Source organism: Seonamhaeicola algicola (assembly GCF_007997385.1).
Lineage (GTDB): Bacteria > Bacteroidota > Bacteroidia > Flavobacteriales > Flavobacteriaceae > Seonamhaeicola > Seonamhaeicola algicola.
Genome location: NZ_VOSC01000019.1, coordinates 492220 through 549890, shown reverse-complemented (window position 1 = coordinate 549890; position 57671 = coordinate 492220). Strand labels below are relative to the sequence as shown.

Genomic DNA, 57671 nt, shown 5'->3' with positions numbered 1-57671 from the left:
TCATAGGTTATGAAGATGTTTCAGTTTTTTTAAACGCACTTATTGTGCCTTTAATAGCAGTAAACTATTTTCTTTTTTTTAAAGGAAAAACAAAATACTTTATATTGTTTATGATATGCTACACCATATCAGATTTAGAGGGTTTACTTGTAGATCTTTTACCTGAAACAAGCACTTTTGATTTTATAGTTAATACAGATTATTACATAGGAAATTCACTTTACATACTATCATATGTGTTTTTAATCTTACTAATAGCTCAAGGTGTTAACTTTATCCAGGTTCTTAAGAACTTTAAAATTCATTTAATTGTTTTATTGTCTTTAAACATATGGCTTGTGTATGTGCTTCAGGTAATAGTTACTCCAACTACTATGTATGGCGGAGAATTTTTTCTTGAGTTAATATATAATGTTGTTATGCTGTTATTACTTTCAGTAGCACTTCTTAATTATTTTTATAAAGACAATAAAAAAGCTTTGTATTTATTTTTAGGAACCATGTGTATTGTTTTTTCAGAAGTAGTTGATGTTGCTTATATATACATGGCTCATAGGCATTTGTTAGTACTTTTGTCAACAACACTTACATTACTGGCTTTCTTTTTCTTTTGTAGGCAAGCGGAATTATTAGATGTTAAAAAAGATGGTATGTATGTATAAAATACTTTAAATTTTAATGGTTATTTGTGTTTAAAAGAAGGAATATCTTCCTTGTGTAAAAACAAAATAATTAAAGTGATTATAAAAGTAATTATTGCAGTACCAAAAAGTACACCGCCGTCATTATTTACAATTATTCCTAATTTGGTTATGTGAATTACAATGGCGCCACCAATAATTCCTAATGTTAGTAAAGCTCCAATATATATAGTTTTAGGTATTAATAATAAAATACCGGCAACAAGTTCAAAAACACCAATAATAATTCGGCCATTGGGCTCTAAATCAACTTTTGAAAATATATAAACACTATCTGGGTGTGCTGTAAATTTAAAGCGTAATGTTTGAATAAGTATAATTGCCACTAACAAACGTAGTATAAAAGAGATCTGTTTTTTCATTTATAGAATTATTAAGAGTCTTTTTCTTAGACGCTTATTTTTCAATTACTTATCAAAGTTTTTTATGTGAAGTATCGATAAAAGGATGATTTTTGGTTAAAAATCGATAAAACGACAATTTTAAACGTTGAAATGAGTATTTTTTTTTATATTTGATTTAACCTACTTATTGTTATCATTATGAAAAAAATATTTACGCTGCCCTTTGGTAAATTATTTTTTAGCGTTTTTTTTGTGTTTGTAGCAGCAATGGTATATTGTAATGTTACTAGCAACTTTAAAATAGCTAATTATATTTACCTGTTGGTAATTCCGACTTTTTTAACTGTTTTTATTTCAAAATTTAAAACCTTAAATATTGGTTTTGCTTTCTTTTTAGTTTTTGCTTTTTTAGGTAATATATCATCATTCTTTTTTTATGAAGACTTGCAATTAAAAGTGGCTAGTGCACTATATATTATTGGCTTTATATATTTAATAGCTGTTAAATTACCCAAATTCAAAGTATTTAAGTTAGATAAGTTGGTAATAGGGTATTTAATAATGATTTTTTTTATAGGGCTTTACTTTTTATACAGTTTGTATAGCGTATTAAATAGTGTTGTAAGTGATAATAGTGAAGTGTTGTTATTTGCAATAAAAAACTTTGTTGTAATGTTTTTAGCTTTATTGGCTTATGGCGTGTATTTAAGTGTAGAAAGTAAACAATCTGTTTGGTTTTTAATTAGCGTTATATTTTTAGGTTTTGCAACAGTTTTAAACTATGTAAACCTATATTATATATATCATTGGAGTTTTGAAATGCTTGAAAAAATAATGTATGTGTCAGGTGTATATTTTTTAATTAATTCTATGGCTTTTAAAGAAAGTATAGAGGTTAGTAAACACCTAAAAACTTCAAAGGGTACATTAAAAATGCCTAAAAAACTTAGTTCAGATAATGGTAGCTTTAGCTTAAACAATTATTGATGTACCGTTAGCCGATTTGTTTTTATCGGCATCAAAATAAAAATCAATTTTTCCTAAGTAAATACCATAACAACCAACTTGGTTTACAAGCATGTTTTTATTGTCAATATTTTTTACAACAGTTGGTTTTGGTAAAAAAGTGTGTGTGTGGCCACCAATAATTAAGTCAATATCTCGGGTGGCTTTGGCTAAGCTTAAATCGCCAATTTTATCACCCTTATAATTATAACCTAAGTGCGATAAACAAATTATTAAATCGCATTGCTCTTCGGTTTTTAAAATCTTGGTCATTTCTTGGCTGGTTTCAATAGGGTCTAAGTACTCAGTTTCCTTATAAAGCGACGGTGCAACCAAGCCTTTAAGTGCAATGCCTAAACCAAAAACGCCAATTTTAATACCATCTTTCATAAACACTTTGTAGGGTTTAACATGTGTATCCATTACGGTGTTTTTAAAGTTGTAATTGGCAGAAATAAATTCAAATTTAGCATGTGGTAGTTGTGCATATAAACCATCAATACCGTTATCAAAATCATGATTTCCAATAGTTGCAGCATCATATTTTAACATGCTCATAAGTTTAAACTCTAATTCGCCACCGTAGTAATTAAAATAGGGTGTGCCTTGAAAAATATCGCCGGCATCTAATAAAAGTGTGTTAGGGTTTTCGTTTCTAATATTTTCAACTAAAGTAGCTCTACGTGCAATACCACCTTTATTAGCGTTTCTTCCATCATTAGGGCCAAAGGCATCAATGTGGCTATGCACATCGTTTGTGTGCAATATGGTTATTTTTTTTGTTTTTGAAGTTGAAAAAGATTGTAAACCAACACCACCTAGTGTTACTAAAGCTGTTCCTGCTGTTGCTTGTTGTATAAATGCTCTTCGTTTCATTGTTGTTAAAGATTATTTAATTTGAATAAATCTGTCGTCAATAACAGGATTAATAGTGTCAATAGTATTAAAATGATCAATTAAAGCGGTTCTAATTTTATAATTCAATTTGTATAATGAATCATTTGGTTTAAAAAAAGTCATGCCATCATTTCCTTCGTATAAATAATCGTTGGTGGCTACGTAATAGGTTTTGTTTTTGTTAATATTTTCACCTTTTACTGTAGCGTTAATTGGTTTAAAATTGGCATTAATTTTAAGCTTAAGTTGAGATATTGGGTGTGCGCGTTTATTGCTAGATAAAAAATTTACAATGCTATCAATTTGAAAACCTTTTAAGGCAACAACCACTATGCTGTTTTCAAAAGGCATAATTTCAAAAGCGGTTCTTTTGCTAATATTTCCTTTAGGTAAAACAGCTCTAATACCGCCATGATTTAGTAAAACCAAATCAATATTTTTACCGGTTCTTTTATTAAAAACTGGGTTAGCTTGTGTGTAAACAGCATCAGCTAAAAAATTACCAATAGCAGTATTTAATAGCCCATCATTTTTAGAAAACACGTTAACGGAATAGGCAAGTGTACTATCTAAATCGTTGTTAATGTGCTCTCTGTAAGGTTTTATAAACGCATCAATTTCAGAATTTGCGTTTAAAGAATCAGAAATTACAATACGTTTACCTTCAATTTTATGTAAGTTATAGGTTTGCTCTTTACAGCTAGTTAAGGCAAAAATTATTAACAAAATAAATAAATGTGTTAACCTCATGTGTTTAATCAAAATTTTGAATGTAGTTTTGCTACCTTTGCGCAAAGGTCAAAGATAAATGATTTTAAAGGGTTTTAAAGGAAAATCTAATAAGAAGTACTTAAACAAATTGTTAACACAAAGGCAAGTAAACATTACTAATAATAAGGTTAGTAGTTTAGGTGTTGTTATAAATGTAAACGAATTTGATGATTTTGAGGCTTTTAAAAAGTTAGCAACTTTAATTAAAATTCACACTAATAATGTGAAGATTATAGCTTTTTCTGAAGATGAAAAAGAAAACTTGCTATCATGGGATTTGTGTTTTACTCCAAAAGATTTTGGTTGGCGTGGTGCTGTAAACAATGTAGAATTACAAAACTTTTTAAACAAAGAGTTTGATGTTTTGGTAAGTTATTACAACGAAGAAATTTTAGAATTAAAACTTATAACAGCAGCATCAAAAGCGGCGTTTAAAGTAGGTGTTTTACAAACCGATGAACGTTTAAATGACCTTATTATAAAAACAGATATTAAAGAATTTGATGTGTTTAAAAACGAGCTTTTTAAATACTTAACTATATTAAATAAAATTAAAAATGAACAGTAAGTTTTTAGGAACTGGCGTTGCTTTAGTTACACCTTTTAATGCAGATTTAAGTGTAAACCACCAAGCTTTAACAAACATTGTAAATCACAATATTGAAAACGGTACAGAATACCTAGTTATTTGTGGTACAACAGCAGAGAGCGCTACACTTACAAAGCAAGAAAAACAAGATGTAATAGCAACCATTTCTAAAGCTAATAATGGGCGTTTACCTTTGGTTTTAGGCATTGGCGGAAACAATACAATGCAAGTGGTTGATGAAATTAAAACCACAGATTTTACAGGAATTAGTGCCATTTTATCGGTAGCACCATATTATAATAAACCAACTCAAGAAGGTTTTTATCAGCATTTTAAAGCAATATCTGAAGTTTCGCCAGTTGATATCATTTTATACAATGTACCAGGCAGAACCGCCAAAAATATGGAAGCAGCTACAACACTACGTTTGGCTAATGATTTTTCAAATATTATTGGTGTGAAAGAAGCAGGCAATAACATGGCACAATATTTAGAATTGCTTAAAAACAAACCAGATGATTTTTTAATTATTTCAGGTGATGATGATTTAGCCTTAGGAGTTGTATTAGCTGGAGGAGCAGGTGTTATTTCGGTAATTGGGCAAGCACTACCAAAAGATTTTTCTGAAATGATACGTTTAGGTTTACAGGGCAATGCCAAAGAAGCTTATAAACTTCATTTCAAATTAATGGATATTATTGGGTATATTTTTGAAGAAAACAATCCATCAGGTATTAAAGCAGTTTTTGAAGCTTTAGGTTTATGCGCAGACACAGTTAGGTTACCCGTAGTACCAGCAACAAGTGCTTTAAAACAAAAAATAAAAGCATGCCTAGCAAAATAAATTAAGTAATAGTGTGTTTTAAATACTGGTAAAAGTTAAATATAACTTAAACGCTACAGTAACTAAGTTTAAGCGTTTATTTTAGCTTAAAATATTATTTTTTAAATCCATATTATTAACGTAATTTTGCCCTCTGTTAAAAATTATGAAAAAGTTTTTTTACATATTAATACCAGCAATCATTTTAAGCTCATGTAGCGAATATCAAAAGGTTTTAAAAGAATCTGGAGAAGGTGCTGTAAAAAAGAAGTTTGAAATGGGCGAAGCCTTGTATAACGACGGTAAGTTTGCAAAAGCCAGCCGTTTGTTTGCGCAAATAGTACCAGAATACAGAGGGAAACCTCAAGCACAAAAGCTTATGTATCTGTATGCTATGACCTTTTATGAAATGAAAGATTATTACACATCAGCATATAGGTTTGAGCAGTTTACTACAGCGTATCCAAAAAGCGAAAAGCTTGAAGAAGCCGCTTTTTTAAGCGCAAAAAGTTATTACATGCTATCACCAGCATACACTAAAGATCAAAAAGAAACTACTGAAGCTATTGAGAAAACACAAGAGTTTATCAACAGATTCCCAGATTCTAAGTATTTAGAAGATGCTAACAAACTAGTAAAAGAACTTGAATTTAAGTTAGAGCAAAAAGCATTTCATATAGCAAAACAATACAGCGATATTGCACCTGGTTTTACAAGAGATTTTACCGCAGCTATAAAATCATTTGATAATTTTCTTTATGAGTTTCCAGGTTCAAAATTAAGAGAAGATGCGTTTTATTACAGGCTAGATGCCGTATACCAACAAGCTGTAAATAGTTTTGAGTACATAAGCTCTAGAGAAGAAGGCGTTGTTCAATTACGTAAACAACGTTTAGAAACAGCCAAAGAATATGGTAATTCATTTAAAAAAATGTTTGCTAACTCAAAATATACCGAGCAAGTAAATGAAATGGTAAGCGCTGTTGAAGAAGAATTAAATACGTATAGCACACAAAGTTAAACATAGTCACGATGGATTTAAAAAAAATCAATGCTCCTGTTAACACAGTAACTTATGATAGAAATCAAGTAGATGAGCCTACAGACAATATCTATGAGTCTATTTCTATTATTGCTAGAAGAGCAGAACAAATTAACACAGAGATTAAAAAAGAGCTTATTGATAAGTTAGAGGAATTTGCTACTTACAATGATAGCCTTGAAGAAATCTTTGAAAATAAAGAACAAATTGAGGTTTCAAAATTCTACGAAAAATTACCTAAACCTCACGCATTAGCTGTTCAAGAATGGCTAACTGATAAAATTTATTTTAGAAATACTGAGGAAGACGCTCAGTAATATTTCTTATGAGTATTCTAAGCGGCAAAAACGTACTATTAGGTATTAGTGGCGGAATTGCCGCTTATAAAACAGCTTCATTAGTAAGGTTGTTTATAAAAGCAGGCGCAAACGTACAAGTAGTAATGACGCCAGCTTCAAAAGAATTTATAACACCCTTAACACTTTCAACATTATCTAAAAATCCAGTGCATTCATCTTTTACCAATGAAGATGATGATAATGGCGTATGGAATAACCATGTAGATTTAGGCCTGTGGGCAGATTTATTTTTGGTGGCTCCAGCAACAGCAAATACCATGTCTAAAATGGCTAATGGTGTTTGCAATAATTTATTACTTGCTACGTATTTATCAGCAAAATGCCCTGTATATTTTGCGCCCGCTATGGATTTAGATATGTATAAACATCCAACAACATTAGCTTCATTTGAAAAGCTAAAACGTTTTGGTAATATAATGATACCTGCTACAAGTGGCGAGTTAGCTAGCGGATTAGTAGGCGAGGGTAGAATGGCAGAGCCTGAAGATATTGTAACCTTTATTGAAAACGATATTGTAAGCAAGCTACCATTAAAAAACAAAACAGTATTAATAACGGCGGGTCCAACTTATGAAGCCATAGACCCTGTGCGCTTTATAGGCAATCATTCTAGCGGTAAAATGGGGTTTGAAATAGCTAAAGCAGCAGCTAATTTAGGCGCTAAAGTCATATTAGTTACGGGGCCAACAAACCAAAATGTTTCACATAGTTTTATTGATGTAAAAGCAGTAGTAAGTGCACAAAACATGTATGATGAAGTGCATAAACACTACCAAAATGTTGATGTAGCTATACTATCGGCAGCAGTGGCAGATTATAAGCCAAAAGAAGTAGCACTTCAGAAAATAAAAAAGAAAGATACAACGTTAACATTACAGTTAGAGAAAACAAAAGATATTTTAGCGTCATTAGGAGCCATTAAAACCAATCAATATTTAGTAGGGTTTGCACTAGAAACTAATAACGAATTAGAAAATGCAAAAGGCAAGCTAAAAAGAAAGAATTTAAATTTAATTGTTTTAAATTCGTTAAATGATAAAGGTGCAGGCTTTAAAGGTGATACCAATAAAGTTACTTTTATTGATAAAAATGAAACTATTACTGAATTTCAATTAAAATCTAAGGCCGAGGTAGCCAAAGATTTATTAAACAAAATAACAGAGCAAATTGATGCGTAACATTTTAATTGTTTTTACTTTTTTAATTACATCGGTTGGGTTAGCGCAAGAGTTAAATTGCAATGTTGTTGTTAATGCCCAATTTACGGGTAATGAAAACTTTCCTATTTTTAAAACGCTAGAAAAACAACTAACAGAGTTTGTTAATAATACAAAATGGACTAACAAAACCTTTTTACCGCAAGAAAGGATTAATTGTAGTATGGTTATTAACGTTTCTAGTTACAGCGGCGAAACTTTTGAAGCCTCATTACAAGTACAATCATCACGTCCGGTTTATGGGGCATCATACAGTACGCCTATTTATAACTTTAATGATAAAGATTTTAATTTTAGTTATTTAGAGTATCAAAATCTTATTTTTAATCCGCAACAGTTTCAATCTAATTTAGTATCGGTTATTGCATTTCACGTGTATATGATTTTAGGTTTAGATGCCGATTCTTTTGCGCCAAATGGTGGTAGTGCCTATTTAAAGCAAGCGCAAACCATAACAAACTATTCGCAACAAGGAAATTTTAAAGGCTGGAAATTAGAAGATGGTTTACAGAGTAGGTTTATGCTTATAGATAATATTTTATCGCCTACATTTAAAGAGTATAGGCAAGTAATAAACGTGTACCACCGTGATGGTTTAGATGTTATGAGCGAAAATGCTAAAGAAGGTAAAGAAGCTATATCAGCAGTTTTACAACAGTTTCAAAGTATGAATAGCCGAAGACCAAACTCGTTTTTACAACGCACATTTTTTGATGCTAAAGCCGATGAAATAACTGAAATATTTAGCGATGGCCCCAATGTAAACATTGCTAATTTAAAAGATGTACTTCAAAAAGTAGCGCCAATGCACAGTAGCAAATGGCAAAATATTAAGTTTTAATTTACAAACGTTTAGTTTATTTTATAACTAAAAATTGCAACTCATAACTTATGCTAACAACCCTTTCAATAAAAAATTACGCCTTAATTGATAATCTTAAAGTAGATTTCAATAGTGGCTTTTCTATAATAACTGGAGAAACCGGCGCAGGAAAATCTATTTTACTTGGTGGTTTATCTTTAATTTTAGGTAAACGTGCAGATTTAAGTAGTTTGAAAGACGCTTCAAAAAAATGTATTATTGAGGCTGTTTTTAATGTAGCCGATTATAAATTAGAAGCACTTTACAAAGCTGAAGATTTTGATTATGAACCATTAACCATTATACGCAGAGAAATTTTACCATCAGGAAAATCGCGCGCATTTGTTAATGATTCGCCCGTTAATTTAAGCAGTTTACAGCTTTTAGGTGAGCGTTTGTTAGATATTCACTCGCAACACCAAACATTGCAGTTAACAGACGACGGATTTCAATTTCAAATAATTGATGCTTTAGCAAAAAACGAAACACCGTTATACAATTATAAAACCGAATTAAAAGTTTATAAAAAACTACAAAAAGAATTAAATGAGCTTTTAAATTTTCAAGCTGAAGCCATAAAAGAGCATGACTACAATGCTTTTTTATTAAAAGAATTAGTGGAAGCCAATTTGGTTGAAGGTGAATTGCCCGAATTAGAAGAAGAGTTTGAAACCTTAAATAATATTGAAGGTATCAAAGAAAAATTATCTGAAGCATATCAATTATTAAGTGATGAGCAATTAGGAGCTATTCCAACCTTAACTAATTTAAAAAATACTTTTCAAAAGTTAACAGGCTTATCATCAAAATATCAAGATTTATTTAATAGAGTAAACAGTAGTTTAATAGAGCTAGATGATGTTTTTTCAGAAGTAAACACACTTCAAGATAGTTTAGATGCAGACCCCAATAGGCTAGAACAGGTTGATACTAAATTAAAAAAACTATATGATTTAATGCAAAAACATGTAGCCGAAGATGTTTCAGAATTAATAAAAATTAAAGAAACACTTGAAGAAAAAGTTGCTGTTACCGAAAATTTAGATGATACCATTGCTAAAAAGCAACAAGCCATAAAAGCACAAGAAAACGTATTAAATACCTTGGCTAAAACTATTAATAAAAATAGAAGTTTGGCCATTCCAGAATTAAAAAAACAACTAGAAACCATACTAGCAGATTTAGGTATGGCCAACGCGCAGTTTAATATTGCAGTAAAGTTACAAGACGCTTTTTTACCTAATGGTAAAGATGATTTGGTGTTTCTATTTTCAGCCAACAAAGGCGGTAATTTTAATGAGTTAAAAAAAGCAGCATCAGGAGGAGAATTATCTAGAATAATGCTAGCAATAAAGTCTATTTTATCAAAATACATTCAATTACCAACCATAATGTTTGATGAAATTGATACAGGTGTTTCTGGCGAAATATCAAATAAAATGGGCGATATTATGCTGCAAATGAGTAAAACTATGCAAGTGTTTTCCATAACACATTTACCACAAATTGCAGCCAAAGGGCATTCGCATTACAAAGTGTATAAGCAAGATGTAGATAATGTAACGCAAACCAATTTGGTAAAATTAAACCATGATGAACGTGTTGTAGAAATAGCTCAAATGTTAGGCGGTTCAGATATGTCATCATCAGCCCTAGCGCACGCCAAAGAATTACTCAACTAAAAAAACAATAAGTTTTAAATAATAAATTATAAGTTTCTTATTTTTGAAGCTTTAAAAAAGTAACTAAAATTAGTTTTAGTAACACACATTAAAACGTAAACATAAACACAGGAATAAACCAACAGAGAGATATGTCACATAATTTATTAAAAGGAAAAAAGGGAATCATTTTTGGAGCATTAGATTCAAATTCAATTGCTTGGAAAACAGCAGAACGCGTTCATGAAGAAGGTGGGCAATTTGTATTAACAAATGCGCCAGTAGCCATGAGAATGGGTCAAATAAATGAATTAGCCGAAAAAACAGGCTCTCAAATTATTCCTGCCGATGCTACGTCTATTGAAGATTTACAAAATTTAGTAGAAAAATCAATGGAAATTTTAGGCGGTAAAATAGACTTTGTTTTACACTCAATTGGCATGTCTATAAACGTACGTAAAGGCAAACATTATACAGACCAAAATTATGATTGGACACAAAAAGGAACAGATGTATCAGCCATGTCTTTTCATAAAGTAATGCAAACACTTTACAAAGCCGATGCCATGAATGAATGGGGAAGCATTGTAGCATTAACCTATATGGCTGCACAACGCGTATTTCCAGATTATAATGATATGGCCGATAATAAAGCCTATTTAGAAAGTATAGCACGCAGTTTTGGGTATTTCTTTGGTAGAGATAAAAAAGTACGTGTAAACACCATCTCACAATCGCCAACACCAACAACAGCAGGTAGTGGTGTAAAAGGTTTTGACGGATTTATATCTTATGCCGAAAAAATGTCGCCATTAGGCAATGCAACCGCTTTAGATTGTGCAAACTATACCGTAACACTATTTAGTGATTTAACAAAGCGCGTAACACTACAAAACCTTTATAATGATGGCGGTTTTAGCAACATGGGTGTAAGTGATGCAGTAATGAGCACATTTATGAACGAAGAATAAAAAAATAAAATTATACCTTTAAAAGCCACCTGTATTGGGTGGCTTTTTTGCTACATTTGTGTATAAACAATTTGGGCGTTACCCATAGGGTCGGGCTTTCGGCAGTCACTTTTATATTTTGCAAAAAAGCATATTAAATAAGCAAAATATAAAGAGTTCCAACAAAGCCTCAATCCCTAACGCAAAAGCAACGTTAAACAAGTAATGGCATTACAATTTTCATTTATAATACCCGTTTACAACAGGCCCGATGAAACTTTAGAGCTCCTGCAAAGTTTTGTAAATTTAAAAACCAATACACCGTTTGAAATTGTAATTGTTGAAGATGGCTCAACAATAACCTCAAAAAATATAGTAGAGCAATTTAATACCATTTTAAACATAGCCTATTATTTTAAACCAAATTCTGGTCCAGGAGATTCTAGAAATTTTGGTATGCAAAAAGCCAAAGGCAACTATTTTATTATTTTAGATAGTGATGTTATTTTACCACCAAACTATTTAAACGCCGTAGAAAAAAGCCTAAATAAAAATTATGTAGATTGTTTTGGCGGGCCAGATGCTGCACACCAATCATTTTCCAATTTGCAAAAGGCCATTAACTTTTCAATGACATCAGTAATAACAACAGGTGGTATTAGAGGAAATAAAAATAGTGTAGGCAAGTTTCAACCTAGAAGTTTTAATATGGGTATTTCAAAACAAGCTTTTCAAGCATCAAATGGTTTTGGGCGTATTCACCCTGGTGAAGATCCAGACTTATCAATTCGCCTCTGGAATTTAGGTTACAAAACCAAACTTATTTCAAATGCTAAGGTGTTTCATAAACGTCGTATTTCTTGGAAAAAATTCTACATTCAAGTACATAAGTTTGGTATGGTAAGGCCTATTTTAAATACGTGGCATCCTTCAACAAAAAAAATAACATATTGGTTTCCTACTATATTTTGCTTAGGGTTTTTAATAGCATTATTGTTAGTTTTATTCAATTTTAATAACTTGTTGTTTGCATACGCATTGTACTTTGTATTGGCCTTTTTTGTAGCATTAGCTACTACAAAAAACTTAGAGGTTTCGGTGTTAGCAATACCAGCTATTTGCGTACAATTTTTTGGTTATGGTTATGGATTTTTAAAATCTACATGGGCCGTTGGTGTGCTAAAAAAACAACCTGAAGCCCGTTTCCCTAAGTTGTTTTTTAAAAAATAATAGCACCTTTAATATTGGCATTATCTTATTAAAATGATAGGTAAAATAAAATCTAAAATAGCAGCTTCAATTAAAAGCAAAAAACTTAATGTGTTCTTTTTGTTTCTGTTGTTTTCATTTGTAATATTAATAGTATCAAAACTATCAAAAGATTATACCAACACTGTATCGTTTCAAATAGAAAAAATAAATGTACCACAAGAACATGTTATTTTAAATGATTCGGTACAATTAAATATTACCTTAAAAACTCACGGTTTTAAGTGGTTAAATTACTATTTTAAAAAGCCTAAAGTACAAGTAGATTTTAGTAAAGATGTTATAAAAAAAAACAAAACATACATTTACAATAAATCTAAAGCTTACTTAAACAATACCCAGTTTGATAAACAAGTTGAATTGCTAAGTATAAACCCTGATACATTATTTTTTAGGTTTGATACTAACATGGTAAAAAAAGTACCTGTAACCTTAAACGCCTCAATTAATTATGCTATTGGTTACAATGCTTTAAATGCTATTGCATTACAGCCAGATTCTGTAGTGGTAATTGGCCCGCATGTATTGGTTTCAAAAATAAAAAACTTACCCACAGAACAACTTGTTTTAAATGATGTAAGAGATAATATTGATACTAAAATAGCTTTAAAATTACCTAAAGCGCATAAAGATTTAACCCTATCGGCAAAACAAATAAGTGTAACTGCTGATGTAGAAAAATTTACTGAGGGTACTTTAAAAATACCAATAAACGTTATTAATGTACCAAAAGGTGTTACAATTAAAATTTTTCCAAAAGAAGTCACGGTGGCTTACTATGTAAGTTTAAAAAATTTTCAAAATGTAGTTGCAACAGATTTTGAAGTAGTTTGCAACTATGCAAAAATAACCGAAAACCAAAGTGTTTTAGTACCAGAGCTGGTGCGTGTTCCTAATACCGTAAAAAGTGCTAAAATAAATAACAAACAAATAGAATTTATAATAACAAAATGATAGTTGTAGGGCTTACAGGTGGTATTGGTAGCGGTAAAACTACCGTAGCAAAACAGTTTGAAAGTTTGGGTGTTCCAGTTTATATTGCTGATAATGAAGCAAAAAAACTTATGAATACATCAAAAGTTATAAAACGAAAATTAACCGAACTTTTTGGCGAAAATGCTTATGTAAATAACACATTAAATAGGCCATATTTAGCCAGCATTATATTTAATGATAAAAGCTATTTAGAAAAAATGAATGCTATAGTACACCCAAGAGTTGCAAGGCATTTTAAAAAATGGGTAGCCAAACAAAATACAGTTTATGTTATTAAAGAAGTAGCTATTTTATTTGAAAATGGCGGCCATAAACACTGTGATTTTGTTATAACAGTTACAGCTCCATTGGCACTTAGAATAGAGCGTTTATTAAAAAGAGATGATACTACCAAAGAAAAAATAAAAGCTATAATGAACAACCAATTACCTGATGATGAAAAAGTAAAATTATCAGATTTTGTAATTGAAAATACTACAATACCAAACACTATAGCTCAAGTTGAAAAAATACATAAGCAACTGCTAGCAAAAGACAAATAACCTGCTATTTTAACATTTTTGTTAAGGTAAGGTTAAAACATAAGTGTACTACATGTTAAAATGTTAATTTTGGTTTGATGAGCAAGAAAATATTCACCCTACTGGTACTTTTAATGAGTTTATCTTTAATAGGGATAATATTTGTACAAGCTTATTTTATTAACGACTCTGTAAAAAACGAAAAAGAACGTTTTAAATTCAAGGTACAAAGGGCGCTTAGTTATGTTTCAAACACCTTAGAGGAAACCGAAATTGCTGAGTATTATGACAGATATCAAAGCCTGCCTAAAGAAGATAAAACCGATTCTGTTGCTGTTTCTCAGCTATTAATTTATCAACAAAACAATAGCACCAAAGAAACGCTAATTTACAGAAGCAACGTTTTAGAAGAAAATTATAAATTATCTTCATCGCTCTTTGACATTGGTTTAGATAGCCTTACAATACAAAACATAATAGGTAGCTCTAGTGCCGAGGTTTACAGTAATATTGAATTATCTGACAAAGACATAAACCAAAGCCCAGTAACAAAAATTATAACATCGGGTATTGTTGAAGATGCACAACGCCTAAGCTTTGAAAAAAGTTTTAAAGAAATACGAAAAAAAACACCCATACATAAACGTGTTTCTAAAAAAGAACTTGATAAATTATTAACCGAAGCTTTAAAACGAGACGAAATTGATATAGATTTTGAATACGCCATTTACAGCAATGATTTAGCAACAAAAGTACAAAGTGAAAACTTTGAGTTTGATAAAGCATCAACTTATAAAGTACCAGTGCTTTATGATGAAAACAACCAGAGCCCGTATAAATTATTGGTTAATTTTCCTAATGATAGAAGTTTTATACTATCAACAATAATAGGTATGATTTTACTATCAATAGTATTTACATCTATTATTGTAGTAGCTTATACAAGTGCACTATATCAGTTAATTAAACAACGAAAAATATCTGAAATAAAAACAGATTTCATTAATAACATGACGCATGAGTTTAAAACACCTATAGCAACCATAAATTTAGCTCTAGATGCCATAAGAAACCCAGCAATTATTGATGATAAAGATAAAGTGAAGCGTTATTTATCTATGATAAAAGAAGAAAACAAACGCATGCACGCCCAAGTTGAAAACGTATTAAGAATATCTAAACTAGAAAAAAATGAACTAAACATAAGTAAGGAACGCGTTAAATTGCACGACTTAGTTGAAGATGCTATAACCCATGTTGAACTTATTGTTGAAGACAGGCAAGGTTATATAAAACCATTTTTAAATGCCAGTAAAACATCGGTTTTAGCTAATGAAACGCACTTTACAAATGTTATAGTTAACATTTTAGATAACGCAATAAAATACTCACCCAATGCGCCCGAAATTGAGGTTTATACTGAAAACATTGGTAACAATGTACTCTTAAAAATAACCGATCATGGTAGCGGTATGAGTAAAACAGCAGTAAAGCATGTGTTTGAAAAATTTTATAGAGAAAGCACAGGCAACATACATAATGTAAAAGGACATGGTTTGGGTTTAGCCTACGTTAAACGTATAGTTGATGATCACCAAGGCTATGTTTCAGTAGAAAGTGAAAAAGGAAAAGGAAGCACATTTACAATTAAGCTTCCGTTAATATCATAAAAATATGGAAGAACTAAAAAAACGAATCTTATTAGTTGAAGACGACCCTAATTTTGGAACCGTACTAAAAGATTATTTAATGATGAATGATTATGAAGTAACCCATGCCAAAAACGGAATGGAAGGTTTTGAAAAGTTCAAAAAAGACGACTTTGATTTATGCATTTTAGATGTAATGATGCCTTACAAAGACGGTTTTACATTGGCTAAAGAAATTAGAGAAAAAAATGCCGATGTACCTATTATATTTTTAACCGCTAAAACAATGAAAGAAGATGTTTTAAAAGGTTACAAAGTAGGTGCCGATGACTATTTAAATAAACCTTTTGATAGTGAAGTGCTTTTAATGAAAATTAAAGCCATTATCCAACGTAAAGCCACAGAATCAATATCTGATAGTAAACAATTTGAGTTTAAAATTGGAAAGTTTGATTTAAACTCAAAACTGCGTTTTTTACGCTTTAATGGAGGAGACCCTGTAAAACTATCACCTAAAGAAAATGAACTTTTGCGTTTGTTAGCATTACATGAAAATGATTTAATGCCACGTGAATTGGCGCTTACAAAAATATGGAGAGATGATAATTACTTTACATCTAGAAGTATGGATGTGTACATTGCCAAATTACGTAAATACCTAAAGCAAGATGAAAAAGTAGAAATACTTAACATACATGGCGAAGGTTTTAGGCTTGTAATTAATGAGTAAATAATAGTTATTCAATTTGATTTAAAAAAAAAAATCCAGTTACAATTTAATTAAGTAACTGGATTTTTTTATTAGTGTTGTAAAGCTTTTTAGTCTTTTTTAACAGGTAATCTTATTTCATTTATAACATCAAAATCTACACGAATAGTATAAGGTTTTTCAGTAATCATTTTTATAACGTTAAATACTAAATAGCCTTTTATACGCTGAAAACTTTCAGAATAATAGGCGTTATCTTCACTTTTACCTAAATCTTCAACAGCTTCAATAACTAAAATATTATCATCATTTAAAGGTGCGTAAAAATCATCAGTAAAATCATTAATAGTACCAACACTTTTAGCAGTAATAAACGCCTCCTCATCAAAAGTTTCTAAGCTTTCAAAATAAGCATCAATACCTTTATCTATTTTAACCATATCACTAGTTGTAGCAATTTTATACGTTTTGGTTTCTAATAAAGCACTACCAGAATTTCTTATATATGCTAAATTTAAGCCATAATAATGCGCATCTTCAAATGAACCTAAATACATTTTAAGTGTGGTAACAAAGCCTTTGTTTTTTATGTGTGTGGTTCTAACTTCTGCAGGTGCAAAATCTTCAGTTTCATCAATACGTTCTTTACTTCTATCACTAACATTAATAACTATGTATGGTGTAAAATTAGTATTACTTGTTTCAGGTATGTTTGCTTCGGTTTCAGTATTTACAGGTGTTTCAGCAGTTGCACTTGTGTTATTTTTATCACTTTTACATGAAACTATTAAAAACATACAAGCAATTAAAAAAGTGTTTTTCATATTTAGGGCTTTTATAAATTAGCATGCTAATTTAAACGAAAAAACTTAAAGTTAAAGAAAGAAAAGTATTTCTTAAAAGTATGGTAACATACCTATTGTATTTTAATTTTGTTGAGTGTAAATATCATATTGCTAATATCACCTTCAACTTCGTTAATTCTAGAATTTGTAAAGTATAAATAGCCGTTATAAATGCTAAAAGTATCGGCCCATTTAACATTATTGCCTGCAATTAGTGTTTTAATTGTGCCGTTGGGTTGGCGGTACATTATTTTATCATTTTCTAAATCGGCAAAATATAAATTACCATTATCATCAAAAATCATCCCGTCTGGAGCTGCTGTTTTTGCTTCAAATATTACACTATTTTTAAGTTCAGATTCTTTTTTAGTGTGAATGTCATTGGTGTTAATAGCATACAAACTGTAGCCTGAAAGTGCATGATAGTATAGTTTATTCTGTTTTTCATTTAAAGCAATACCATCGGCATGTACGGTTCTGTTCCATTTTTTTCCATTAAATGTTAAGTGGTCAACCTCTGCGGTGGTTGATGTATGTTCATTAAGTATACGCTTATTTGCGCCTGTTTCTAAATTTATAACAACCAAACCACCATGACCAGAATCTGTACAATACATGCTATTATGTTTTTTATCAATCCTTAAATCGTTTATATACGAATCTTTAAAATAGGCGTTTTCATTAAGTGTATATGTTTTGGTTAATGTTTTTGTTTTTAGGTTGAAAACAAAAATTCTAGGAGCATCAAGCACGCCTTTAAATTGCGGATTACGGGTGTCTAGTACGTATAAATTGTTTTTGAAAGCTACTACAGACTGTACACAAACAAACGTATTGTTTGATAACGGACTGCCCATTTTCCATGAATTCCAATTTTCGTTTGGGTAACTAACAACGTTGTTAGTATTTGTTACTTGTGCTACAGAGGTAGTAATGTTATTGCGCCACCTTGGAAAATTTACAAAAATTGCTCCGGTGTTTGATACGGTTACGCCTGTTACTTGTTGGCCTTTAAATTGTGCTACCTCAATAACCTTGTTTGTAGGAGTTGTTGTAGGTTTTTCTACTTGTTTTACAGTATTGTTTTTTGTTTGTTTTTCAGTGTTTTTACACGATGCTAAAATGGTTACTAAAAACAATATGTATGTTGATAATTTCATGCGTTTATTTTTTAAGCTACTAATTTAATAAATACAAGCTTCATTTAATTTACGGTGCTTTATTTATTTAGGTTGTTTCTTTAGTAATCCATTTTCCAGTTTGTGGCGCTTTATAGTTTTTCATTTTTGCAAGTAATTCATCAATTTGGTCACTTACCAACACCATGTTTCTGTTTTCAGCTTTTAGCAGCCCTTTTTCTACCATTTGGTTTAAAAACGCCATTAATTCATTATAAAATCCGTTTACATTTAGCAGGCCAATGGGTTTTTTATGTAAGCCCAATTGCCCCCAGGTTAACATTTCAAAAAGTTCTTCTAAAGTGCCAAAACCACCAGGTAAAGCAATTACGCCATTACATAGTTCATTCATTTTGGTTTTTCTTTCGTGCATAGATTTTACCAAAATTAATTGGGTTAAACCATTATGCGCAATTTCTTTTGTTTTTAGAAACTCGGGTAAAACACCTATTACTTTTCCAGAGTTTTTAAGTGCGCCATTGGCAACAGCACCCATTAAACCTACATTGGCGCCGCCGTAAACCAACTCAATATTTTGTTGGGCTAATGTTTCACCAAGTTTATAGGCTTTAATTTCAAAATCGTTATCGGTTCCAAAGCTTGAACCGCAAAAAACAGTGATTCTTTTCATTTAATTTGTGATGTTTTTATTTTGAGAAATTTTTAAGTGTTTTTGGCAATGGGTTGGAATTGGTGATGGGGTTGGTTATTTGTTGTCTTTAGAAATTTTTTGAATCGCTTTTTACTTTGACTATTTTAGTTTAAATTCTTTTCTTTTTTTTGATTTAGTTTGTCTATAATTAATAGTTGCAAATGCCAGAATCTATAGTGGAATTATTTTTCGTATAGTCAAGTAAAACTCAATGTTGTTGAGTGTTTCTGTATAAGCTTTTTTTAATTTTATAGAACAAAATAATAAATATTTTCAAACTATCAGAAACTATCTTAAAATCTCTATTATTCTTTTTTGGTTATTTTTTTCCATTAACGGATGTTTTTTATCTATGATTTCGATTTATCTTACATTTTATCATTAATATTTACAATATCAATTTTCACTAGTGCATTTAAGATTGTCAATAGATAAAAACTATAATGATCTCTATTAATATAATTGAAACACTCTTTAGTTAATATTTTAACTTTTTTTTAACATTTTTAATTGTTGATAAGTGATAATAAATATGTATAAAATCAGCTTGTGCTTAAACGATATATTAAGTATTTTTGTAAAAATCTAAAACCTAATTCTTCTACTATGAGTTAAGACAAAGCAGGTTAGAGCCCTTAGACCTTTAATTAAGGGAATTTAATTTTAATCTTTAGAAATATTGAGAGAAATCAAAAAAAACAAACCACGATGGTGGCTTGTGTTTGAAAAGGAAATAAAACTTATAGTTCAGACGGCAATAAGTCTTATTAAAATGTGGTTACTATAAATTCCACATTTCCTGACCAAAGTGGCAGGAAGTAATTGTTTAATTATTAATCAAAAAGTCTGTTGTTCCAGCAACGGACTTTTATTTTAAAACAAATTTAATCTATATGTTTCATTTTCCCAAAAATTAACTTCTATTTAACATTTTTTAATTGAATCATATTTTTTTATTACACAGATACTTTAACCTAAAGTGTTCTTTCAGGGATTGGTTTTACTAATTTTTAAACTTAATATAGTCGAATGAAAATAGCGCCTATTTTTTTACACAACAAAGTCTCGTTTCGTTCTAAAATAAGCGCATAAAAAAAGGTTGTGTACTCCGCGTAACACAACCTTTTTAGCTATAGTTTTTCTATGTAATTTATTGGGTAACGGGTTTAAACACACGTATCCAATCTACTTTTAAGGTATGGTCTTCGGGTCTGTTTTTAATGTCTTCATCGGTTGGCATTCTGCCTTTTTCGGCATTCCAGTTTTGTACTTCAGCATTAATAATAATATCCATTTCTTTGTTTAAACCAGTTCTATCGGCAGCATTTCCGGTAGGCGAAGTGTAATTAAGTGGATCTATACCATCTTTACCACCAACGGTATCTAAATTATCCATAACCTTAATAAGGTTACCATTAATATAGTACTCAAGGTATGTTGGCGATTTCCAGTAAATACCAATTCTAACCCAATCACTAGAGGTGTATGGGTAACCATCAATTTTTTGCCACGTGCTAGCGTCCTTAGGTTGGTAATCTTGAAACGGTTGTCTTATAAATACGTGGTGGCTTATATGAAAACGCTCAGAAAACCAAGTTTGCTCATTGCGGCTATCTTGTGCGCCGTAGGCTTCTAAAATGTCAATTTCTTGTGTGTCATCAGGACTTAGCATCCAAATATCTGAAGCAAAAAAGGCGTTGGCAACTTTTACGCGTGCCTCAACAAATACAGGATATTTAACGCGTTTTGTAGAGGTTATACAACCTAAGCGCGTAGCTTTATCGGTTCTGTTACCGTTAGAGGCACTGTAGGTTTTGGTTTCACCTTCAACACGTGTTGTAAGTAAGCGTAAATTTCCGCCAGAAACGGTAACGTTTTCATGTTTCCATATGGTTGGCCCTGGACCATTCCAAGCATTATGGTAAAAATTGGTCCATTTATCATTTCCAAATGTAGTTAATGATGTGTTGCCAGCATATTCATATTCAAAATCATCCGAAAGATCTTCTTGAAATTGCCACACCATGCCATTGCCAGCATTGGCAGGTACTTCAATATCTGCATAGGTTTGGTTGGTTGTTTCCTCTTCAGTTTCTTCGGGTGCTTCGGGGTTTGGTTTTGGGGTTTCCTCTTGTGGTTGTTCATTTACAGTTTCATCATTACTGCTAGAGCAACTGCAAGCTATAAAAATACCCATAGAAAATATAGCAATAAGTAGTTTAGTGGTTTTTTTCATTTTTAAATTTTTATTAAATGTTTGCCTGTAAAATTACGTGCAAACACAAAGTTTTTATTAAAAATGAACTTGACATAACCTAAACACCCCTTTGTTTTTTTAGGTGCTTAACGCTAATAATTGTTTTTTTGCTAATCTATATACGTTTTGTTAACCAGTTTTTAAACTCGTAAAAATTTTGAGGTGCTACACCATGGCCCACAGGAAATTCAGAATATTTGTATTTTATATTTAAACTTTGAAAAAATACTGGGGTTTGTCTTGCCCAATCAACAGGAATAACTTGGTCTACGCTACCGTGTGAGCAATAAAAATCTAAATTAGAATAATCTTTTTCTTGTAAATTTTCTGGTAAAATGTCATGATATATGTAACCGCTAAGGCCAACTATATTTTTAATTTTTTCAGGATAATTTAAAGCCACAGCACAACTTAAAATACAGCCTTGACTAAAACCTAAAAGTGTTACATTGTCTTTGTTAACAGGGTAATGTGCTACAGCCTCATCAATAAAATTTGCAATTACGTCTCTAGAAGCTTCGGCTTGTTGTTGGTCGTTCCATTTGCCTTTTTCAGCATCAAAATTAATGGCATACCATGCATTACCAAAAGGTTGCATAGGGTAGGGCGCTCTTACTGAAATTATAAAAAGTTCTTCGGGTAATTCTGAAGCGAACGAAAATAAATCGTTTTCATCACTACCATAACCATGAAGCATGATTAATAAAGGTGCGTTTTCTTTTAAACTTGATGGTTTTGTAATATGATGAAGTGAAAGCGATTGACTCATGGTTTATTTTGCGAAATTTGAAAATATTTTTTGGTATAATTTGCCAACAAGTGGTACTTCGGTTGCTTTTTCAGAAATGGCCATAGAAAAACCATAAATGAAAAGTACTGCAAAAAACAAGTAAAAGCCCATGGTTACCAACCAACTATCAAAACTACCAATTACGTAACCAAGTGCCCAAAACGTAAGCCATAGCCCTAAAGATTGCCTTATATGAAAGCCAGCAAAGTTGCTTTTTTTATGAGGTTCGTTATTTAAAAAATAGGCTATTATAACGCCAAATATGGTTATATAGCTTATTATGGCGTTTTTTTTACCGCGCTCTATATCTTGTGGTGTCATGGTTAATATTATTGGTTTATTGCAAGGGTATTATTAGCAATTATGCCATAAACTGTCCCTTTTAAAGTAGCATTTAAAAACATACTGTTTTTAGATGTTGATATTATGTTATTATTGCTAAAAGTATATTTACCTTCCGGATTAAAAAGTGTTAGGTTAGCGTGCGCTCCAATATTTATAGCTGTTGATGTTGCTCCAAAACGTTGTTTCCCCTTGGTTAAAATATCAACTGTTTTTTGGGTATTGAAAATAGTTTGTAAGGCACCAAAAGCAGTTTCTAAACCAATGGAGCCGTAAGCAGCATGATCAAATTCTACTTTTTTCTCTTCAATATCAATGGGCATGTGATCTGTGGTTACCATATCAATGGTGCCATCATTTAAGCCTTCAATAAGCGCATCAATATCAGTTTTTGTGCGTAATGGCGGTAAAACTTTAAAGTTAGAATCGAAACTTGTTAAAACAGCATCTGTAAAAAATAAATTATGAATGGCTACACTGCACGTTACATCAAGTTTTTTCTTTTTAGCTTCCTTAATAAGTGCCACAGATTTTGCTGATGAAATGGTGGGAATGTGCAATTTACCACCAGTATATTCTAGCAAAAATAAATCGCGAGCCACCTGCAACTCTTCAGCCAATGCAGGTATGCCTTTTAAACCTAGTTTAGTGCTGGTAATATGCTCATTAACCACACCTTTACCAACAAGGTTGTTTTCTTGCGGAAATGATTGTATCAAACCGTTAAAATTTGCAGCGTATTGTAAGGCAATTTTCATGAGGTTTGGGTTGCTAATAGGCTTTTTGTAATCATAAAATGATACAGCGCCAGCAGTGGTCATGTCATACAATTCGGCTAAATCTTCGCCTTTGCAACCAACTGTTAAAGCACCAATAGGCAATACGGTTACAGCATTATTAGCTGTTTTAGTTTTTACGTATGTAATATGAGAATTAGAATCTGAAACCGGGTTGGTATTAGCGTTTAAAGCTATAGTTGTAAAGCCTGATGCCGCTGCAACTTTAAGTCCGTTGTTAATGGTTTCACGTTCTTCAAAACCAGGTTCACCAAAAGACACACTACTATCAAACCACCCTGGAGACACATGTAAATTATCTAGCGTAATTTCAGGGTAATTGTTAGGGGTTTCAATGTTTTTGGCAATTTTTAAAATCGTGCCGTTTTCAATTAAAATATCTTGTTTTGCGTTATTAAAGTCGCTTTTAGAATCAATTATAGTGGCAGATTTTATAAGTATGTTCATTTAAAATATTTTAATATGAGCATTTCAATAATGAGTAATACTAATGCAAAAATAACAAACCATTTCCATAAGGCATTAACTTTTGCGTTACTTTTTAGTGTATTAAAAACATTGGTTATTGAATTGCTTACAGTTACATTTTTTATGTTTTCTAGGTTTTGATATCTTAAATTACTTTCGGTATTATCATAGTTATAACTTACGTTACCAACGGTAGTATTTTTATTCTTAACAGCGTAAATACCTGCAATATTGGGTGTTTCTTGTGTGTTTATTTCAACTTTATTATTAAAATATTTTTGCCTTGGTATTAGGTTGATAGTTTTATTTTCAAGCGTTAAAATATCATCTTGTTGTAGTTGAGTTTCAATTTCAAAACTATTATTTTTTCCTATGGAATAATATAATTTTGGTGCTTTAAAGCTTTGTTTTGCAATATTGTAAAAGGTTGGCACAATAACATTCCAGCTTTTAAAATTAGAGTTTTCTGTATTTAAAGCTGCTGTAAAAATAAAGGTGTTTTTATTTTGAAGTAATAACGGTTTACCATCTTCAAAACTTAAAATGGAAGCCGCGTTATTTGACGTAGTTTCAAAAAAACTTTGCACTTTTGGGTATTGAAAATTGGTAACTTTTTTTTCAAAAACACCATTATTATAAATAGGGTGTGCGTAGTTGATGGTTGTAACGCTTTTTTGCGAAGTATTTAATGTGTTGAAAGTTATATTTCTGTTGCTTAAAAAAGCGTTGTAAGTTTGTAAGTTGCTTGTTTTTGAAGGGATTACAAGTACATAGCCACCTTGGGTTGTAAAATGATTTAAAGCCGAAATTAATGCGTTTGGTATGTTTTTAAGTTCGTTTAAAATAATAAGGTTTTGGGCATCAATTATATTGTATGAAAGCGCATTTGCTGCTACCGATGTTAGGTTGAATTCATCCTTTTGAAATATGCGCTTTAAATAATCATCATCTTCATCATTAATAGCTAAAACGTTTATTTTATGGTTGTTGTTAATGTTGAAAAACAAACTATTATCAAACCTTAAGTTAGCATCACTAATAGTTATGTTGCCATTAATAGTTTCAGTATTTGGTAATGAAAACGTTGTTGTGGCTTCTTGGTTAACATCAACCGATGTTTTTGCAATTAATTGAGTGTTGTTAAATACAGAAACAGGCAAGTTTTTAACGGGTTTACCACTGTTTTTAATTACAACAGTTAGTTGGGTGTTTGCTAAATTTTGCGATGCAATAAAAGCACTATCAATAGCAATATTATTGGTGTTAACAGGTTTTAACTGTACCAAATGTATGTTGGTTAATGTGTCTGTTTCTGGTGTGAAATTGGCAGTGTTTTGCTGAAAATCTGAAATTAAAACTAGATTTTTTTGCGTGTTTTTTTGGTTGCTAAATAGCGTTTTGCTTTTAAGTAAAACCGATGGTAAAGCTAGTTTATTAGCGGTGTAATCTATTTGTAAAACATCATTTTTAATGGCTTTTAATGTGGTGTTTTTAAAAATATTGTTATTAGTTAGTATAGATATATTTTCGTTTTCAGGTAGGTTGCTAACTACATCTTGTAAGGCGCGTTTTAAAAGCTCTCCTTGGTTTCCTTTGGCTTGCATACTAAAGGAGTTGTCAATATAAATAACGGTTTCTTTTGTTGTGTTAAAAGTGTTATTTTTAGTAGTAAAAGGTTGCGCAAAAGCAATAACAATAGCAGCTAAAAGTAAAAGCCTTGTGCATAATATAAGCCATTTTTTTATTTGAGAACTTTTACGTGCGTTTTGTTTTATTTCTTTTAAAAAAGCCACATTGGTAAACGCTTCTTTTTTAAACTTGCGTAATTGAAATAAGTGAACAATAATTGGAATTAGCAGTAAAAATAAGGCGTAAAGAAGTTCGGGGTGTTTAAACTGCATACTGTTTTAAGATTAATCAAAATTAAGTAAAATTTTCAACAAAAAAATATATAATCTTTAATGGGTTTTAAATTTAATTTTTCTAAATAGTTTTTAATTTCCTTTTGTGCTTCTTTGTTAGCTACTGTTACCAAACTTTGCGGATTTTCAATTTCAGCCAAAGTTTTAAATTTAAGTAATTGTTGCCCGTAAATTTCTTTACCAATTTTATTAGGGTTATCACAAATCCATTTAAAAGCAATATTATGTTTTATAAATAGTTTAGCCATAAGTTTACCTTTGGTACCAGCGCCCCAAATTACGGGTGTTTTATTGGGGTTGTAATCTATGTTTAAAAAATGATGCACTTTTAAACTTGTGAAGTGATTTTGCGCATAATGCACGTGCGTACGCGATGTTCGGGTACTGTAGTCGCGCCATAGGTGTATAACTTCATTGCAAGGTATACATGTGTAATGTTGCTTGTAAAACCTAAACGTTAAATCGTAATCTTCAGGGTATACATTGGGGTTAAAGGCACCACAAGCTATTAAATCATCTCTGTGAATCATCCAACAAGGAGATGGTATAACGCATTCTTTATAAATTTCATTATAATTATTACCCTTCAAAGTAAGTTGGTTTAGCCAGTTTTCATAACTTTTGTAACCTGCACCCACACCATTGGCATTAAAATATTTTACCAAGCCTACAGCTACATGTTTTTTGCCATAGGTTGCTAAATTATTAGCTAAAACTTCTAACTTATTGGGCGTCATTATATCATCACTATCCATACGGGTAATAAATGTGCCGCTACTATTTGCAAATGCTTGTTTTAAGGCGTCAATAATACCGTTACCGTTATTTTTGTAAAGTTTAATACGGTTATCATTTTTTGCATATTGTTCAACTACTTTGTAGCTGTTATCAGTAGAATGATCATCAATAATTAACAGCTCCCAATTGTTGTAAGTTTGATTTAAAATAGAATTTATACATTCATTTAAATAAACTTCGGTATTTTTAAAAGGTGTAAGAATACTTATAAGTGGACTTTGCATTGTGCGAATATACTATCTTTAACAAAAACTTATGATGAGAAATTGTAACATAATACTATTTTGCACGTCATTTAACAAACTTAAAAATTAACAAATAATGAATAAAAGAACTTTTGCAGCTATTTTTTCTGGTATTGTTTTGGCTAGTTGTAGCTCTACAAAAAACAGCAATAATGATTTGGCTGTGAGCAACCCCATTGAAACTACCATTGATCTATCGGCCGTAACTAATGATAAAGCTCCGGTAACCATAAACCCAGGCAGGTTTACTATTGAAACCGTAACTTACAGATTGCCAAAAGTTGTACAAGGAACCTATTCTGTTAGTGATTTTGGTAAATATATAGATGATTTTAAAGCCATTAATTATAAAGGTGAAGCTATGCCCGTTACAAAGTTAGATGATAACTCATGGAGCATTGCACAAGCTAAAGATTTAGATAAAATTACCTATTGGGTAAATGACACTTATGATGAAGAAGACGAAGGTGGTATAGGTAAAGATGTACCGTTTTCGCCATCGGGTACTAATATTGAACCCAATAATTATGTATTAAACTTACACGGTTTTATAGGCTATTTTGATTCATTAAAAAACAACCAATATAAAGTTGATGTTACTGCACCGGCAAGTTTTATTAGAACATCGGCATTACAAACTGTAAACACTACCAAAAGTGCTAATGGCGAAATGTTAACTACAAGTTACTTTGCACCACGTTATTTTGATATAACTGATAACCCAATGATGTATGGTAATTTAGATGTTGAAGAGTTTCAAGTGGGCGATATAAAAATTGTATTAAGTGTATACTCGCCAAACAAAGTACATTCTGCAAAATCTTTAAAAGAAACTATTTATAAAATGATGCAAGCCCAAAAAACATATATGGGTGATATTAACGCTACACCGCGCTATGATATTTATTTATACCTATCAGAAGAAAAAGAAAACTCACCAAAAGGCTTTGGGGCTTTAGAGCACCATACATCAACAGTAGTAGTTATGCCCGAAAGTATGAGTGATGAAGCTTTAGCCGAAGGTATGATAGATGTGGTGTCACATGAATTTTTTCATATTGTAACACCACTAAGTGTACACTCTGAAGATGTGCATTATTTTGATTATAACAACCCAACGTTTTCAAAACATTTATGGATGTATGAAGGTGTTACAGAGTATTTTGCAACCTTGTTTCAGGTGAATCAAGATTTGGTAAATGAAGATGAATTTTACAACAAAATAATGGGTAAAATACAATCGGCCGCTTTAATGGATGATAGTATGAGCTTTACCATTATGAGTGAAAACGTTTTGAAAGATGAATACAAAGACCAATATGTAAACGTGTACCAAAAAGGTGCTTTAATAGGTATGTGTATTGATATTTTAATGCGAGAAGAAAGTAATGGTAATCGTGGTATTTTATCATTAATGAAAGAATTATCTAATAAATACGGAAAAAATAAACCGTTTGAAGATGATAAATTAATTGATGAAATTGTAGCAATGACGTACCCGTCTTTAGCCGATTTTTTTAACACACATGTTATTGGAGATACACCTATTAATTACAATACATTTTTTAATAAAGTAGGATTAGAAATTGGCGAAGGTAGAGTAAAAACCAATTATATTTTAATGGAAGGTATGCCTATTGTTGGTGGCGATGGGCAAAAAGGTATCATTTACTTTTCTGATATGGTAGCTAAAAATAGCTTTTGGACAGAGCAAGGAGCTTTACCAAATGATGTTATAAAAACTATTAACGGTACCAATTTAACATTACAAAATGCTAATACTGTTTTACAAGAAGTATTTTTATGGGAAGAAGGGCAAGATATTGAAGTGGTTTTGGTAAGAGATGGTAAAGAAATTACAATAAAAACTAAAACAACCCAACCTTATACTACTGGCAAAAAAATAGTAGAATTAGGTAATGTAACCAACGCCCAAAAAGCGTTACGTAAAGCTTGGTTAAAAGGGTAAAACTATAAATTTTAAGCATAAAAAAAGAGGCTATCTTACTTTTAAGATAGCCTCTTTTTTATGTTATGTAATATACATGTAATTAATATTTAGCAGATTTACCGTTGCTTAATGAGTTTTTAATAAATGTTCTAATATCATCATTAGCTTTTATTAAATCAGCATGCCTCAAGTACATCATGTGGCCACTACGGTAGCCTTTAAATGTAAAACGATCTTTCATTTTTCCACTAGGGTCAATTTGCCACATGGTATATTTTGCACCAAAATAGGTTGTTGCTCCATCATAGTATCCAGATTGAATAAGTACTTTTAAATACGGGTTTTGTGCCATAGCTTGCCTTAAACCTTCACGTACGTTGTTGTTATTTCTATCCCAAGGGTGCACATCACCAAACATGTTGTATTTAATATCGGTTTTAAAGTTTAAATGCTCTCTAATGTAATAGTTAATAGCAGGTGTAAAAGAGTGTAGCCATGAGGTTAATTCGGCATTATAATCGGGTTTATCACCAGCTTCAGTTTTATCAATACCCAAGTACCTAGAATCTAATCTGCCAATAGTGTAACCTGTTTTATCACGAAGTAATTCTTTCCAAAAAAATGATGTAGGCACTTCTAAATTATGCTGAAGAATAACTTTTTCACTTAACCCTGATAAATGTGCCATTTTTGTAGCAACTTCTTGTTTTTCGGTTTCAGAAATAAAACCACCTTTAGCAATGGCAGGCATTAGTTTATTAATGGCAAAATCTTCAGATTCAGGTAAAATATCAAGTAAATCTTGCTGCTGTAAATTGTTATCTAACGCTTTTTGATACCAAGCGGCAGCTGTAAAATATGGTAGGTTTAATGCCGAATAAACGGGTTGCGATGTGTTGTACAATTTATAATCTGCTGGAGATACCATTATTACACCGTTTAAATACATCCATTGTTTTGCCTGCAATTCTTTAGCAAGCCCCATAACACGGGTGCCTCCGTAACTTTCGCCAATAATGTATTTTGGAGATTTCCAGCGGTTTTTTCTAGTAACAAACGTATGCATCCAATCGGCTAAATAAGCTACATCGGCATTTATGCCAAAAAACGTATCGCGCTTAGGTAACTTTCCATCTTTGTTAGGAATCATTCTAGAATAGCCTGTATTTACCGGGTTTACGTAAACAATATCAGCAATATCTAAAATAGAATTGGGGTTATCTTTAACACCATAAGGTTGTATTGGATAACCTTCGTCATCAATTTTTAAAACTTTAGGACCTGTGTATGCAATGTGCATCCATACAGATGCTGAACCAGGACCGCCGTTAAATGAAAATAGTAGAGGTCTTTCTGCATTATTTTTTATGTTGTTTCGGCTGTAATAGGTGTAGTATAAAGTAGCTATAACATCGCCTTTTTTGTTCCAAACAGGCTGCATACCGGTTTCGGCAGTATATGAAAATGAAGTGCCTTTAACGGTGGTATTGTGTGTAGTAACAACCGTTGTGTCTGTTGGAATTTTAATAGATTGTGCTGTTGAAACTAATGAAATACCAAGTAAGAGTAATAAATACGTTTTTTTCATAAATATTTGTAATTTGAAATATTTTTTAAAGATAATTAAAAGAAATGTTAAAATCCTTCAAAAACTCCTAATCCAAATAAAGCAAAATCATATTTAACAGGATCTTTGCTATCAAGTTTTCTTAGGTTTGTATCTAACTCAAAAAGAGCTTTGGCATCATTTTGTTTTCGTGTTAGCAACCCTAATTTACGCGCCACATTACCCGAATGTACATCTAAAGGACATGATAATTGACTGGGAGAAAGTTGATGCCAAATACCAAAATCTACGCCAGCATGGTCATTTCTAACCATCCAGCGTAAATACATATTTATGCGTTTTGCAGCTGAGTTTTTTAACGGATCACTCACATGCTTTTGTGTTCTTTTTAAATGGTCTATTTCAAAAAAAACGGTTTTAAATTGCGAAATGGCTGTTTGTAAAGTATTGCTTTTAGCGTGTTTTGCAAATAAATTTTCAAGTCCGTTATGGTTCGTATAAATATTTTTTAGGCTTTTAATAAAGTGTATACAATCTGTACCATTGAAAGTACGATGTACAAAAGGTTCAAGTTTTTCTAAATCGGTATCTGTATGGTTTTTAACAAAATCATACGGTGCATTATCAAGTAAAAATATAAGCTTTTGGGCATTGTTTATAATGCTTTTTCGGTTGCCCCAAGCTATAGTTGCTGTTAAAAAACCTGCAATTTCAATGTCTTCTTTTTTTGAAAACAAATGCGGAATTTGAATAGGGTCACTTTCAATAAACTTGGGGTTGTTGTACAGTATTACTTTTTCGTTTAAAAAATCTTGTAGTTCTGTTTTTGTTATGTGTGTATTTAGTGTCATTATTTCACAAAAATAAATGTAATTAGCATATTAATACACCGACTTAAGTTAAAATTGAAAAACCATATTTATCATTTTTAAAGAATACATTTTACCCATAATAGTTATAGCACAGTTTTGTTGCACATCATTGTGGTTTGCTGGTAATGCTATTAGTAAAGATTTAGCATTAATTTTTAATTTAAACACCCAAGCTTTGGGGCATTTAACAACAGCAGTACAATTTGGTTTTATTATTGGTACTTTTTTATTTGCTTTATTTACTGTAGTTGATAGGTTTTCACCCTCAAAAGTATTTTTTGTTTGCGCATGTATAGCTTCGGTTTTTAATTTGTTTGTATTTATAGGCAACCATACGGTTTACAGTTTGAGTATTTTACGGTTTTTTACAGGTTTTTTTCTTGCAGGTATATATCCTGTTGGTATGAAAATAGCGGCCGATTATTATAAAGAAGGCTTAGGCAAATCATTAGGTTTTTTAGTTGGTGCTTTGGTTTTGGGCACAGCGTTTCCACATTTACTAAATTATTTAAGTATAAGTGGTTCTGTAAGTTTTGTAATTTTTACAACATCAATATTAGCAGTTTTAGGAGGTTTGTTGGTGCTTAGTTTTGTGTCAAATGGACCTTATAGAGCACCGTTACAGCGTTTTGATTTTAAAGTGGTTTTTAATGTTTTTAGTAATAAAAAGTTTAGGGTTGCAGCTTTTGGTTATTTTGGGCACATGTGGGAACTTTATGCTTTTTGGGCATTTGTACCTTTTGTTTTAAAAGCCTATAAAACACATCATGATGTTACAGGTTTTAGTATATCAATGTTATCTTTTTTAATTATAGCTATTGGAGGTTTGGCTTGTGTTATTTCTGGTAAATTATCACAAATTTACACTGCAAAAATTATAGCTACAGGTGCTTTATTGTTATCTTGCTTTTGCTGTTTGGTATCGCCACTGTTTTTTATGTATGCATCAAAAAATATATTTTTAGTGTTTATGATGTTTTGGGGTATGGTTGTAATTGCAGATTCTCCTTTGTTTTCAGCATTAGTGGCTCAAAGTACGCCTAACAGTAAAAAAGGTACCGCTTTAACTATTGTAAATTGTATTGGGTTTAGTGTAACTATATTTAGTATTCAATTATTAAATTACGCAACACATATTTTACCAGTTAAATACTTATTTTTAATGTTGGCTATTGGCCCATTATTAGCTCTTTTTGTGTTGTTAAAGCAGAAAAGAGGTTAAATACCTTTTTTTATTGAAAATTTGAAGGTGCTACCAATATTAATTGTAGACTTTACACTAATGTTACCACCTAATTTATTCACTAATTTTTTTACAGTTGATAGCCCAATACCATGGCCCTTTTGCCCAAAACGATCGGTTTCTTCAATGGTAGAAAATAATTTAAAAATTTTCTTTTGTTTTTTTGTTGGTATACCAATACCATTATCTGAAACTTCAATAACATAAAAATTAGTGTTCGTTGTGTTTAAATGAATGTTTATTATAGTTTCAGGTTTATTATTATATTTTAAACTATTGGTTATTAAATTAAGCAAAATAAGTTCAAGTGCTGCTCTATTAGTAGTTATGTCTTCATCTTTATCAGGAAGGTTTACAGAACAATTTACTTTTATATTTAGCATATCAATAACTTCTTCTAGTAATTGATTAAATGAAAACGTTTCTACATTTTTTTTACTTAAATTACTGTTTTCATAGTAGTTTAAAAGGTTATTAATGTAGTTGTTAAGTGATAATGAAGCGTTTTTAATGTTATTAATATAATCTTCGCCCTTTTGGTCTAGGCTTTTTTTGTATTTAGATTTTAAAATATCGGATGTTAAAATCATGTTTGCTAAAGGCATTTTCATATCATGGGCAACTTGTGTTGCAAAACCTTTTAGCATTTTATTTCTTTTAACTAGTTTTCTTTTAGTTTGCCTTAATTTACTGTTGCTTTTGTTTAACTCAATAAGTTTCACAACCTGTTTTGCAAGTATTTTTAAACTGTTTTTTTGTGTTGTATTTATAGAATTTGGTTTGTTATCTATAACACACAAAGTACCAAGTTTAAAGTTGTTTTCATCTATTAAACAAACGCCTGCATAAAATACAATAGCATCTTTACCATTTTTGGTGTAAGGGTGGTTTATAAAACGTAAATCTTTTGTGGTGTCTTCAATAATAAAAAAATCATCATCACTGTTTATGGCGTAATTACAGAAAGATAAATTACGGTCTGAGCTACAAATATCTAAACCTTTAGCCGATTTAAACCAAACTTTTTCTTTTTCAACAATTGAAATTAAAGCATTTGGTATGTTAGTTAAAGAACTTGCAAGTTCAGTAATGTTATTAAAATCTGTGTTGTCTTGGTTTTTTTCAAGATTGTAGCTTTTAACAGCTAAAAGCCTATCTTCTTCATTTTTTGGAATGGTATTTAGCTGCATGGCTCTATTTTAAATGTTCAACTAAAATAGTAAAAAACTAAACAAAAAAGAGGTTTTTTTAATAAATAATTTTTCCGTCTACCATAATGAGTTTTCTATCAGCCATATTTGCTAATTCTTCATTGTGGGTAACAATAACAAATGTTTGCCCAAATTCATCACGCAGTTTAAAGAATAAGTTATGTAAATTTTCAGCCGATTCACTATCTAAATTACCCGAAGGTTCATCTGCAAATATTAAATCTGGTTTGTTAATTAAAGCTCTTGCCACAGCAACACGTTGCTGCTCACCACCAGACATTTGGCTTGGTTTATGGTCATACCGGTGCTTTAAGCCTAAAAAATCTAACAATTCTTTGGCTCTAGTTTCAGCTTCTTTTTTAGGTGTTCCTTTAATAAAAGCAGGTAAACAAACGTTTTCAATAGCAGTAAATTCTGGTAATAATTGGTGAAACTGAAAAATAAAACCGATATGATTATTTCTAAATTTTGCCAAAGCTTTATCAGTGAGCTTGTTTAGGTTGGTGTTATTAATATTTAATTCAAAATCTTCTTTTTTTGAAGCATTATCTAAAGTGCCTAAAATTTGTAGTAATGTAGTTTTTCCTGCACCCGAAGCACCAACAATTGAAACTACTTCGCCTTTTTTAACATCAACATCAACACCTTTTAAAACGTGTAAATCTTTGTAAAACTTATGTATGTTTTTGGCTTTAATCATGCATTATTTTTTAAGGCCATTAAAATACTATATTACAAATTAAAGCGCAACATTAAAGTTATTCTGTTTTTTTTGATATTTAATTTTAAAACAACTATTTTACGTTTAATATTACTTTAAGAAGAAAAGATTTATAAAATGCCATACAAAAAGTTTGAAGAATACAGCATGCAGGTAACTGATGATGTAAAAGATAGATATAAAAAAATTATTGAAGATTTAGGAGAAGATACCAAACGCGATGGCCTTTTAAAAACACCAGAACGTGCTGCTAAAGCTATGCAATTTTTAACGCAAGGTTATGAGCAAGATCCTGTTGAAATTTTAACAAGTGCCATGTTTAAAGAATCATACAACGAAATGGTTATTGTTAAAGATATTGAGTTGTATTCGCTTTGCGAACACCATATTTTGCCTTTTTTTGGTAAAGTACATATAGCTTACATACCCAACGGGCATATAGTTGGCTTAAGTAAATTACCGCGTATTGTTGATGTTTTTGCAAGACGTTTGCAAGTGCAAGAGCGTTTAACTGAGCAAATTTTAGATTGTATAAATGATACTTTAAAGCCACAAGGTGTAGCCGTAGTAATTGAAGCATCGCATATGTGTATGATGATGCGTGGTGTGCAAAAACAAAATTCTACAACCACAACATCAGGTTTTAGAGGGCAGTTTGAAAAAATTGAAACACGTAACGAGTTTTTAAAATTAATAGGGAAGTAGTTACTTAGTACTTTTGGTATGTTTCTTGTAATCATTACATTAAAAAAGAAATAACAACCTATGAATAAATACAAAAAATTAGCCTTAAGTATAGTTTTTGACGCTTTAGGGTATGTATCGTTTATATTTCCGGCGTTCGATTTTATTTGGGCGCCTGCATCAGCTTATTTAATGACAAAACTTTACAAAGGAAAAGAAGGTAAAATTGCTGCAGCCATATCTTTTATAGAAGAGGCTTTTCCGTTTTTAGATGTTATACCAACCTTTACATTAATGTGGTTGTATACCTTTGTTTTAGCCCCAAATAAAAGCTTAAGTAAAAAATCTACTACTAGCATGTAAAGAATTTTAAGGTTTTATATGTTAAACTCAAGTAAATAAAGGCAACATAGTTGCAACAAAATTTTATTACACCTATATTTGCAGATTAAAAATTGTGTGTTAAATTTTTATTAATTTATCACAATTAAAAGCTGTGGAAATTATTACAAAACATAACAGAAAAATAGCGCTTTGTTTAATGGCGTTGTTCCTATCTTTAAAAGTATTAGGATTACATGTTTTGTCTCATAGTTGTGATGATGATAAAGATTTAAATTGTGTTGTTTGTGATGTAGTTATATCAGAAGGTGTAAAGCCTTTATTGGCACCACAAGAAACTAATTACACCTTTGAAATAACTGTATTTTCAATAGAGAAACAGCTACCAATAGCTTCTGTTATCAACATAATTAAAGCTATTGAAACTAACCAATTATTTTCAAGGCCTCCTCCTATAGTTTAAAAGTACTTTTTAGTGTAATTACTTAAAATAAGTTTTTTTGTAATTTATTTCATTGGTATTTATCGCTGAGTACTCACTTCAAAAAAAATAAAATAAATTTTAGTCTATTTAGTGAACACTAAAATTTATAAAAAATTGCTTAACATTTATTAGATATATACCATGTTTTATAAAACATTGGGCCTGTGGCTTTTTATTTGCTTTAATATAGCTGTATTTGGTCAAAATAATTTCCAAATTAAAGGATTTGTAGGTAATGCTACAACCTCAAAACCTATTCAAGGTGCAACAATTACAAGTAAAAGTAATTTGTATGCGCTCTCAAATGAAGCAGGTGAGTTTGTTATGTATAATGTTCCTGAAGGTACATATACCTTAACAATTTCTCATGTTGCCTATGCATCAAAAACTATTACAGTTAATGTAAATTCAAAAACAAATAAGGTTTCAATTTTACTTGATACCAAAACAACTAATCTTGATGAAATAGTTGTTAAAGGTAAAACTAAAGAAGAAATTGAACATGAAACGCCTATGGTTTCAGAGTTAGTGTCAAAAGAATTTTTATTAACAAATAGAGAAAACAGTTTAATGCAAACCCTAAGTAAAATACCTGGTGTTGGTACTGTAAACATTGGCTCAGGGCAATCTAAACCAATAATTAGAGGTTTAGGCTTTAATAGAGTAAGTGTTGTGCAAAATGGTATAAAACATGAGGCACAACAATGGGGGAATGATCATGGTTTAGAAATAGATCAATATGGCATTGAAAATATAAGCATTATTAAAGGTGCAGCATCATTACTTTATGGTTCTGATGCTATTGCTGGTGTTGTAGATATTCAACCAGCTAAAATACCTTTATTAAATTCTTTTACAGGTGAGGTGAATTTATTAGCTGAAAGTAATAACGATTTGCTAGGTGTTTCTGTAGGTTTACAAAGCCGAAAAGAAAAATGGTACTACAGAACACGTTTAACCTATAGAGATTATGCTGATTATAAGGTGCCTACAGATAAAATTAACTATGAAAGTTATGTTTTTGAATTGCATAATAATCAATTAAGAAACACAGCAGGATTTGAAGCTAATGCGGCTTTTAGTGTGGGGTATATTGGTGAAAATTTTAAAACAGAAACTTTTTTTAGTAACGTAAATGCTAAAAATGGATTTTTTGCAAATGCGCATGGTTTAGAGGTGAGAACATCAACTATTGATTATGATAGTGATGATAGAGATATAGACTTACCCTACCACAAAGTAAATCATTTTAAAATTGTAAATAATAGTACTTATTACGCTAATGCGCACACGTTTCATATTGAAGCAGGTTTTCAAAATAATCATCGAGAAGAACATTCTGAGCCAGTGCCACATGGTTTTATGCCAAAACCTGATAATAGCAAAGAACGTGTTTTTTATAAAAACACAATATCATTAAACGTACGCGATGTTTATAAGCCTAATGAAAACCATGATATAGTATTTGGTATAAATACCGAATACCAAAACAATAATATAGGTGGTTGGGGGTTTTTAATTCCTGAATACAATAGGTTTACAGCTGGTATTTTTGCTTTTGATCATTTTGATATTTATGAAAACTTGCATTTTCAGGGTGGTTTACGTTATGATTTTGGTACAGTTAAAACAAAATCTTACACAGATTGGTTTCAAACAACAGTTAATAACCCAGACGGCTCAAAATCAAATATATATTTACAACGAGCACAAAATAAAACTTTAAACTTTAATAGTGTAAGTGGTTCTGTAGGTTTAAGTTATACTGCGCCAAAAACAACGTATAAGCTAAATGTTGGTAAAAGTTTTAGAATACCTTTAGCAAATGAGTTGGCATCAGATGGTGTTAATTATCACATGTACAGATTTGAAAGAGGAAATCTAGATTTAGATCCCGAAGCATCATATCAAATTGATGCCGAAATAGATTACGTTTCAAGCAAGTTTAGTTTTGGTATTAGTCCGTTTGTAAACTTTTTTGAAAATTTTATATACTTAAACCCAACACCTAATTTTTACGAAACACTTCAAATTTATGAATATACACAAACTAAAGTATTTAGGTATGGTGGCGAATTAAATTTAAACTATAATATTTTAAAAAATCTTAACCTAAATACATCCGTTGAGTATGTATATTCTAAGCAAACTACAGGCCCAAAAAAGAATTTTACTATACCCTTTTCGCCGCCTTTGTCAGGGTTAATTTCTGCTAGTTATCAAATTAATAAAGACATATTGTTTTTTAAAAATTTACAGTTTTTTGCAGATTATCGTATAACAGCAAAGCAAAATGACATTGTACCACCCGAAGAAAAAACAAAAGGCTATCAATTATTAAATCTATCTGTGTTGAGTAATTTAAATGTATTAAATGCTCAAAAACCAGCGCAATTACGCTTTAAGGTTAACAATGTATTTAATAAAGAATATTTTAATCACACTAGTTTTTACAGGCTAATAGATGTACCAGAACCTGGTAGAAATATATCAATATCGTTAACAATACCATTTTAATCAAACAATAAATAATTTAAAACCCAAAGAAAAAATGAAAACAAATTTAAAACGCTTAGCAATTTTTGCATTTTTAGGAATTGCTTTATTCTCATGTAGTGATGATGATAGTAACCCATCAGATGCAGCTCCACAAATTTCAGATTTCGAATTTGGTGAAGGAAGCGCCCATTCAACCGAGCCTATGGCTTACATTGGTTCAGATATCCATATGGAAGCTGAAATATACGCCGAAAACAAAGTAAGCAGTGTAACCGTTGATATTCATGCGCATGATTTACCAGTTGGTGAAGGTGAAGAAGAATGGGATTACGAAATAACATATACTGATGAAAGTTTAAAAGCTATTAACGCTGAACTTCATAAACATATTGATATTCCTGCAACAGCACCAGCAGGCGAGTACCATATTACATTAACCGTAGTTGACGAGTTAGGCAACAGCACTGAAGTTGAAGGACATATTGATATTGTTCATCCAACAACTTTAAGTAACATTTCTATTGATGAAACTGTAGTACGTGGTGAAGATTTTCACTTAGAGTTTGACATAGAAGCAGTTAATGGTATACACAGCATTATGGTTGATGTCCATGCACATGGTTTAACTGTTGGTGAAGGTGAAACAGAGTGGGATGAAGAAAAAATATTTTCAGAAGGTTACCACGAAAAAACTGAAGCTGAATTTCACGAACATATTGATGTACCTACAACAGCACCAGCAGGAGAATACCATATAGAAATAGCAATTGAAGATGAAGATGGTGTTATTAAAAGATACGAAGCACACATTGATGTAACAAAACCTTAATATGAAGTTTTTAGTAAAAAATCTTTTTTTAGTAATCATTATAACAGCTTTTTTTGGTTGTTCTGATGATGAAAATGTTGATGAAACCAAGCCAACAATAAGTATTAATTATACTGAAGGGTTTCCAAAACCTTGTATTGAGTTAGTTAGAGGTGAAACCTATAATTTTAGAGCACAGGTAACTGATAACGTTGAGTTAGCTTCATATAGTTTAGATATACATCATAATTTTGATCATCATACTCATGACGACCAAGAAGCTAATTGCGATTTGTTGCCTAAAAAACAAGCAGTTAATCCTTTAATTTATTTAGAGAATTTTACTATTGAAGGCGGATTAACATCTTATGAAATTAATATTGCTGTTACTTTACCTAATGATATTGATACAGGTGATTATCATTGTGCTTACTCAGTAACTGATGTTACTGGTTGGCAAAGCCGAACATCAATTGATATTAAAATTGTTGAGTAATTAACATTAATAGAATTAAAAAAAAAGAGCTAAACATTGTTTAGCTCTTTTTTTTATATGTGTTTTAAAATAATACACTTATTTTAAAAATTTACCCAACCCCAAGCGCCTGAGCATTTTCTTTTCAAAGTTCCAAAAGAATTTGTGTTGCCCAAAAAGCCAACCAAAAAATACTAGTAAAAATTGATATACTATAAAAAGTAAAATAATACGAATAGCCCAATAGCCAAAACCACCTAACCCTTCTGGGGTTATGTTTAAGTATTTTAAAATGGGTTTACCAATATATGAAGCCGTTGAGCCTGTTACAGCAAAAACTATAAAAATTACAGCAATTTGCCAATTAGATTCTACGCCCCAACGTTCTTTTAATTTATTCACAGCACTAATTTATCTGCAAAAGTACATAACTTTTTTTCATATTAAAATTTAGCGTTTTAAAAGTATAAATATGAAGATGCTATTTCTAAATTCTAACATTAAACGGCCCAAGTTTTTGGTTATATTTTAGCTGAAAGTAAATAAAGTAATTATATAATTTGTAATTAACCTCGTATCCGTAATCAATTTGCGGATTGTAATCTATTTGAAGTTCATATAAATTAGAATTATAAATGTTTGGTTGTAAAACGCGCTGGTTCCATTCAATAACAAAAATTCTATTTCTATTTTCCATGTATTGTTGAGAATAAAAACCTTCAGGCCTTGCCATAGAGGCTAACCAAGTGGCGTAACCAGGATCTATAATTATAATTTCATATTCTAATTCTTCATTAGCAATTTTTACAGTATCGCTAACTTTTAAATTTTCAGTTTGCTCGGTAATATTTTTTTTATTTGCAGGGTGTTTGGTTGTGTTACAGTTTAAAACTATTACGCTAGTTATTAACAATACAAGTATGTAACTTAGTTTTTTCATGATGTGTATTTTTAAAATAATACCCTAAAATTAAAACCATTACTTAAGCTTTTAAAGTGTAAATGAGGTAACGGTTTATTTGCGTGAGTAAACGTTTCGTTTTGTATTAAATTTACAAAAATCATTTTGTAAGTTATTGTATTATAACAGTTTTTAACAAAAAAAAGACCAAGGTTTTAGGCTTGGTCTTTTTTAATTATATATGAAATTATAGGTTCTATTTGCCAAAAAGCCCGCCTAATAATCCGCCAAGGCCACCTTTTTTCTTACTACCACCTAATACCATGCCCGCAACATCATCAACTACGCTACCATCACCATCGGCATCTAAAATAGATTCTAAAAAGCTTTGTTCGTTACTTGCTGAACTTCCGCCTATTAAGCCACCAAGTAAATCTGTTATACCGCTTTGGTTACTTACATTATTTTGTCTTGTTTGTTTACCTAATACCCCCATTAAAATAGGAGCAGCAACTTTTAAAATTTGCGCAACAGAGCCAGCATCCATTCCAGCTTTTGCACCTAAAGTATTTTCTACGGCTTGTTGTTTGCCACCTAATACGTGTCCTAAAATTTTACTTCCGTCGTTTAAAACGTTATCATCAACACCACCGTTAAATAAACCTCCAAGGTTATCTAAAATACTACCATCATGCTTGTTGTTTAATGCACTCATTAAACCTTGAGCACCTTCGGGTGTAGCGGCATTACGCTTCATGGCTTGCATAAGTACGGGTAACGCCATTGTTAAAACATCTTGTGTTTTGTTTTGAGGTTGATTTGTTTGACCCGCAACACCGCTTATTAGTGTTTTTCCAAGGTCGCTGTTTAATAAATCTAAAATTCCAGACATCTGTATTAGTTTTTATGGTTAAAAAATGGATTTTGAAGGTACAAAAAAAGTCCCAACTTCTATAGTTGAGACTCATTTATAATATTTTGGTCACATTTTGGGTGTTTACCCAAGTATGCTTACAATTTGAGATGCTAATTCTGTACCAATTCTATCTTGTGCTTCATTGGTTGCTGCACCAGTATGTGGTGTTAATGATAATGAAGGATTCATTAATAATTGAATTTCAGGTTTTGGTTCTTTTTCAAAAACATCAAGCGCTGCTCTTGCTACTTTACCGCTTTCAATAGCTTTAACTAAAGCTACTTCATTTACAACACCACCACGAGCTGCATTGGCTAAAATAACACCGTCTTTCATCATGTTAAATTCAGCTTCATCAATAACGTAATCTTTTTGTGCAGGTACGTGTAATGTAATAAAATCGGCTTGTTTTAAAACGTCTTCTTTTGAAATAGTTTCAATATCAAAGTTTACTTTTTGGCCATCAAAAAATTCTAACTCTAAATTAGCTTTTTCTAAAAACGGATCAAATGCAATAACTTTCATGCCGGCGCCTAACGCTACTTTTGCTGTAGCTTGACCAATTCTACCAAAACCTAAAACACCTAAGGTTTTTCCTTTAAGCTCTGTGCCTTTGGCGTATGCTTTTTTTAACCCTTTAAAGTTGCTATCGCCTTCTAAAGGCATTTCGCGGTTAGCGTTGTGTAAAAAACGTGCTAAACCGTAAAGGTGCCCAAATACTAATTCAGCTACAGAGTGTGATGACGCTGCAGGCGTATTAATTACGTGTAAGCCTTTTTCTCTGGCGTATTCTACATCAATATTATCCATACCAACACCACCACGACCTATAATTTTTAGGTTTGGGCAAGCATCAATTAAATCTTTACGCACAGTGGTTGCGCTACGTACTAAAAGTACGCTGATGTCTTTTTCATTAATGTAGTTTATTAACTGCTCTTGGGCTACTGTTGTTGTGCTAACATTGTATCCCGCTTTTTCTAAAGCATCTATTCCACTTTGTGAAATACCATCATTTGCTAATACGTTCATTTTTTTTAGTTAAAAGTTGTAATGTTAAAAGTTAAAAGTTTTTTTTGAACTTTAGCCTTTTAACTTAATATTGATTTTATTTTTAGTTTGAGTAAGCCATTGCATACTGCAATTGTTACGGCAAACTATTTAGGCTTTTCTTTCTAATTCGCTCATTACTTCAACAACAGCTTTTACGCTATCTAAAGATAATGCATTATACATTGATGCTCTGTAACCACCAACACTTCTGTGACCGTTTAAGCCATTAACGTTAGCTTCTTTAAGCATTGTATCAAATGTTTCTTTTAGGTTTTCATTTTCTAAAGTAAAGGTAGCGTTCATTGTAGAGCGGTCTTCTTTAGCTGCAAAACCTTTAAATAATGGGTTTAAATCTATTTCAGAATACATTAAACGCGCTTTCTTTTCGTTTTCTTTTTCAATGGCAGCAATACCTCCAAGGTCTTTTAACCATTGTAATGTTAGCATTGAAGTGTACACAGCAAAAACAGGTGGTGTATTAAACATACTGCCTTTGTCTATGTGTACTTTGTAATCCATTATTGATGGTATTTTACGCGATACTTTGCCTAAAATATCTTCTTTTATAACAACTAATGTTGTTCCTGCAGGCCCCATGTTTTTTTGAGCACCAGCATATATTAAATCAAATTGTGAAAAATCTAAACTACGTGAAAAAATATCGCTACTCATATCACAAACCATTGGTATTGGCGATTTTGGGAACGCTTTCATTTGCGTACCATAAATGGTATTGTTTGATGTGCAGTGAAAATAATCGTAGTTTTCAGGAATTTCATACCCTTTTGGTATGTAATTATAATTGGCATCTTTTGATGATGCTACTTCAAAAACATCATCATAAATAGCAGCTTCTTTAATGGCTTTAGCAGCCCAAGCGCCAGAGTTTAAATAACCAGCTCTTTTTTCTAATAGGTTTAAAGCAACCATTAAAAATTGTGTACTAGCACCACCTTGTAAAAATAAAGCTTTGTAGCCTTTTCCTTCTAAGCCTAATAACTCTAAAGCAAGTGCTCTAGCATTTTCCATTATGTCAACAAAGGCTTTGCTTCTGTGAGATATTTCTATAAGTGATAAACCGCTATTATCTAAATCAGCAACAGCTTGCGATGCTTTTAATAATACTTCTTGAGGTAAAGTGCAAGGTCCTGCACTAAAGTTGTGTTTTCTCATTTTGTGTGGTAAAATTTAAAGATGCAAAGTTTGCAATTAATTGCCTAATTGTTAGTGAAAATTCAATAATTTTTTCGTCAAATTGATAATAAAAATTCAATAGAATCGACACTATCCGCATAATCCCAAAGTTCCGGATTCTGAGTGGCTCCAAAAGCGACTTCATTTTCAGAAAAACCTTTAGCAACAATACATTGAATTTGCTGCGTTTCAGCGTTTATTTTTTCTTTTAAACGGGTAATATCGTCATAAAATTCATAAAAAAGGGTTGCTATTGGTGATGCGTAACTTTGGTCTTCTTTTATCATTAAAAATCCATTTTCTAACATATCAAATTCACTCATCAAATATACGGCTTTATTGTAGTCGTAATTATTGGCGTATTTGGCTTCGTTAATAATAGGATGCCAATGGTAAATAGCTTTAAAAAAAGCGTCAAAGTTATAATTATTTGGCACGAAAAGTTTTGAAACACTGCGGCAGCCTAAGCCGTAATATCTAAAAATATCTTCTGAAAGATTTTGTAAATCTTCATCGGTTTCATTTCCTGTTAAAATGGCTACAGAATTACGGTTATTTCTAATGATAGAAGGTTTATTTTTAAAATAGTACTCAAAATAACGGGCTGTATTGTTACTGCCGGTAGCAATTACTGCATCAAAATTTTCTAATTTTTCTTGTGTGAAAGCTATTTTGCCTTTAAAACTAGGTTCAATATGTTCTAAATATTTGGCTAAGTAAGGTAGTAAATGTTTATCGTTTGATGATTGTTTTACAAGCACATTATGCCCAGTTATTAGCACCGATAAAAAATCATGAAACCCAACTAATGGTATGTTTCCAGCCATAATTATAGCAACCTTTTTAGGTGTAAAAGTTTCTATTTGGTAGGGTTTTAACCAGGTTTTTATACTATTTTGGGTTAAGGCATTTGCCCAATTTTTAAAGGCAAAGCGCAGGTTTTGCGTTGTAAACCAGCCATTGTGTTCTTGTGCTAGTTTTATTTGATGCTTAAAACCATCAAAAAACAGGTTGTTGTATTCAATATTATCGTGTTTAGTAACAACTTCATTAGAAAATTGCCTTAAAAAATCTCCTAATTTTACAAAAGCATTAATTCTTTGTTCTAAATGCATGCTTAATTTGGTTTTGAATGGTTTTGGCTTTATTTTTGCAACTGCAAATTTAAGCAAACTCAAGAGAAAAAACGGTATGGCAATTATAATAACAGATGAATGTATAAATTGTGGCGCTTGTGAACCAGAATGCCCAAACACTGCAATTTATGAGGGCGCCGATGATTGGCGTTATAAAGACGGAACAAGTTTAGAAGGAAAAATAGTATTAACTAACGGTACGGAAGTTGATGCCGATGAGGCACAAGAACCAATTAGTGACGAGTTGTATTATATAGTGCCTGATAAATGTACAGAATGTAAAGGATTTCATGATGAGCCACAATGTGCAGCAGTTTGTCCGGTAGATTGCTGTGTGCCAGATGATGATCATGTTGAAACCGAAGAAGAATTACTTACAAAACAACGTTTTATGCATCCTGAAGATTAAACGTTACGTGTTATTTTATATAGAAATCCTAAGTGAAAGCTTAGGATTTTTTTATTTTAGTAAAATGGATAATGAAAAACCATATAAAGGCTTTTGGCTGTGTTTTTTTAAACTAATGTTTATTACAGTTGTTGTTCTTTTGCGGTTTATATTCTTAATTTTTAGTTTTCTTTCTGTGACATAATTCTCAATAAAAAAAAGAATCATAATAACATTTTTATATTTAAATTATTTTGGTTTGCATAACAGGTAGTATAAATCATATGAGCTGTTCATTTAGCCATTTGTTATAATGAAAAAAAGAGTGTTAATGTATTTTTGTATAGTAAAAGTATAAACTAAAATACTGTAAATATGAAAATAATTTTAAAGAGAATTATGCTATTTGGCACTTTATTAATGTCGGTAGGTGTTTTTTCTCAAAATGTTAACATATCAATAGATTTGGAAAAGCAACGCTTTTTAGACGGTGTTTCCAATCTAGATAGAACAAAATACTTTAACAATCATGATGCAAAAGAAGATCCTGATTTTCCTACGTTTTATAAAGATAACAATGTAGGTTTTGGAAGGCAGTTTTGGGGACCTTTTGCTTTTAATGGAAAAGGTAATTTTAACAATACTCCGCCTACTTCTGACGGTATAGTAAGACCAGTTAATAGAATTATATTCACTTATAATCCTACAAATATATGGTCTGCTACCTACAACCCTGCAGACGCTGTTAACACAGCTATAAAATATTGGGTAGATCAAGTAGGAAATGAAGGTAGACCTGAGTACTGGGAACCATTTAATGAGCCTTTTATTAAAGCCAGTAAATTTACGGAAGAAAGCGGTTTAACAAATGAACAAGTTGTTACAAAAATGTGTGAATGGTTTAGAGAAATGGCTAAAGCTGTTCATAACACACCTGAGCTAGCAAGAATGAAAGTTATTGGGTTTTCAAGTGCCTTTCCATCTTATGCAAGAAGAGATTTTAGTGAAACATGGCAAAACCACATGAAAAAATTTATTGATATAGCTGGAGCTGATATTGATGCTATATCAGTACATCCATACGATGGTGTTAACCAAGTAGGACAAGCTAATGGAAGGTCTGGTAGTAACTCTGAAGCAATTTTAGATTTAATAGAATCTTACACCGCTCAAAAATTTGGTACACCAAAAAAATTAGCAATTACTGAGTATGGAGTTATAGAAAATGATGAAGCTTTTCCTCCTGGTCCAGCTCCTAGTTATTTTAATGAAGCAAGAAGTGCTGTATCTATATCAGGATTAAATAATATGTTGTTTAATTTTTTAGAGCGTCAAGATAATATTGAAATATGTATTCCTTTTGTAACAGGTAGAGCTGATTTTTTCTACCAAAGTGGCTTCAGTAGTGATGGTGGAACTGGTACTCCAAGACCATATACTCCTGCCATTACAAGGCCAACTGAGCTTTATACAACTGCTCCTTACAGAAACAATCAATATGTGTTATCATACAAAGCTAACTTTTATAGATTTTGGAAAGATATAAAAGGAGATCGTGCAAAAATTACCAGTGATGATTTAGATGTGCAAGTTCAAGCATTTGTAGATGGAAATATTACTTATATTGCCATTAATAATCTTGATGATGCAGATAAAACTGTAAATCTTAATTTTATAAGTGGTCCCGCTAATGTTACTAACGTAAATACGTCTTCATTAATAATTAATGGTCAAAATACACCTATTTATGAAGAAGGAACAGATAGTAGTTCTTTACCAACAAGTGTTTCTTTAAAAAATGGAGAAACTAAATTATTAAAAATAACCTACGGCACCCCCGTTCAGTTTACTAGTAGTATTGTAAGAAAAAAATATTATGCCACATCAGCCCAAGCAACTATAGATAAAGCGCCAACAGTGCTTATAAATGCAGATGAAGCAAATACTTTTACCTTTAATAATGTAGTTACTGCAGCTAGTGGCGATGCAACTTTGAGGTTAAGTGTAGGTATACCACTAACTACAGGAGTAGGATCTACAACTCCTACAGGGCTAGATAGATTACCTAGCGAAGTTACATTTAACGGAACCGCTTTAACCATACCTACAAACTGGAAAGGTTATGATCAATCAGGTAGAAATGACTTTTATGGTATGTTAGAATTTAATGTGCCTTATAATTTAATTATAAATGGGAGTAATACTGTTTCAGTTACCTATGCTAAAACAGGAGGAAGGTTAGCTGCAGCGGTTTTATCAGTAGAGAATGATGATACCCTTTGTACAAAAACAACTTTATATGCTGATGAAGATAATGACGGATTAGGAAACCCTGCTGTAACAATACAAAGTTGCGGACCAGTACAGGGCTTTGTAGATAATGCTGATGATAAATGTATTGATGATGCTGAAAATATATGTTTATCTGTTAATATACCAGGTACAGTTGAAGCTGAAAATTTTTCAAAAAATGAAGGGGTTGAAGTAAATACTGAAAACACTTTCATACAAAATATTGATAATGGTGATGCAACTGAATATGATATTAACGCAACTATTGATGGTGAATATAAAATAAAAATACGGGCAAGTTCTGTAAATGGTGGCTCAATTAAAGTATTAAATAATAATACTGAACTAACAACAATAAATATTACAGCAACTGGAGGTTTAGAAACGTTTCAAGATTTTGAAGAACTTATTACTTTATCAAAAGGTAGAAAAATATTAAGATTAGAATATATTGGAACAGGTGCTAATATACTAAACGTTGATAATGTTGTTTTTGAAACTAATGAAGCATTTGTTAAGTATGTTAACCCGGAGTCTGATACAGTTGCTTTAACAATTACAAACACACAAACAAGCTTTTCTTTTGATGTAGAATATGCTACAAAAAAACCAACACAATCTGTAGATTTTAACTTGCGTGCTAAATCAACAGGTGTTACAGGAGGATTTGCTTCAATTAGACCCGGAGCAGCAACATCAGGAACAGGAACTTTTACAATAAATTTAAGTGATCCTTTGCCAGCTGATACATATGAAATTTTAATTTTTATTAATTCACCTGGTGATTCGCCTCAATTTTTTGGCGGCCCTAGTCCACAACTAGCATTAGTTGTAATTGAACCTGCTGTAAATGCAGCTAATGACGAAAGTAAAAGTAATCCAAGAGGCAGTAACATAACTCTAAATATTCTTTCAAATGATTCAAAAGAAGATGGTAATGCCCCTTTACCTTCAGAAGTAAATATTGATATTAATACTAACATGAGTGGGCAACAAACACAGTTAATTGTTGCAAATGAAGGTACTTGGAGTTATAATGAGGCTAACGGAAAATTAACCTTTACACCTAATGAAGGGTTCACAAATAATCCAACAGATATTGAATATGTTTTAACTGAAATTTCAAATGGACTATCAGATCGTGGTACCGTAAACTTTGAATACGTTCAAGAACCAATAGCTAATAATGACATTAGTTCTAATAACAATGCGGGTGCTGTAGCAATAAATATTATAAGTAATGATACTAATAGTGGTGGAGTTAGCCTTTCTGCATCACAAGTAACTGTTGATTTAGATATTTCTACACCAGAAATTAATACAACTTTAAGTGCTGGTGTATTAGGAAATTGGTCATATAACACAACTTCAGGAGTTTTAACCTTTACGCCATCAGCAGAGTTTTCTGGAAACCCTCCCTCAATTACTTATCAAATAACTGAAAATAGTTCAGGTTTAAGTAATACAGCTGAGGTTACAGTTACATATAAAGAATTTACTTTAGCTGAATTTACAGTTACAAACACAGGTGAAGTTTGTGCTAATAACAATGATGGTTCAATAGTAATAAACGCTAATTCTATTGGTAATTATTCAGTTGCAGTAAGTGGAGCAGCTTCATCTACCCAAAACTTTACAGAAAGTTTAACTTTAGATAATTTAGATGCAGGGAATTATAGGCTTGAAATTACAGATAATGAAACAAGCGATATTTTTATTTTTAATATAACAATATCTGAGCCTTTAGATTTATCTGTAACTTCAAAGGTGTCACAAAAGAATAAAAGTATTATTTTAAACATATCAGGAAGTGAAATATATACTATCAACCTTAATAACACTGAATTTACAACATCAGAAAACAGTTTAACACTTCCGCTTCAAGAAGGTGTTAACGTGGTATCGGTAAAAGGAGAAAAAGATTGTCAAGGAAAGTTTAATGAAAAAATAGTTATAGGTAGTACAATTAGTGTGTATCCAAACCCTGTAAAAGATACATTACAAATTATTACAGGAACAACTGAGGAAGTTTTAATTAATTTACACAGTGTGTCAGGAACATTACTAAAATCTAAAAAAACTATTTCAAAAACAGGAGAATCTAACTTAGATGTGCAAAATTTAGCATCAGGAGTATATTTTGTGTCTATTAGTACACCAAATTCAACATCAACATTTAAAATTTTAAAATAATGAAATACATATATATATTATTAATAGTATTAGTTTCTATATCTACATCATGTAGTTCGGGAAGTGGAGGCGGAGATGATGATGCACCGCCACCAGTAGTTATAGATCCTCCAGCGGCTGCAAACCTTGTTTTTCCTCAAAATGCGGAAGTTTGTGCTGAAGCAAAAAATTTAACAGGAAATACAGGAGACTCAGATAGAACATATACTATAGCGTTTAAATGGACAGGAGATGCCAGTAGTAGCAATTCTGTAAAATACACTTTAAATCTTATTAATGATGATGATTCCACTACTAGAAGTTTTGATACAACAGTCAATACAAGTGATGTTTCTTTAGATGTTGATGGAATTATTCCTCAAGGTAACTACAGTTGGGAGGTTATTGCCTCTAAAACAGGAACAACAGAAACAACAAGCTCTAATAAACAAACATTCACTGCCGCCGGAGTAGCAGCTGTATCTTTTTCACCTAATGCCGCAACACCCGTTAATCCTAGTAGAAATGAGGTGTTACCTAATACAACAACCTCGGTGACTTTAGAGTGGTTAGGAAGCGATGAAAATGATGATATAGCTGAATACGATGTGTATTTTGGAACAACCAATCCACCAACAGATGTTATTACAGTTTCTAGTGATGTTAACTCTAGAAATGTAACAACAACTGCTAATACTATTTATTATTGGAGAGTAATAACTAGAGATGAAGTTGGTAATCAATCTAGTTCAGCTGTTTTTCAGTTTACTGTAGCTCCTTAACTCATTCATTTTTAATTATAATATAGCCTGTATGTTTATACAGGCTTTTTGTTTTTACATTATACATTGTCTTATAAAGCTTAAGAAAAAAATAAATATTAAAACGTATTATAATATCTAAAACAATCTAACTAAAATAATCATCTAATTAATTACATTTGCACTCGCAAAAACCAATATCTTGGTTCTTGTCTCTTTAATCTAAAAAGTCTAAAGAAAATGAAAGCAGGAATTGTAGGATTACCAAACGTAGGTAAATCAACCTTATTTAATTGTTTATCTAACGCAAAAGCGCAAAGTGCAAACTTTCCCTTTTGTACTATAGAGCCTAATATAGGTGTGGTTAATGTACCAGACCCAAGGTTAGAAAAATTAGAAAGTTTGGTGCAACCAGAGCGTGTTATTCCTGCAACAGTAGAAATTGTAGATATAGCTGGTTTGGTAAAAGGCGCTAGTAAAGGCGAAGGTTTAGGTAACCAGTTTTTAGCAAATATTAGAGAAACCGATGCTATTTTGCACGTATTACGCTGTTTTAATAATGATAATATTGTACATGTTGATGGTAGCGTAGACCCTATTAGAGATAAAGAAACCATTGATATGGAACTTCAATTAAAAGATCTTGAAACAGCCGATAAAAAGCTAGATAAAGTTAAACGCGCTGCTAAAACTGGCAATAAAGAAGCACAAGCAGAAGAGGCTGTATTACTAAAAATTAAAGCGGCTTTAGAGGCAGGAACTTCGGTAAGAGCTATTGAGTTTTCAGAAGAAGATTATGAAGACTATGTAAAGCCTTTACAATTTATTACAGATAAACCAGTAATGTACGTTTGTAATGTTGATGAAGGATCTGCTGTTTCTGGTAATAATTATGTTGACAAAGTAAAAGAAGCTGTAAAAAATGAAAATGCCGAAGTTTTAGTACTAGCAGTTGGCACTGAAGCCGATATTAATGAACTTGAAGATTATGAAGAACGCCAAATGTTTTTAGAAGACGTTGGTTTAGAAGAACCAGGTTCATCTAAGTTAATTAGAGCTGCTTATAAGTTATTAAACCAGCAAACATATTTCACAGCAGGTGTAAAAGAAGTAAGAGCATGGACTGTTGATGTTGGTGCCAGTGCACCACAAGCAGCAGGTGTAATTCATACAGATTTTGAAAAAGGATTCATTAGAGCCGAGGTTATAGCTTATGATGATTACGTGTCATTAGGCAGTGAAGCCAAAGTTAAAGAAGCTGGCAAAATGCGTGTTGAAGGTAAAAACTACATTGTTAAAGATGGTGATGTAATGCATTTCCTTTTTAACGTGTAATACTAACTATACTATTTTAGTAAATACATATCAATTTCTTAGTAAAGGCATAAGAAATTTTGTTGTTTCATAGGTTTAAAGCCATATTAGTAATTGAAGAAACGTTCTCAACAACAATCTTCATACAATTGTTAATTATTTTGTGCACACCCTATTTTATATTTTGTGGTGTTGTATTATATTAGCATGCAATCACTAAAAATCTACTTTCTTTATGGCAGAACAAACCAATTACACCGAAGATAATATACGTTCGTTAGACTGGAAAGAGCATATTAGAATGCGCCCAGGGATGTATATTGGTAAATTAGGTGATGGTTCTTCGCCAGATGATGGTATTTACATCCTACTTAAAGAAGTTTTAGACAACTCTATTGATGAGTTTGTAATGGGCGCTGGTAAAACCATCGATATTTCAATACAAGGCAATAAAGTTATTGTGCGCGATTATGGGCGTGGTATACCTCTTGGTAAAGTAGTTGATGTGGTGTCTAAAATGAATACTGGAGGAAAGTACGATTCTAAAGCCTTTAAAAAATCAGTAGGTTTAAACGGTGTTGGTACAAAAGCCGTAAATGCCCTATCAAATTATTTTAGAGTAGAATCTACACGTGATGGAAAATCGGCCTCAGCAGAATTTGAAAAAGGTGAGCTTACCGGCAAGGAAATGTTAGATGATACATCGCGCCGTAAAGGAACCAAAGTATCATTTGTACCCGATGAATCTATTTTTAAAAACTATAAATTTAGAAATGAATACATAGTTAAAATGCTTAAAAACTATGTATATCTAAACCCAGGGTTAGCTATAGTTTTTAATGGCGAAAAGTTTTATAGTGAAAACGGTTTAAAAGATTTATTAACCGAAAGTACTAAAGAAGAAGATTTACTTTACCCAATAATTCATTTACGTGGTGATGATATTGAAGTAGCTATAACACACAGTAAAACCCAATACAGTGAAGAATATCACTCATTTGTTAACGGGCAAAATACCACACAAGGCGGTACGCATTTAAATGCCTTTAGAGAAGCTGTAGTTAAAACTATTAGAGAGTTTTATGGCAAAACATATGATGCCTCTGATGTTAGAAAATCTATTATATCAGCTATAGCCATAAAAGTAATGGAGCCAGTTTTTGAGAGCCAAACAAAAACAAAATTGGGCTCAACCGAAATGGGAGGCGATTACCCAACAGTACGTACCTATGTAAACGATTTTGTAAAAACCAAACTCGATAATTTTCTTCATAAAAACCCTGAAATAGCAGATAAGCTTCAAAAGAAAATTTTACAAGCAGAACGCGAACGTAAAGAACTTTCAGGTATAAGGAAATTAGCTAGAGATCGTGCTAAAAAAGCCAGTCTTCACAATAAAAAATTACGCGATTGCCGTGTGCATTTTGGTGATACTAAAAACGAAAGAAACCTAGAAACAACCTTGTTTATTACAGAGGGAGATTCAGCTTCAGGAAGTATAACAAAATCACGAGATGTTAACACGCAAGCCGTATTTAGTTTAAAAGGAAAACCCTTAAATTGTTATGGGTTAACTAAAAAAATAGTTTACGAAAACGAAGAGTTTAACTTACTGCAAGCGGCTTTAAATATTGAAGAATCTTTAGAAGATTTACGATATAATAATGTAGTAATAGCTACCGATGCTGATGTTGATGGTATGCATATTCGTTTACTACTAATAACATTCTTTTTACAATTTTTCCCAGAAGTTATAAAAGAAGGCCATTTGTACATATTACAAACACCACTTTTTAGGGTAAGAAATAAAAAGGAAACTATTTATTGTTACACCGACGAAGAGCGTGTAAATGCCATTGAAAAATTAAAACCAAAACCAGAAATTACGCGCTTTAAAGGGCTTGGTGAAATATCTCCTGATGAGTTTAAACATTTTATAGGTGATGATATTAGGTTAGATCCCGTTATGTTAGATGACAATATGTCTATTGAAGAATTACTGTCATTTTACATGGGTAAAAACACACCAACCCGTCAAGAATTTATCATAGATAACTTAAAGGTTGAAATGGATTTAATTGAAGAGAAATAAGATAAAAACGTTTATGTTAAGAAAGGCATATTACATTTTAGTAACAACAATACTATTGGTAAGTTGTTCTTCTAACAGTAATGAAGAAGAATGTGTAAAAACTATAACTGTACAAAACGTATATTTTGTAAATAATCAATCACATTACTATGATTCAGTAATTGAAGTACCCTGCAATTTTCCTGAACCAGGAGAAATTCAAGAAATAGAACCTCTTTTACTTGAAAACTTTACATATAATGTGTTATTATTTAAATATACTAAGGATACCGGAAATAATACATCTAAACTCGAATTCCAAATTCAATTAAATAATTTAAATGATTTTGTAGTTAAAGGCGTGCCATATTTAACCATTAAATCTGATGGTTTAGAGTTTTCTACCAATTACGGAATTTCAAGTTGTAATGAAATAGCTGCCAATTCAAGTTGTATAATTAGCTTTGAAACTGAAGATTCTCATGATTTAGGTATTGTAAATTCTATTGAATTATTAAATGTAGAATATTATTTAACAAATTAAATAGACTCCTACTTTCTAAGGAATAACAAACTATGATAGAAGAAGAAAACGACGACATAACAAACTCACAAAACGAAGAACCACAAGAAACCATAACCCGCGTAACGGGTATGTATAAAGATTGGTTTTTAGACTACGCTTCGTATGTAATTTTAGAACGTGCAGTACCAGCCATTGAAGACGGTTTTAAACCTGTACAGCGTCGTATAATGCATTCTATGAAAGATCTTGATGATGGGCGCTATAATAAAGTAGCAAACATTGTAGGGCATACCATGCAATACCACCCACACGGTGATGCTAGTATTGCCGATGCCATGGTACAAATTGGCCAAAAAGATTTACTTATTGATACCCAAGGAAACTGGGGAAATATTTTAACTGGCGATAGTGCCGCAGCATCACGTTATATTGAAGCAAGATTATCAAAATTTGCTTTAGATGTTGTTTATAACCCAAAAATAACCGAATGGCAAGCCAGTTATGATGGCCGTAGAAAAGAACCAGTAAACCTACCAGTAATGTTTCCGTTATTATTGGCTCAAGGTGGCGAAGGTATTGCTGTGGGGTTATCAACAAAAATATTACCACACAACTTTATTGAGTTAATTGATGCCTCAATAAAACACTTAAATGGGAAGAAATTTACCATATTGCCAGATTTCCCAACGGCCGGAATAGCAGATTTTTCTAATTATAATGACGGAAACAGAGGCGGAAAAGTTCGTGTGCGTGCAAAAATATCACAATTAGATAAAAACACACTTGTAATAACCGAGTTGCCTTTTGGCACAACAACATCATCATTAATAGATTCTATTTTGAAAGCCAATGACAAAGGCAAAATCAAAATAAAAAAGATTGAAGATAATACAGCCGCCGAAGTAGAAATACTTGTGCATTTACCATCAGGCTTATCACCCGATAAAACCATTGATGCACTGTACGCTTTTACAAGTTGTGAGAGCTCAATATCGCCTTTAGGTTGTGTTATTGAAGATAATAAACCGTTGTTTATTGGGGTGTCTGAAATGTTGCGTCGTTCAACAGATAACACCGTTCAACTCTTAAAACAAGAATTAGAAATAAAACTTGGAGAGCTAGAAGAACAATGGCATTTTGCTTCACTTGAACGTATTTTTATTGAAAATAGAATTTATCGTGATATTGAAGAAGAAGAAACTTGGGAAGGCGTAATTAAAGCCATTGATACAGGGCTTCAACCACATATAAAACACTTAAAACGAGCCATTACTGAAGATGATATTGTACGTTTAACTGAAATTAGAATTAAACGAATTTCAAAATTTGATATTGATAAAGCGCAACAAAAAATTGATGCTTTAGAAGAACAAATAGCTGAGGTAAAACATCATTTAGAGCATTTAATTGCATACGCCATAACTTATTTTACCAGATTGAAAAATGATTATGGTGAAGGACGCGAACGTAAAACAGAAATTCGTGTTTTTGATGATGTTGATGCTACAAAAGTAGTCATTAGAAATACCAAACTTTATGTAAATAGAGAAGAAGGCTTTATTGGAACCTCTTTAAGACGCGATGAATATGTAGGAGATTGTAGTGATATTGATGATATTATTGTATTTACCAAAGCCGGTAAAATGATGGTTACCAAAGTAGATACTAAAACTTTTATTGGTAAAGACATTATTCATGTTGCTGTGTTTAAAAAGAAAGACAAACGTACCATTTACAATATGGTTTATAAAGATGGTGCTAAAGGGCCATCATACATAAAACGCTTTGCAGTTACAAGTATTACCCGCGACAGAGAATATGATTTAACTAACGGAAATAAAGGTTCTGTAGTTTTATATTTTTCGGCAAACCCCAATGGCGAAGCCGAAGTTGTTACCGTTAATTTAAGGCAAGCAGGTAGCATAAAAAAGCTAAAATGGGATATTGATTTTGCCGATATTTTAATAAAAGGGCGTGCCTCAAAAGGTAACCTTGTTACAAAATATCCTGTAAAACGTATTGAGCTAAAAGAAAAAGGTGTTTCAACTTTAAAACCACGAAAAATTTGGTTTGATGATACCGTTCAACGCTTAAATGTTGATGGCAGAGGCGAATTAATTGGTGAGTTTAGAGGCGAAGATAAGCTGTTAATTATAAATCAATCAGGTGTTGTAAAAACAGTAACACCCGAGGTTACTATGCATTTTGATGATGATATGATTGTTATGGAAAAATGGGTGCCAAAAAAGCCAATATCTGCAATTTATTATCACGGAGAAAAAGATATTTATTACGTTAAACGTTTTTTAATTGAAAACGAAAATAAAGAAGAGTATTTCATATCAGATACCCCAAACTCGCATTTAGAAATTGTTTCAACAGATTGGAAACCAATGGCTGAGGTAGTTTTTGCTAAAGAACGCGGTAAAGATAGAAAAGATAATTTAGAAGTAAATTTAGAAGAATTTATAGCTATAAAAGGTATATCGGCGTTAGGAAATCAGTTAACCAAAGATAAAGTTAACCAAATAAATTTACTTGAACCTTTACCATACGAAGCACCAGAAGAAGTACATGCTGATGATATAGAGGTTGTTGATGAAACTAATGTTTCTAAAACAGCACCAACAAATAATACTGAAGCAGAAGATAATGATGATGAAGGCCAAACTACATTGTTTTAAACGTTTTATAAGGTAAAGTGAAAAAAAAAATCTCAATGAAAATTTAAAAACTTTCATTGAGATTACCGAGTAACTAACTTAATATTGAATTATAATTAAGTTTTCTTTAATTGCCTTTTAATTTTTTCAATAGCGTTTTCAATAGATTTTTCAGGTTCAATAATATTATATTCACCCCAAAACTCAGGATCTGAAAAACCTGAAGCTTGATCTGTTAATATGGTTGAAGGACGTAACATTTGATTTTTTAAAGTAGCTATTTTAGTGTTATGAATTTCCCAGTCTGTTACTGCCATTTCACTATTTAAGGTATAAATACTATTAAATAATTTACCTTTCCAATTAACCTTAAAACTTAGTAAAATATTGCTGTAAGCGTAATGCCATTTACCATTTTGTATTCTGTAATTTACGCGATATGTTGCTTTGGTTGGGTGTACATCAACACGTCTTGGTTTTTTACGCACAAACATTTGGCTAGATAACTCTTTGTTTTCAACATTTAAACTGTAAATAGCGTTAATAAGTGCCAATGTTTCTGCATCAATATATAATTTACCATAGTACAACGGTGTTTTTACCAATGGCGTTTGTTTAAAATTAACTACATACACTAGTTTGCTGTTTATATTGGTAGATTTTCCAAAGGAAAACTCATAATTATCAATATCTTCTTGTGTGAAAATAAACTCAGGATACTTAACTAAATCGGTATACAGATTACTGAAAGGCCCACCTTGTAATTTT

The 57671-nt window shown here is 31.5% G+C and carries 53 protein-coding genes (2 of these 53 only partly in view); 30 read left to right on the top strand and 23 right to left on the bottom strand.

Translation table 11 applies throughout. The features are described 5' to 3' along the window. A protein-coding gene (locus FUA26_RS07835; protein WP_147133982.1) for a hypothetical protein crosses the window boundary here: on the top strand, window positions 1-662 show its 3' portion. It extends 67 nt beyond the left edge of the window; the window shows 662 of its 729 coding nt (coding positions 68-729); the start codon falls outside the window, past its left edge; its stop codon occupies window positions 660-662. Window positions 663-682: 20 nt separating this feature from the next. On the opposite strand, the gene FUA26_RS07830 is transcribed toward FUA26_RS07835, so the two are convergent. Continuing rightward, window positions 683-1063: a DoxX family protein gene (locus FUA26_RS07830; protein ID WP_147133979.1), complete on the bottom strand. Its 381-nt coding sequence runs from the start codon at window positions 1061-1063 to the stop codon at window positions 683-685. A gap of 180 nt (window positions 1064-1243) precedes the next feature. On the opposite strand from FUA26_RS07830, the gene FUA26_RS07825 reads away from it, so the two are divergent. Then, window positions 1244-2032, top strand: a complete 789-nt coding sequence (locus FUA26_RS07825) for a hypothetical protein (RefSeq protein WP_147133976.1) — start codon at window positions 1244-1246, stop codon at window positions 2030-2032. On the opposite strand, the gene FUA26_RS07820 is transcribed toward FUA26_RS07825, so the two are convergent. Both FUA26_RS07820 and FUA26_RS07815 read right to left on the bottom strand, forming a co-directional pair. Further along, the gene (locus FUA26_RS07820) at window positions 2018-2926 is read right to left on the bottom strand and encodes a bifunctional metallophosphatase/5'-nucleotidase (protein WP_147133974.1); all 909 of its coding nucleotides are present in this window, start codon (window positions 2924-2926) and stop codon (window positions 2018-2020) included. The genes FUA26_RS07825 and FUA26_RS07820 overlap by 15 nt on opposite strands. Window positions 2927-2938: 12 nt before the next feature. After that, entirely contained in the window at window positions 2939-3697 is a 759-nt protein-coding gene (locus FUA26_RS07815; protein ID WP_147133971.1) for a 5'-nucleotidase C-terminal domain-containing protein, read from the bottom strand. 58 nt (window positions 3698-3755) lie between these two features. Here FUA26_RS07815 and FUA26_RS07810 point away from each other — a divergent pair, with 58 nt between their 5' ends. The 13 genes from FUA26_RS07810 to FUA26_RS07750 all read left to right on the top strand — a co-directional run bounded on the left by FUA26_RS07810 (window position 3756) and on the right by FUA26_RS07750 (window position 16386). Further along, window positions 3756-4286 carry a DUF6913 domain-containing protein gene (locus FUA26_RS07810; RefSeq protein ID WP_147133969.1) on the top strand — a complete coding sequence of 177 codons (531 nt, stop codon included), beginning with the start codon at window positions 3756-3758 and terminating at the stop codon, window positions 4284-4286. Beyond that, window positions 4276-5151: a 4-hydroxy-tetrahydrodipicolinate synthase gene (gene dapA, locus FUA26_RS07805; protein WP_147133966.1), complete on the top strand. Its 876-nt coding sequence runs from the start codon at window positions 4276-4278 to the stop codon at window positions 5149-5151. Before FUA26_RS07810 ends, dapA begins: the two co-directional genes overlap by 11 nt. A 145-nt stretch (window positions 5152-5296) precedes the next feature. Then, on the top strand, window positions 5297-6151 hold the full coding sequence (locus FUA26_RS07800; protein WP_147133963.1) for an outer membrane protein assembly factor BamD: 855 nt from the start codon (window positions 5297-5299) through the stop codon (window positions 6149-6151). A gap of 11 nt (window positions 6152-6162) precedes the next feature. Beyond that, a complete protein-coding gene (locus FUA26_RS07795) occupies window positions 6163-6489 on the top strand; it encodes a DNA-directed RNA polymerase subunit omega (protein WP_147133960.1) in 327 nt (108 codons plus the stop codon). A gap of 8 nt (window positions 6490-6497) precedes the next feature. Next, complete coding sequence (gene coaBC, locus FUA26_RS07790) at window positions 6498-7709, top strand: bifunctional phosphopantothenoylcysteine decarboxylase/phosphopantothenate--cysteine ligase CoaBC (protein WP_147133957.1); 1212 nt, start codon at window positions 6498-6500, stop codon at window positions 7707-7709. Continuing rightward, window positions 7702-8589, top strand: a complete 888-nt coding sequence (gene porD / locus FUA26_RS07785) for a type IX secretion system protein PorD (protein ID WP_147133954.1) — start codon at window positions 7702-7704, stop codon at window positions 8587-8589. The genes coaBC and porD overlap by 8 nt, the downstream gene beginning before the upstream one ends. Window positions 8590-8639: 50 nt before the next feature. Continuing rightward, on the top strand, window positions 8640-10292 hold the full coding sequence (recN, locus tag FUA26_RS07780; RefSeq protein ID WP_147133951.1) for a DNA repair protein RecN: 1653 nt from the start codon (window positions 8640-8642) through the stop codon (window positions 10290-10292). Between the two features lie 131 nt (window positions 10293-10423). Beyond that, window positions 10424-11242, top strand: a complete 819-nt coding sequence (locus FUA26_RS07775) for an enoyl-ACP reductase FabI (protein ID WP_147133948.1) — start codon at window positions 10424-10426, stop codon at window positions 11240-11242. Window positions 11243-11446: 204 nt separating this feature from the next. Next, window positions 11447-12451: a glycosyltransferase gene (locus FUA26_RS07770; protein ID WP_147133945.1), complete on the top strand. Its 1005-nt coding sequence runs from the start codon at window positions 11447-11449 to the stop codon at window positions 12449-12451. Between the two features lie 33 nt (window positions 12452-12484). After that, window positions 12485-13444 (top strand): YbbR-like domain-containing protein, encoded by a 960-nt coding sequence (locus FUA26_RS07765; RefSeq protein WP_246109101.1) that lies wholly within the window; start codon window positions 12485-12487, stop codon window positions 13442-13444. Further along, window positions 13441-14028: a dephospho-CoA kinase gene (coaE, locus tag FUA26_RS07760; protein ID WP_147133942.1), complete on the top strand. Its 588-nt coding sequence runs from the start codon at window positions 13441-13443 to the stop codon at window positions 14026-14028. Before FUA26_RS07765 ends, coaE begins: the two co-directional genes overlap by 4 nt. A 77-nt stretch (window positions 14029-14105) precedes the next feature. Then, the gene (locus tag FUA26_RS07755; protein WP_186826884.1) at window positions 14106-15677 is read left to right on the top strand and encodes a sensor histidine kinase; all 1572 of its coding nucleotides are present in this window, start codon (window positions 14106-14108) and stop codon (window positions 15675-15677) included. Window positions 15678-15681: 4 nt separating this feature from the next. Continuing rightward, window positions 15682-16386, top strand: a complete 705-nt coding sequence (locus FUA26_RS07750; protein ID WP_147133939.1) for a response regulator transcription factor — start codon at window positions 15682-15684, stop codon at window positions 16384-16386. A gap of 89 nt (window positions 16387-16475) precedes the next feature. Here FUA26_RS07750 and FUA26_RS07745 read toward each other — a convergent pair whose 3' ends face one another. From FUA26_RS07745 to FUA26_RS07705, 9 genes are all read right to left on the bottom strand, one after another. Then, window positions 16476-17189, bottom strand: coding sequence for a hypothetical protein (locus FUA26_RS07745; RefSeq protein ID WP_147133936.1), 714 nt, complete (start codon window positions 17187-17189; stop codon window positions 16476-16478). Window positions 17190-17281: 92 nt separating this feature from the next. Next, window positions 17282-18370: an L-dopachrome tautomerase-related protein gene (locus FUA26_RS07740; RefSeq protein WP_147133933.1), complete on the bottom strand. Its 1089-nt coding sequence runs from the start codon at window positions 18368-18370 to the stop codon at window positions 17282-17284. Window positions 18371-18437: 67 nt separating this feature from the next. Further along, a complete protein-coding gene (locus tag FUA26_RS07735) occupies window positions 18438-19019 on the bottom strand; it encodes an LOG family protein (RefSeq protein ID WP_147133930.1) in 582 nt (193 codons plus the stop codon). A 1171-nt stretch (window positions 19020-20190) separates the two neighbouring features. Beyond that, window positions 20191-21276, bottom strand: coding sequence for a LamG domain-containing protein (locus FUA26_RS07730; RefSeq protein ID WP_186826883.1), 1086 nt, complete (start codon window positions 21274-21276; stop codon window positions 20191-20193). Window positions 21277-21412: 136 nt separating this feature from the next. Then, a complete protein-coding gene (locus tag FUA26_RS07725) occupies window positions 21413-22066 on the bottom strand; it encodes an alpha/beta hydrolase (protein WP_147133927.1) in 654 nt (217 codons plus the stop codon). A gap of 3 nt (window positions 22067-22069) precedes the next feature. Continuing rightward, on the bottom strand, window positions 22070-22408 hold the full coding sequence (locus tag FUA26_RS07720; protein ID WP_147133925.1) for a hypothetical protein: 339 nt from the start codon (window positions 22406-22408) through the stop codon (window positions 22070-22072). A gap of 8 nt (window positions 22409-22416) precedes the next feature. Further along, on the bottom strand, window positions 22417-23673 hold the full coding sequence (locus FUA26_RS07715) for a dihydroorotase (protein ID WP_147133923.1): 1257 nt from the start codon (window positions 23671-23673) through the stop codon (window positions 22417-22419). After that, window positions 23670-25595, bottom strand: coding sequence for a BatA domain-containing protein (locus tag FUA26_RS07710; RefSeq protein WP_147133921.1), 1926 nt, complete (start codon window positions 25593-25595; stop codon window positions 23670-23672). The genes FUA26_RS07715 and FUA26_RS07710 overlap by 4 nt, the downstream gene beginning before the upstream one ends. Before the next feature lie 35 nt (window positions 25596-25630). After that, entirely contained in the window at window positions 25631-26638 is a 1008-nt protein-coding gene (locus FUA26_RS07705) for a glycosyltransferase family 2 protein (protein ID WP_147133919.1), read from the bottom strand. Between the two features lie 97 nt (window positions 26639-26735). On the opposite strand from FUA26_RS07705, the gene FUA26_RS07700 reads away from it, so the two are divergent. Continuing rightward, window positions 26736-28628, top strand: coding sequence for a M61 family metallopeptidase (locus FUA26_RS07700; protein WP_147133917.1), 1893 nt, complete (start codon window positions 26736-26738; stop codon window positions 28626-28628). A gap of 82 nt (window positions 28629-28710) precedes the next feature. On the opposite strand, the gene FUA26_RS07695 is transcribed toward FUA26_RS07700, so the two are convergent. Beyond that, window positions 28711-30198: a S10 family peptidase gene (locus tag FUA26_RS07695; protein WP_147133916.1), complete on the bottom strand. Its 1488-nt coding sequence runs from the start codon at window positions 30196-30198 to the stop codon at window positions 28711-28713. Between the two features lie 47 nt (window positions 30199-30245). Then, complete coding sequence (locus FUA26_RS07690; protein ID WP_147134396.1) at window positions 30246-31010, bottom strand: TIGR02757 family protein; 765 nt, start codon at window positions 31008-31010, stop codon at window positions 30246-30248. Window positions 31011-31092: 82 nt separating this feature from the next. Here FUA26_RS07690 and FUA26_RS07685 point away from each other — a divergent pair, with 82 nt between their 5' ends. Then, window positions 31093-32271, top strand: coding sequence for an MFS transporter (locus FUA26_RS07685; RefSeq protein WP_317131284.1), 1179 nt, complete (start codon window positions 31093-31095; stop codon window positions 32269-32271). Here FUA26_RS07685 and FUA26_RS07680 read toward each other — a convergent pair. Further along, window positions 32268-33482, bottom strand: coding sequence for a sensor histidine kinase (locus FUA26_RS07680; RefSeq protein WP_147133914.1), 1215 nt, complete (start codon window positions 33480-33482; stop codon window positions 32268-32270). The genes FUA26_RS07685 and FUA26_RS07680 overlap by 4 nt on opposite strands. A gap of 58 nt (window positions 33483-33540) precedes the next feature. After that, on the bottom strand, window positions 33541-34203 hold the full coding sequence (locus FUA26_RS07675) for an ABC transporter ATP-binding protein (protein WP_147133913.1): 663 nt from the start codon (window positions 34201-34203) through the stop codon (window positions 33541-33543). 138 nt (window positions 34204-34341) lie between these two features. On the opposite strand from FUA26_RS07675, the gene folE reads away from it, so the two are divergent. From folE to FUA26_RS07645, 6 genes are all read left to right on the top strand, one after another. Next, window positions 34342-34929 carry a GTP cyclohydrolase I FolE gene (gene folE, locus FUA26_RS07670; protein WP_147133910.1) on the top strand — a complete coding sequence of 196 codons (588 nt, stop codon included), beginning with the start codon at window positions 34342-34344 and terminating at the stop codon, window positions 34927-34929. Window positions 34930-34989: 60 nt separating this feature from the next. Further along, complete coding sequence (locus tag FUA26_RS07665; RefSeq protein ID WP_147133908.1) at window positions 34990-35271, top strand: hypothetical protein; 282 nt, start codon at window positions 34990-34992, stop codon at window positions 35269-35271. A 133-nt stretch (window positions 35272-35404) separates the two neighbouring features. Continuing rightward, the gene (locus FUA26_RS07660; RefSeq protein WP_147133905.1) at window positions 35405-35713 is read left to right on the top strand and encodes a hypothetical protein; all 309 of its coding nucleotides are present in this window, start codon (window positions 35405-35407) and stop codon (window positions 35711-35713) included. A gap of 162 nt (window positions 35714-35875) precedes the next feature. Beyond that, on the top strand, window positions 35876-38251 hold the full coding sequence (locus tag FUA26_RS07655; RefSeq protein ID WP_147133902.1) for a TonB-dependent receptor: 2376 nt from the start codon (window positions 35876-35878) through the stop codon (window positions 38249-38251). A gap of 34 nt (window positions 38252-38285) precedes the next feature. After that, window positions 38286-39062: a DUF4625 domain-containing protein gene (locus tag FUA26_RS07650; RefSeq protein WP_147133899.1), complete on the top strand. Its 777-nt coding sequence runs from the start codon at window positions 38286-38288 to the stop codon at window positions 39060-39062. Between the two features lies 1 nt (window position 39063). Next, the gene (locus tag FUA26_RS07645) at window positions 39064-39537 is read left to right on the top strand and encodes a DUF4625 domain-containing protein (protein ID WP_147133896.1); all 474 of its coding nucleotides are present in this window, start codon (window positions 39064-39066) and stop codon (window positions 39535-39537) included. 78 nt (window positions 39538-39615) lie between these two features. Here FUA26_RS07645 and FUA26_RS07640 read toward each other — a convergent pair whose 3' ends face one another. The 6 genes from FUA26_RS07640 to FUA26_RS07615 form a co-directional block, all read right to left on the bottom strand. After that, the gene (locus FUA26_RS07640; protein WP_147133893.1) at window positions 39616-39918 is read right to left on the bottom strand and encodes a DUF6787 family protein; all 303 of its coding nucleotides are present in this window, start codon (window positions 39916-39918) and stop codon (window positions 39616-39618) included. Window positions 39919-40003: 85 nt separating this feature from the next. Then, the gene (locus FUA26_RS07635) at window positions 40004-40456 is read right to left on the bottom strand and encodes a DUF6146 family protein (protein ID WP_147133890.1); all 453 of its coding nucleotides are present in this window, start codon (window positions 40454-40456) and stop codon (window positions 40004-40006) included. Between the two features lie 217 nt (window positions 40457-40673). After that, window positions 40674-41309: a DUF937 domain-containing protein gene (locus FUA26_RS07630; protein ID WP_147133887.1), complete on the bottom strand. Its 636-nt coding sequence runs from the start codon at window positions 41307-41309 to the stop codon at window positions 40674-40676. Window positions 41310-41414: 105 nt separating this feature from the next. Next, window positions 41415-42365: a D-2-hydroxyacid dehydrogenase gene (locus FUA26_RS07625; RefSeq protein WP_147133884.1), complete on the bottom strand. Its 951-nt coding sequence runs from the start codon at window positions 42363-42365 to the stop codon at window positions 41415-41417. A gap of 129 nt (window positions 42366-42494) precedes the next feature. Beyond that, entirely contained in the window at window positions 42495-43559 is a 1065-nt protein-coding gene (gene serC, locus FUA26_RS07620; RefSeq protein ID WP_147133881.1) for a 3-phosphoserine/phosphohydroxythreonine transaminase, read from the bottom strand. Window positions 43560-43636: 77 nt separating this feature from the next. Beyond that, window positions 43637-44695 (bottom strand): acyl-CoA reductase, encoded by a 1059-nt coding sequence (locus FUA26_RS07615; protein ID WP_147133880.1) that lies wholly within the window; start codon window positions 44693-44695, stop codon window positions 43637-43639. Between the two features lie 76 nt (window positions 44696-44771). Between FUA26_RS07615 and FUA26_RS07610 the strand changes: the two genes are divergently transcribed. The 7 genes from FUA26_RS07610 (at window position 44772) to FUA26_RS07580 (ending at window position 56924) form a co-directional block, all read left to right on the top strand. Further along, on the top strand, window positions 44772-45125 hold the full coding sequence (locus FUA26_RS07610; RefSeq protein ID WP_147133877.1) for a 4Fe-4S dicluster domain-containing protein: 354 nt from the start codon (window positions 44772-44774) through the stop codon (window positions 45123-45125). 354 nt (window positions 45126-45479) lie between these two features. Continuing rightward, window positions 45480-49589, top strand: a complete 4110-nt coding sequence (locus FUA26_RS07605; protein ID WP_147133874.1) for a carbohydrate-binding protein — start codon at window positions 45480-45482, stop codon at window positions 49587-49589. After that, window positions 49589-50350, top strand: a complete 762-nt coding sequence (locus FUA26_RS07600; protein WP_147133872.1) for a fibronectin type III domain-containing protein — start codon at window positions 49589-49591, stop codon at window positions 50348-50350. Before FUA26_RS07605 ends, FUA26_RS07600 begins: the two co-directional genes overlap by 1 nt. A 219-nt stretch (window positions 50351-50569) precedes the next feature. Next, the gene (ychF, locus tag FUA26_RS07595; RefSeq protein ID WP_147133870.1) at window positions 50570-51664 is read left to right on the top strand and encodes a redox-regulated ATPase YchF; all 1095 of its coding nucleotides are present in this window, start codon (window positions 50570-50572) and stop codon (window positions 51662-51664) included. 214 nt (window positions 51665-51878) lie between these two features. After that, window positions 51879-53735 (top strand): DNA topoisomerase IV subunit B, encoded by a 1857-nt coding sequence (locus FUA26_RS07590; RefSeq protein WP_147133867.1) that lies wholly within the window; start codon window positions 51879-51881, stop codon window positions 53733-53735. A 13-nt stretch (window positions 53736-53748) separates the two neighbouring features. Continuing rightward, window positions 53749-54258: a hypothetical protein gene (locus FUA26_RS07585; protein WP_147133864.1), complete on the top strand. Its 510-nt coding sequence runs from the start codon at window positions 53749-53751 to the stop codon at window positions 54256-54258. Between the two features lie 32 nt (window positions 54259-54290). Then, entirely contained in the window at window positions 54291-56924 is a 2634-nt protein-coding gene (locus FUA26_RS07580; protein ID WP_147133861.1) for a DNA gyrase/topoisomerase IV subunit A, read from the top strand. Between the two features lie 95 nt (window positions 56925-57019). On the opposite strand, the gene FUA26_RS07575 is transcribed toward FUA26_RS07580, so the two are convergent. Then, a protein-coding gene (locus FUA26_RS07575; RefSeq protein WP_246109100.1) for a carboxypeptidase-like regulatory domain-containing protein crosses the window boundary here: on the bottom strand, window positions 57020-57671 show its 3' portion. The gene runs 617 nt beyond the window's last position; 652 of the gene's 1269 nt are visible here — the last part of the coding sequence; its start codon lies beyond the right edge, outside the window — the gene reads right to left on this strand; its stop codon occupies window positions 57020-57022.

Bases quoted from the DNA above. Each gene is read 5' to 3' on its own strand.
- FUA26_RS07830 (WP_147133979.1), bottom strand. From the start codon at position 1,063: ATGAAAAAACAGATCTCTTTTATACTACGTTTGTTAGTGGCAATTATA.
- FUA26_RS07825 (WP_147133976.1), top strand. From the start codon at position 1,244: ATGAAAAAAATATTTACGCTGCCCTTTGGTAAATTATTTTTTAGCGTT.
- FUA26_RS07820 (WP_147133974.1), bottom strand. From the start codon at position 2,926: ATGAAACGAAGAGCATTTATACAACAAGCAACAGCAGGAACAGCTTTA.
- FUA26_RS07815 (WP_147133971.1), bottom strand. From the start codon at position 3,697: ATGAGGTTAACACATTTATTTATTTTGTTAATAATTTTTGCCTTAACT.
- FUA26_RS07810 (WP_147133969.1), top strand. From the start codon at position 3,756: ATGATTTTAAAGGGTTTTAAAGGAAAATCTAATAAGAAGTACTTAAAC.
- dapA (WP_147133966.1), top strand. From the start codon at position 4,276: ATGAACAGTAAGTTTTTAGGAACTGGCGTTGCTTTAGTTACACCTTTT.
- FUA26_RS07800 (WP_147133963.1), top strand. From the start codon at position 5,297: ATGAAAAAGTTTTTTTACATATTAATACCAGCAATCATTTTAAGCTCA.
- FUA26_RS07795 (WP_147133960.1), top strand. From the start codon at position 6,163: ATGGATTTAAAAAAAATCAATGCTCCTGTTAACACAGTAACTTATGAT.
- coaBC (WP_147133957.1), top strand. From the start codon at position 6,498: ATGAGTATTCTAAGCGGCAAAAACGTACTATTAGGTATTAGTGGCGGA.
- porD (WP_147133954.1), top strand. From the start codon at position 7,702: ATGCGTAACATTTTAATTGTTTTTACTTTTTTAATTACATCGGTTGGG.
- recN (WP_147133951.1), top strand. From the start codon at position 8,640: ATGCTAACAACCCTTTCAATAAAAAATTACGCCTTAATTGATAATCTT.
- FUA26_RS07775 (WP_147133948.1), top strand. From the start codon at position 10,424: ATGTCACATAATTTATTAAAAGGAAAAAAGGGAATCATTTTTGGAGCA.
- FUA26_RS07770 (WP_147133945.1), top strand. From the start codon at position 11,447: ATGGCATTACAATTTTCATTTATAATACCCGTTTACAACAGGCCCGAT.
- FUA26_RS07765 (WP_246109101.1), top strand. From the start codon at position 12,485: ATGATAGGTAAAATAAAATCTAAAATAGCAGCTTCAATTAAAAGCAAA.
- coaE (WP_147133942.1), top strand. From the start codon at position 13,441: ATGATAGTTGTAGGGCTTACAGGTGGTATTGGTAGCGGTAAAACTACC.
- FUA26_RS07755 (WP_186826884.1), top strand. From the start codon at position 14,106: ATGAGCAAGAAAATATTCACCCTACTGGTACTTTTAATGAGTTTATCT.
- FUA26_RS07750 (WP_147133939.1), top strand. From the start codon at position 15,682: ATGGAAGAACTAAAAAAACGAATCTTATTAGTTGAAGACGACCCTAAT.
- FUA26_RS07745 (WP_147133936.1), bottom strand. From the start codon at position 17,189: ATGAAAAACACTTTTTTAATTGCTTGTATGTTTTTAATAGTTTCATGT.
- FUA26_RS07740 (WP_147133933.1), bottom strand. From the start codon at position 18,370: ATGAAATTATCAACATACATATTGTTTTTAGTAACCATTTTAGCATCG.
- FUA26_RS07735 (WP_147133930.1), bottom strand. From the start codon at position 19,019: ATGAAAAGAATCACTGTTTTTTGCGGTTCAAGCTTTGGAACCGATAAC.
- FUA26_RS07730 (WP_186826883.1), bottom strand. From the start codon at position 21,276: ATGAAAAAAACCACTAAACTACTTATTGCTATATTTTCTATGGGTATT.
- FUA26_RS07725 (WP_147133927.1), bottom strand. From the start codon at position 22,066: ATGAGTCAATCGCTTTCACTTCATCATATTACAAAACCATCAAGTTTA.
- FUA26_RS07720 (WP_147133925.1), bottom strand. From the start codon at position 22,408: ATGACACCACAAGATATAGAGCGCGGTAAAAAAAACGCCATAATAAGC.
- FUA26_RS07715 (WP_147133923.1), bottom strand. From the start codon at position 23,673: ATGAACATACTTATAAAATCTGCCACTATAATTGATTCTAAAAGCGAC.
- FUA26_RS07710 (WP_147133921.1), bottom strand. From the start codon at position 25,595: ATGCAGTTTAAACACCCCGAACTTCTTTACGCCTTATTTTTACTGCTA.
- FUA26_RS07705 (WP_147133919.1), bottom strand. From the start codon at position 26,638: ATGCAAAGTCCACTTATAAGTATTCTTACACCTTTTAAAAATACCGAA.
- FUA26_RS07700 (WP_147133917.1), top strand. From the start codon at position 26,736: ATGAATAAAAGAACTTTTGCAGCTATTTTTTCTGGTATTGTTTTGGCT.
- FUA26_RS07695 (WP_147133916.1), bottom strand. From the start codon at position 30,198: ATGAAAAAAACGTATTTATTACTCTTACTTGGTATTTCATTAGTTTCA.
- FUA26_RS07680 (WP_147133914.1), bottom strand. From the start codon at position 33,482: ATGCAGCTAAATACCATTCCAAAAAATGAAGAAGATAGGCTTTTAGCT.
- FUA26_RS07675 (WP_147133913.1), bottom strand. From the start codon at position 34,203: ATGATTAAAGCCAAAAACATACATAAGTTTTACAAAGATTTACACGTT.
- folE (WP_147133910.1), top strand. From the start codon at position 34,342: ATGCCATACAAAAAGTTTGAAGAATACAGCATGCAGGTAACTGATGAT.
- FUA26_RS07665 (WP_147133908.1), top strand. From the start codon at position 34,990: ATGAATAAATACAAAAAATTAGCCTTAAGTATAGTTTTTGACGCTTTA.
- FUA26_RS07655 (WP_147133902.1), top strand. From the start codon at position 35,876: ATGTTTTATAAAACATTGGGCCTGTGGCTTTTTATTTGCTTTAATATA.
- FUA26_RS07650 (WP_147133899.1), top strand. From the start codon at position 38,286: ATGAAAACAAATTTAAAACGCTTAGCAATTTTTGCATTTTTAGGAATT.
- FUA26_RS07645 (WP_147133896.1), top strand. From the start codon at position 39,064: ATGAAGTTTTTAGTAAAAAATCTTTTTTTAGTAATCATTATAACAGCT.
- FUA26_RS07635 (WP_147133890.1), bottom strand. From the start codon at position 40,456: ATGAAAAAACTAAGTTACATACTTGTATTGTTAATAACTAGCGTAATA.
- FUA26_RS07630 (WP_147133887.1), bottom strand. From the start codon at position 41,309: ATGTCTGGAATTTTAGATTTATTAAACAGCGACCTTGGAAAAACACTA.
- FUA26_RS07625 (WP_147133884.1), bottom strand. From the start codon at position 42,365: ATGAACGTATTAGCAAATGATGGTATTTCACAAAGTGGAATAGATGCT.
- serC (WP_147133881.1), bottom strand. From the start codon at position 43,559: ATGAGAAAACACAACTTTAGTGCAGGACCTTGCACTTTACCTCAAGAA.
- FUA26_RS07615 (WP_147133880.1), bottom strand. From the start codon at position 44,695: ATGCATTTAGAACAAAGAATTAATGCTTTTGTAAAATTAGGAGATTTT.
- FUA26_RS07610 (WP_147133877.1), top strand. From the start codon at position 44,772: ATGGCAATTATAATAACAGATGAATGTATAAATTGTGGCGCTTGTGAA.
- FUA26_RS07605 (WP_147133874.1), top strand. From the start codon at position 45,480: ATGAAAATAATTTTAAAGAGAATTATGCTATTTGGCACTTTATTAATG.
- FUA26_RS07600 (WP_147133872.1), top strand. From the start codon at position 49,589: ATGAAATACATATATATATTATTAATAGTATTAGTTTCTATATCTACA.
- ychF (WP_147133870.1), top strand. From the start codon at position 50,570: ATGAAAGCAGGAATTGTAGGATTACCAAACGTAGGTAAATCAACCTTA.
- FUA26_RS07590 (WP_147133867.1), top strand. From the start codon at position 51,879: ATGGCAGAACAAACCAATTACACCGAAGATAATATACGTTCGTTAGAC.
- FUA26_RS07585 (WP_147133864.1), top strand. From the start codon at position 53,749: ATGTTAAGAAAGGCATATTACATTTTAGTAACAACAATACTATTGGTA.
- FUA26_RS07580 (WP_147133861.1), top strand. From the start codon at position 54,291: ATGATAGAAGAAGAAAACGACGACATAACAAACTCACAAAACGAAGAA.